This is a genomic window from Azospirillum sp. TSO22-1, from assembly GCF_003116015.1.
In the GTDB taxonomy this organism is placed as follows: Bacteria; Pseudomonadota; Alphaproteobacteria; order Azospirillales; family Azospirillaceae; genus Azospirillum.
The window spans coordinates 1-45,261 of the sequence record NZ_LGQZ01000047.1 but is presented as its reverse complement, the minus strand read 5'-3'; the positions used below and the strand labels follow the sequence as shown (position 1 = coordinate 45,261).

Sequence of the window (45,261 nt, the reverse complement as noted above, 5' to 3'; positions counted from 1 at the left end):
CCATCCCCCGCGTTCACGGCCGGCTGCGCCGCCGCCGCTTGGCCGCCCCGCCGCAACGGGCGCCGCCGCGCCGCCGGCCGCGCGCCCGCGGCCCCCCGCTCTCCCCGGAGCATCCGCACCGTCATCCATCGCGCGATCCGGCCGGCCATGACGCCGGCCCCAGGGGAGACCATACGTGACCCGCTTCCACACCACCGCGACCGGCGCCGCCGCGCTCGCGACGCTTCTGATGATGAGCACCGCGCTGACCCCGGCCGCGGCGCAGACCGCGCCCCCGGTGACGCTCGACACCATGACCATCAACGCCCAGGGCGGCGGCTCGCTGACCGTCCCGGCGCCCGCGCAGGCGCGCGAGGAGCTGAACCGCACGCCCGGTTCGGTCGGCTTCATCGACTCCGAATCCCAGAAGGGCCAAGTCTCCCGCGACCTGCGCGACGTGCTGAAGGACACGCCGGGCGTCTACGCGCAGAGCCGCTACGGCCAGGAGATCCGCCTGTCGGTGCGCGGTTCCGGCCTGTCGCGCGGCTTCCACCTGCGCGGCATCGAGATTCTGCAGGACGGCATCCCGGTCAACCTCGCCGACGGCAGCGGCGACTTCTACCAGATCGACCCGCTGGCGCTGCGCCACACCGAGGTGTTCCGCGGCGGCAACGGGCTGGCCTACGGCTCGTCGACGCTGGGCGGCGCGGTCAACTTCGTGACCCCCACGGCGCACACCGCCATCGCCCCCAACGTGCTGCGGCTGGAAGGCGGGAGCTACGGCACCGTCACCGCCGGCGGGCAGGCGTCGCGCGTGCTCGGCGACGCCGACTTCCTGGTCAGCGGCTCCATCCGCCATTCCGACGGCTACCGCGACCATTCCCAGGGTCAGGGCGAGCTGTTCAACGGCAACGTCGGCTACCGCTTCAACCCGAACGTCGAGACGCGCTTCTACGTCGGCGCCTACGTGGTGGACCAGAAGCTGCCGGGCGCGCTGAGCCTGAGCGACGCGCTGAACCGGCCGCGGATCGCCACCCCGGCGGCGATCGCCGGCGACCAGTCGCGCATGACCTGGACGCAGCGCGTCGCCAACCGCACCACGGTGCACCTCGACGGCGGCCAGCTCGACATCGACAGCTGGGCGATCCACAAGAAGCTGTTCCACCCGATCTTCCAGGTCATCGACCAGGACGGCTGGACCTACGGCGTCGGCCCCCGCTACACGACGAATTTCACCGTCGGGGGGATGCGCGACGAGCTGGTCGTCGGCGCCCGCGCCTTCGCCGGCACCAACAAGGCGCTGCAGTTCGTCAACCTGCACGGCAACCGCGGCGCCCAGACCGCCGACACCCGGCAGGAGGCGCGTAACCTGGAGGCCTACGCCGAGAACCGCCTGTACGTCGTGCCGACGGTGGCGCTGATGACCGGCGCCAAGCTGCTGCGCGACACGCGCGAGTTCACCGACAACCGCAACCCGCGCCGCAACTCCGAGAAGACGTACGAGGGCCTGAACCCCAAGGTCGGCGTGCTGTGGGAGCCGCACCCCGACGTGCAGGTCTTCGCCGACGTGACGCGCAGCCTGGACGTGCCGGACTTCAGCGACCTGACGCAGACCCAGGCCAACGGCAACCCGGCCTTCGTGCCGCTCCAGGCGCAGCGCGCCTGGACCATGGAACTGGGCACCCGCGGCGAGAAGGGCCGCTTCGCCTGGGACGTGACGGCGTACCGCTCGACGCTCAAGGGCGAGATGCTGCAGTTCACCACCAACCCCAGCGTCCCGGCGGCGACCTTCAACGCCGACCGCACCGTGCACCAGGGCATCGAGCTGGGCGTCAAGGTCGAGGTGGCGCGCGACCTCAGCGGCGCCGGGGCGGGCGACAAGTTCACCATCGGCCAGCTGTGGAACTACAGCGACTTCCGGTTCCGCGACGACCGCCAGTACGGCAACAACCGCATCGCCGGCGTGCCGACGAACCTGCTGCGCACCTCGTTCTCCTACACGCGCCCGGACGGCTTCTACGTGACGCCGACGGTGGACTGGGTGCCGACCGGCGCCTGGGCCGATCAGGCGAACACGCTGCGCGTGCCGGGCTACACGCTCCTGGGCGTGCAGGCGGGCGTGGAGCTGAAGAACGGCCTGCTGCTGTTCGTCGATGCGCGCAACCTGACGGATAAGCGCTACGTCAGCGACGTCGGCACCATCACCGACGCGCGCCGCGTCGCCACCCAGGTTTTCTACCCGGGTGACGGCCGCAGCGTGTACGCCGGCGTGCGCGCCGCCTTCTGAGGAGAGCAACCGTGCGGCGTGTGATCCGAGCCTTCCCGACCCTCCTGCTGGGCGCCCTGCTTCTGGTGTGGGCGGCGGGCGCGGCGTGGGCGCACGCCGTCCTGCGCGAGACGGTCCCGCCCGACGGCGCCCGGCTGGACGCGCCGCCGCACGCGGTGGTGCTGCGGTTCAACGAACCGGTCACGCCGATCGCGGTCCAGGTGCTCGACTCCGCGGGGAACGCGGTGCCGGGAACCGGCCCGCTGTCGGCGAGCGACGACACGGTGCGGCTCGCCCTGCCGCACCACCTCGGCGACGGGGCTTACGTGGTCAGCTACCGGATGACCTCGGCCGACGGCCACCCGGTGGTCGGGTCCATCACCTTCGGCGTCGGCGTGGCGCCACAGGCGGAGCGGCCCGCGGCGGGCGGCGACCCCGCGGCGGCGGCGGCGCTGGCGGCGGCGGTCGTGCGCGCCGTCCACTACGCCGCGCTGCTGGCCGGGCTCGGCGGCGGGCTGTTCCTGGTGCTGGTGTCGGGGCCGTGGTCGGCGCTGAACGAACGGCTCAAGCCGGGGCTGTGCCTGCTGCTGCTGACGGCCGGGGTGGCTGCGGTGCTGCTGGTCGGGCTGAGCGGCACCGTGCTGGCCGGACGCCCGCCCACCGCCCTGGCGGACGCCGCCACCTGGACGACGGGCGCGGCGAGCACCGTCGGCCTCAGCGCCGGCCTTGCCCTGCTGGCGCTGTTGACCGCCGCGGCGGGGCTGGCGCTGGAGGCCCGGCACGCCGCGGGCCGCATCCTGCTCATTGGCGGCGCGCTGCTGGGGGCGATGTCGCTAGCCGCCACCGGCCACGCGGCGACGGCGCCGCCGCGCTGGCTGAGTGCGCCTCTGGTGGCCGTGCACGGGCTGATGGCGGCGTACTGGATCGGCGCGCTGTGGCCGCTGGCGGTGGCGCTGCGCACCGAAACGCCGGGGGAGGCAGCGCGGCTGACCCGCCGCTTCTCGCGTCTGGCCGTGGCCGGCGTGGCGGTGCTGGTCGCCGCGGGGGCCGGCCTGTCGCTGCTGCAGATCGGCACGCCCGGCGCCGTCCTCGCCACCGAGTACGGCCGGATCTGGCTGGCCAAGATGACGGTGGTGCTGGGCCTGCTGCTGCTGGCGGCGCGCAACCGGGTCTGGCTGACGCCGGCGCTCGACCATGGCGGCCGCCCGGCGGCGTCCGTGTTGCGGCGCAGCGTCTGGACGGAGGTGGCCTTCGCCGCGCTGCTGCTGCTGCTGACCGCGCTGTTTCCGCTGACGCCGCCGCCCCGGGCGCTCGCCGAGGCTCCCGCCCCGGAAGGCTACGCGACGGCGGTCACCCAGGGCGGACGGATGGCGATGATCGAGGTGACGCCGGCCCGGCCCGGGCGCAACCGGGTGCGGGTGTACCTGCACGGACCCGACGGCCGCCCCATCCCGGTCGGCGAGGCCGCGCTGGAGGCGGAACTGCCGGCGGCCGGCGTGGCACCGCTGCGCCGTGCCTTCGCGCCCGGCGCGCCCGGCGACCTGACGGCCGAGGTGGACCTTCCGATCGCCGGCCGCTGGGCGCTGCGCCTGGACGTGCTGGTCGACTCCTTCGACAAGGCGGTGTTCCGCACCGAGATCCCCATCGGCATCGCGGCGGGGACGACGGACGGTACCCGATGATCCCGAAGGCCGGAGTTCAGTTGCGAATCCCGGGCGCTTCCTGCCCGGTGCTCGCCACGTATTCCGTATAGCCGCCGCCGTACTGATGGATGCCTTCCGGCGTCAGTTCCAGCACTCGGTTGGACAGCGTCGCCAGGAAATGCCGGTCGTGCGACACGAACAGCATGGTGCCCTCGTAGTTGGCCAGCGCGGTGACCAGCATCTGCTTGGTGTCGAGATCGAGATGGTTCGTCGGCTCGTCGAGCACCAGGAGGTTCGGCGGGTTGAACAGCATGGTCGCCATCACCAGCCGGGCCTTTTCCCCGCCGGACAGGACCCGGCACTTCTTTTCCACATCGTCACCGGAGAAGCCGAAGCAGCCGGCCAGCGCCCGGAGCGCTCCCTGGCCCGCCAGCGGGAAGGACGCCTCCAGGGACTCGAACACGGTGCTGTCGCCGTCGAGCAGCTCCATCGCGTGCTGGGAGAAATAGCCCATCTTGACGCTGCCGCCGACGGCGACGGTCCCGGCGTCCGGCTCGGCGGCGCCCGCCACCAGCTTCAGGAGCGTCGACTTGCCCGCGCCGTTGACGCCCATGACGCACCAGCGCTCCTTGCGGCGGATCGTCAGGTCGAATCCCTGGTAGATGCTCCGGCTGCCGTAGCCCTTGTGCACGTTCTTCAGGACCACGACGTCCTCGCCCGAGCGCGGTGCCGGCGGGAAGTCGAACGACACCACCTGACGGCGCTTCGGCGGCTCGAAGCGCTCGATCTTCTCCAGCTTCTTCACCCGGCTCTGCACCTGGCTGGCGTGCGAGGCGCGGGCCTTGAAGCGCTCGATGAACTTCAGCTCCTTTGCCAGCATGGCTTGCTGGCGTTCGAACTGTGCCTGCTGCTGCCGCTCGTTCAGCGCCCGCTGCTGCTCGTAGAAGACGTAATCGCCGGAGTAGCTGTTCAGCGATCCGCCGTCGATCTCGATGATCTTGGTGACGATGCGGTTCATGAACTCGCGGTCGTGCGAGGTCATCAGCAGGGCGCCCTCGTAGCCCTTCAGGAAGCCCTCCAGCCAGATCAGGCTTTCGATGTCCAGGTGGTTGCTCGGCTCGTCGAGGAGCATGGCGTCGGGCCGCATGAGCAGGATGCGGGCGAGCGCCACGCGCATCTTCCAGCCGCCGGACAGGCCCCCCACGTCCATGTCCATCATCTCCTGGCTGAAGCTCAGCCCGGCGAGGACTTCCCGCGCCCGCCCCTCCAGCTCGTAGCCGCCCAGCTCCTCGAAGCGCGCCTGCACTTCGCCGTAGCGCTCGATGATCGCATCCATCTCGTCGGCGCGGTCGGGGTCGGCCATGGCCGCTTCGAGGTCCGCCAGCTCCGCCGCCACGGTGCTGACCGGCCCGGCGCCGTCCATGACTTCCGCGACCGCGCTGCGGCCGGCCATCTCGCCGACGTCCTGATTGAAATAGCCGATCGAAACCTGCTTCTCGACCGCCACCTGCCCCGCGTCCGGCAGCTCCTCGCCCGTGATCATCCGGAACAGCGTCGTCTTGCCGGCGCCGTTGGGACCGACGAGACCGATCTTCTCGCCCCTGTTGAGCGCGGCGGACGCGTCCAGGAAAAGGATCCGGTGGCTGTTCTGCTTGCTGATGCTGTCGAAACGAATCATGGGTGCGGCTGGGTTCCGGTGGCGTGGAGGGGCCCCTTATGCCACAGGATGCACCGCGCGACAGAACCCTGATCGACGTGCCGGCAAAAATGTCATACGCCGGCCGGGTCAGCGGAACAGCATCACCCCGTCGCCCGGCGCGCGCGCGGCGAGGACCATGCCGGCGCTGCGGGCGAGCGTCAGCGCCAGCCCGGTGGGGGCGGACACCGTCGCCAGCAGCGGGATGCCGACCGCCGCCGCCTTCTGCACCAGCTCGAAGCTGCACCGGCTGCTCAGCACGGCGAAGCCGGCGGAGCGGTCGTGCCCGGCCGCGGCCAGCGCGCCGGCCAGCTTGTCCAGCGCGTTGTGCCGGCCGACGTCCTCGCGCGCCAGCAGGATGCGGCCCGACGGATCGCACCACGCCGCCGCGTGCAGCGAGCGGTTGGCGCGGTTCATCGGCTGGTGCTCGGGCAGGCGGGCGAAGGCGGCGGCCACCGCGCCGGCGTCCGGCGCGAAGGACGCCGTCACCGGGCGCGGCGGCCGCAGCACGTTGGCGAGGCTGTCCACCCCGCACAGCCCGCAGCCGCTGCGCCCCTCCATGGAGCGCTGGCGCAGCGAGCCCTTCAGCAGCTTCAGCGGGTCGCACGCGATGGACAGCACGATGCCGTCCGCCGCGTGCCGCACGCGGATCTCGTCCACGTCGTCCCCCGAGGCCAGGATCCCCTCGCACAGGCTGAAGCCCAGCGCGAAGTCCTCCAGGTCGGCCGGGGTCGCCATCATCACCGCGTGGGCGCGGCGGTTGTACTCGAAGGCGACCGGCACCTCCTCCGCCACCAGCCAGACGACGTCGGACTGGTTGGCGGCGACGGGGAAGCGGGTGCCTTCGGCGGGGCGCGAGTGGGCGAGCGGCTGCATGGCGTGGCCCTCCTATTCCGCTGCGACCGTCTCGATGACCGGAGCGTGCTTGCGCTCCCAGTCCGAGGGCTGGTTGCTGCGGGTCACCTGGACGGCGGTCACCTTGTACTCCGGGCATTGGGTGGCCCAATCGGAGTTCTCGGTGGTCACCACGTTGGCCCCCGTGACCGGGTGGTGGAAGGTGGTGTAGACCACTCCCTGCGGCATCCGGTCGGAGATGCGCGCCCGCAGCGTGGTGGCGCCGATGCGGCTGGCCAGCGAGACGAGGTCGCCGTCGCGGATGCCGCGCTGCTCGGCGTCGTGCGCGTGGACCTCCAGGATGTCCTCCGGGTGCCACGCCACGTTGGCGGTGCGGCGCGTCTGGGCGCCGACGTTGTAGTGGCTGAGGATGCGCCCCGTCGTCAGGATCAGCGGGTAGAAGCGCGAGGCCTGCTCCGGCGTCGGCACGTACTCGGTCACCACGAACTGGCCGAGGCCGCGCATGAAGCGCTCGGTGTGCATGATCGGCGTGCCCTCCGGCGCCTCGTCGTTGCACGGCCACTGCACGCTGCCCAACCGGTCGAGCGTGGCGAAGCTGACGCCGCGGAAGGTCGGCGTCACCGCCGCGATCTCGTCCATGATCTGCGAGGCGTCGTCGTAGTGCATGGGGTAGCCCATGGCGGTCGCCAGCTCGCAGGGGATCTGCCACTCGTGCTTGCCGGTCTTCGACGGCATGGCCGGGCGGACGCGGTTGATGCGGCGCTCGGCGTTGGTGAAGGTGCCGTCCTTCTCCAGGAACGAGGTGCCGGGCAGGAAGACGTGGGCGAAGGCCGCGGTCTCGTTCAGGAACAGGTCCTGCACGACGACGATCTCCATGGCCTCCAGCGCGGCGTGGACGTGCTGGGTGTTCGGGTCGGACTGCGCGATGTCCTCGCCCTGGACGAACAGGCCCTTGAAGCTGCCGTGCACCGCCTCGTCGAACATGTTGGGGATGCGCAGGCCGGGGACGGCATCGAGCGTGGCGTTCCACACCGTCTCGAACTGCCGGCGCACCGCCTCGTCGGCGACGTCGCGGTAGCCGGAGAACTCGTGCGGGAAGGAGCCCATGTCGCACGAGCCCTGCACGTTGTTCTGCCCACGCAGCGGGTTCACGCCGACGCCGGGCCTTCCGATGTTGCCGGTCGCCATGGCGAGGTTGGCCATCGCCATGACGCTGGTCGAGCCCTGGCTGTGCTCGGTGACGCCCAGGCCGTAGTAGATCGCCGCGTTGCCGCCGGTGGCGTAGAGGCGCGCCACCGCGCGCAGCTCCTCGGCCGGGACGCGGGTCTGCTCGGCCACCGCCTCGGGGCTGTTGCGCGGCTCGGCGACGAAGGCCGCCCATTGCGCGAAATCGGCCGGGTCGCAGCGTTCGGCGACGAAGGCGTGGTCGACCAGATCCTCGGTGACGATGACGTGCGCCAGCGCGTTCAGCACCGCCACGTTGGTGCCGGGCCGGAGCTGGAGGTGGTGCGCCGCCTCGACGTGCGGGCTGCGCACCAGATCGATGCGGCGCGGATCGACGACGATCAGCTTCGCCCCCTTGCGGATGCGCTGCTTCATGCGCGAGCCGAACACCGGGTGGCCGTCGGTCGGGTTGGCGCCGATCACCAGGATGACGTCGGCCTGATCGACGCTCTTGAAGTCCTGCGTGCCGGCCGAGGTGCCGAACGCCTGCTTCAGGCCGTAGCCGGTCGGCGAGTGGCAGACGCGGGCGCAGGTGTCGACGTTGTTGTTGCCGAACGCGGCGCGGATCATCTTCTGCACCACGTAGACCTCCTCGTTGGTGGTGCGCGAGGAGGTGATGCCGCCGATGGAACCGCGGCCGTGCTTTTCCTGCACCGCCTTCAGACGCTTGGCGGCGTAGGATATGGCCTCGTCCCACGACACCACCCGCCACGGGTCGGCCGTGGTCTCGCGGATCATCGGCTGGGTGCGGCGGTCCTTGTGGGTGGCGTAGCCCCAGGCGAAGCGGCCCTTGACGCAGGAATGCCCCTCGTTGGCGCCGCCGTCCTTCCACGGCACCATGCGCACCACCGTCGTCCCCTTCATCTCCGCCTTGAAGGAGCAGCCCACGCCGCAATAGGCGCAGGTGGTGACGACGCTGTGCTCCGGCTGGCCGAGCTGGATCACCGACTTCTCGGTCAGCGTCGCCGTCGGGCAGGCCTGCACGCACGCGCCGCACGACACGCACTCGGAGTCCATGAAGGTCTCCAGCGCGCCCGGCGACACCTTGGAATCGAAGCCGCGGCCGTCGATGGTCAGCGCGAGCGTCCCCTGCACCTCGTCGCAGGCGCGCACGCAGCGCGAGCAGACGATGCACTTGGCGGGATCGAAGGTGAAGTACGGGTTGCTCTCGTCCTTCGCCGCGGCGCGGTGGTTCTCGCCCTCGTAGCCGTAGCGCACCTCGCGCAGGCCGACCGCGCCGGCCATGTCCTGCAGCTCGCAGTCGCCGTTGGCGGCGCAGGTCAGGCAGTCCAGCGGGTGGTCGGAGATGTACAGCTCCATCACGCCGCGGCGCAGCCGGGCCAGCCGGTCGGTCTGCGTCCACACGGCCATGCCGGGGGCGACCGGCGTGGTGCAGGAGGCCGGCGTGCCGCGCCGTCCCTCGATCTCCACCGCGCACAGCCGGCAGGAGCCGAAGGCCTCCAGATGGTCGGTGGCACACAGCTTCGGCACGGAGATCCCGGCCTCGGTCGCGGCGCGCATCACCGAGGTGCCCTCCGGCACGGTCACGCTGCGCCCGTCGATGGTGAGCGTCACCTGCGTTGCGGACTCACGCGCCGGGGTGCCGTAGTCGATGTCCTTCATGGGGATGATCCTTGTTCTTATCCATCCCTCCCCCTGCTCGGCAGGGGGAGGGATGAATTCACTCGGCCGCAACGGCGGCGGGCGTGCGGAGGAAATCTTCGGGGAAGTGCTTGAGCGCGCTGCGCACCGGGATCGGCGTCATGCCGCCCATGGCGCACAGCGAGCCGTCCAGCATCACCTCGCAGAGGTCCTGGAGCAGGGTGAGGTTCGCCTCGACGCTCTCGCCGGCGAGCACCTTGTCCATCACCTCGACGCCGCGGACCGAGCCGACGCGGCAGGGCGTGCACTTGCCGCAGGATTCGGCGGCGCAGAACTCCATGGCGAAGCGCGCCTGCTTCGCCATGTCGACGCTGTCGTCGAACACCACGATGCCGCCGTGGCCGACCATCGCCTCCTGCGCGGCGAAGGCCTCGTAGTCCTTCGGCAGGTCGAACAGCGACGGCGGCAGGTAGGCGCCGAGCGGACCGCCGGCCTGCACCGCGCGGATCGGCCGGCCAGTCCGGGTGCCGCCGCCGAAGTCGTAGAGCAGTTCGTGCAGCGTGATGCCGAACGCCTTCTCGACGATGCCGCCGTGACGAATGTTGCCGGCGAGCTGGAAGGCCAGCGTGCCGCGCGAGCGCCCGACGCCGAAGTCGCGGTAGTAGGCCGCGCCTCTGTCGAGGATCACCGGCACCGAGGTCAGCGACAGCACGTTGTTGACCACGGTGGGCTTGCCGAACAGGCCCTCCAGCGCCGGCAGCGGCGGCTTGGCGCGGACCATGCCGCGCTTGCCCTCCAGGCTCTCCAGCATGGAGGTCTCCTCGCCGCAGATGTAGGCGCCGGCACCGACGCGGACCTCCAGGTGGAAGCTGTGCGCGGTGCCGTGGATGTCCTCGCCCAGCCAGCGCTCGTCGTAGGCCAGCCGGATCGCCTCGCGCATGGTGGCGATGGCGTGCGGGTATTCGGAGCGGATGTAGATGTAGCCGTGCTCCGCCCCCACCGCCAAACCGGCGATGGTCATGCCCTCGATCAGCAGGAAGGGGTCGCCCTCCATGATCATGCGGTCGGCGAAGGTGCCGCTGTCGCCCTCATCGGCGTTGCAGCACACGAACTTCTCATCGGCCCTGGCGGTCTGCACCGTCTTCCACTTGATGCCGGTCGGGAAGCCTGCGCCGCCGCGGCCGCGCAGGCCGGACTCGGTCACCTCGGCGACGATCTCGTCCGCTGTCATGGCGAGCGCCCGCTCCAGCCCGCGGAAGCCGCCATGGGCGCGGTAGTCCTCCACCGACAGCGGGTCGATGATGCCGCAGCGGGCGAAGGTCAGCCGCTCCTGCTTCGCAAAGTATGGGATTTCCTCGGTCAGGCCGTGGCCCAGCGGGTGCTCGGCCCCGGCCAGGAAGCCGGCGTCGAACAGCGCCGGCACGTCCTCGGGCGTCACCGGGCCGTAGGCGACGCGGCCGGTATCGGTTGCCGCCTCGACCAGCGGCTCCAGCCACAGCATGCCGCGCGAGCCGTTGCGGACGATGCGCACGGGGATGCCGCGGCGGACCGCCTCGGCGCGGATGGCGGCGGCCACGGCGTCGGCGCCGACCGACAGCGCCGCGGCGTCGCGCGGCACGTAGACGGTGTGCATCGGCTCGCTCATCGTCCGGCCTCCGCGCCCACGATGGCGTCGAAGCGGCGGGGATCGACGCGGCCGTGCAGCGTCTCGTCCACCATCACCGCCGGGGCCAGGGCGCAGTTGCCGAGGCAAAACACGGACTCCAGCGTGAAGCTGCCGTCGGCGGTGGTCTCGCCGAGATCGACCTTCAGGCGGCGGCGGGCGTGCTCGACCAGCCCATCGGAGTCCATCGACTGGCAGGCCTCGGCCCGGCAGACCTTGATGGTGTGGCGGCCCGGCCGGGTGCGGCGGAACTCGTGGTAGAAGGAGACCACGCCATGCACCTCGGCGCGCGACAGGTTGAGTTCGCCGGCGAGCAGCGGCACCGCCTCCTCGTCGATGCAGCCGAACTCCTCCTGCAGGGCGTGCAGGATCGGCAGCAGGTTACCGCGCAGGTGCCGGTGGGCGTCGATGATGGATGCGGCGCGCTCGGCGCTCCAGGGTGATCGAGCGTTCACGGTTCCTCCCCACGGCCGCCTCGGCGACCGGTCTTCTTCGGATGACTGCCCGTTTGCTTGCGGGGTCTACAGTCAGGATGGCCGACGCTGGGGAGGGCGGGCAAATTTCATTTTCTGATCGGGTGATAGCCTTCCGCTATCGCCGCAGCCAGGGGGCCAGCGCCTCCGCCGTGGTGGTGCGGATGCGCGCGGCCAGCGAGTCCTCCGCCGCCACCGCGGCCAGCGCGGCGGCGAGCGGGGCGGGGGGTTCGCGGTCGGCGTAGGCGAGGCCGACGGCGTAGGTCAGGTCCGGCTCGGTCAGCGGCAGCGCCACGAGGTCGGGGTGCGGCGTCACCACGGTCAGCAGCTGGCCCGGCACCACGGCGGCGCACGGGCCGCTGCGCACCACCATGTAGAGCGTGGCGACCGAGTTGGTCTCCATCAGCGGCGTCACGCTGCGGTCGGCCATGCGGAAGGCGGCGTTGGCGATGCGGCGGTTCTGCATGTCGGGGGTGAGCAGGCACAGCGGCAGCTCCGCCGCCGCCGCCCAGGGGATCGACGTGGCGCCCTCCGACACCTGCTCCCGGCGCGCCAGCAGGAAGTAGCGCTCGGAATACAGCGGCACCGTGCGCACGTTGGCGAGCGGCTCGTTGTCCAGGTAGGTCACCGCGGCGTCCAGCTCGAAGGTGTCGAGGTCGCGCTGGATCTCCCGCGAGCTGAGCGAGGCGATGGAGGAGCGGATCTGCGGGTAGCGCTCGGCGAAGCGCGCCAGCACGTGCGGCACCGCCGGCAGCGCCGTCGGGATGGCGCCGATGCGCAGGTGGCCGGACAGCCCCTGGCTGAGCGCCGCCAGCTCCTGGTGCAGGCCGTCGCGCTCGGCGATGATGCGGCGGGCGTACTCCAGCACCTTCAGTCCTTCCGGCGTGAAGCCGGCGAACTTCTGCCCGCGCTCGACGATGGGGACGCGCAGCTCCTCTTCGAGCTGGCGGATGGCGTTGGACAGCGTGGGCTGCGAGACATGGCAGGTCTCGGCCGCCCGGCCGAAGTGCCCCTCGCGCGCCAGCGCCAGCAGGTAGACGAAGCGGCGGAACATCGACATGCGCTTACCGCGCCGCCGGAATCAGACTGCGGCCGGGCGGCGCCCGGTAAGCCGTGGGCGGCATAGGCGTTTCCATCCCATCGTTATGACCGAATCATCATAGCGGAAAGGCCGTAGCCCTGCACGCCCGTTCCCAAGCCCGGCTTTCCGGAAGCCCACCGTCCGGCCAATGTACCATAGGCTAGGTGGCCGGGCGTGTCGCATCCTGTATAATTCCCGAAAGAATAACGCGTAAGGACTGTTGAACATCACGGCTTTTCTTCTGTTTGACGCGAGTTATGCGGCGCGTCCCGCCGCCCAGGGGAGGAGACGACAGCCAATGCCGATACCCCACATGCCCGCGCGCCGGATCGCCATCGTCGGCGCCGGCTTCACGGGCAGCATGCTCGCCGCGCACCTGCTGCGCTGCGCCGACACCCCGACCAGCATCACTCTGATCGAGCGCGCGCCGACCCCCGGCGTCGGCCTCGCCTACTCGACGCCGAGCAGCGCCCACCTGCTCAACGTCCGCGCCTACAACATGAGCGCGTTTCCCGACGATCCAAAGCACTTCCTGCGCTGGCTGTGGGCGCACGACGAGGACAGCACGGTGCCGCCGAGCGGCCACGCCTTCGTCTCGCGCGCCGTCTACGGCGCCTACGTCCGCGACGTGCTGGCCCAGGCGGAGGCCGCCGCGCCGCCGCACGTGACGCTGCGCATCCTGCAGGGCGAGGCGGTGCGGGTCGCCGAGGGCGGCGACGGCGTGCGGCTGCGCCTGTCCAACGGCATGGCGGTGGCGGCGGACGCGCTGGCGCTGTGCGTCGGCCACTTCCCGCCGGCCCCGCCGGCGGTTGCGGCGGAGGGCGTGGCCGACTCCCCCCGGTTCATCGGCGATCCCTGGGACCACGCGGCGGTCGCCGCCATCGACCCGGAGGCGACGGTGCTGGTGCTGGGCACCGGGCTGACCATGGTGGACACGGTGCTGACGCTGGAGAACCAGGGGCACCGCGGGCGCATCGTCGCGGTGTCGCGGCGCGGGCTGCTGCCGCACCGGCACGAGGAGACGCGGCCCTTCAAGTCCTTCCTGTGCCCCGACGTGATGCCGCGCACCGTGCTGGACGTGCTGATCGCGCTGAAGGCCGACGTTCGCCGCGCGGCGGCCGAGGGGCTGGACTGGCGCTCGGCGTTCGACGCGCTGCGGCCGTACCACCACCGCATCTGGCAGTTCCTGCCGCCGGAGGAGCGCCGCCGCTTCCTGCGCCACGCCCGCCCGTTCTGGGAGATCCACCGCCACCGCGTCGCGCCGGAGGTCGCTTGGCGCATCGACGCCGCGCGGCGCAAGGGGCGGTTGGAGGTACGGGCCGGGCGGCTGCGCGCGCTCGACCTGACCGACGACGGCATCGAGGCGTTGGTCGAGGCGCCGCCGTCCCGGCTGCGCGGGCTGACGGTGGCGCCCGAGGAGATCGTCGCCGTGCAGGGCCGCGGTCTGGCGTGGCGGGTGCGGGCGGGGGCGGTGATCAACGCCGCCGGCCCGGCCTGCGACTACTCCCGCGTCCGCCATCCCCTGGTGCGCTCGCTGCTCGACCAGGGGCTGGCGCGGCCGGACGCGCTGCGGCTCGGCCTCGACGTGACCGAGGACGGGGCGGTCATCGACGCGCGGGGATCGGCGTCGGAGCGGCTGTTCGCCTTCGGGCCGGTCGCCAAGGCGCCGTTCTGGGAGATGACCGCGGTGCCGGAACTGCGCTCGCAGTGCGCGCGGGCGGCGCAACGGCTGGCGCAGGCGCCGCTTCCGACTCGATCGCTCACAGCACCCGGCAGGCCTCGTCGAAGCCCAGGCGCGGGTTCCGCCCGGGTGGGGTGACGTCAGGCGGCGGCGGTTGACCTCAGCACGAGGAGCGCCACACCCGTGCCGATCAGCGCCGCCGCCCACACCATGTCGAAATTCACCCAACCGCGGCGCAGGATGCCGAGTCCGACGGTCTCGAAGACGATCAGGCCCACCACGGCGATCATCGACAGCATGGCCGCCATATGCACCAGGACCACGGCCAAGCCGGCGCCCGCCGAGCCCAAGAGGGCGACCGTACCCGTCATCTCGGCGCCCGGGCCGCACAGCGACAGCGCCATCATCTGCGCCGGAGCCAGCATGCCCAGCAGCAGCGGCAGGAGCATCAGCCCGGCGCCGTGGGCCGACGCCATCAGGAAGGACCACAACGCCAGCCCGGCAAAGCCGGTGCGCATGCCGACCCGCGCCCGGTGACGGTACCCCCGCACCAGCCGATAGGCGCCGAAGCCGATCAGGACGGCGACCAGGACCGGCTCCAGGTGGTCCGGTGCGACCACCGCGTGGACCGCCGCGAAGCCGACCACCACCACCAGGACCGACAGCGCATGGCCCAGGGCGATCGGCGGCAGCGCCGCGACCACGGCCCCGCGCCGCCCTTCCTGCAGGCCGAGGGCCACGGCGAAGAGCCAGCCCATGGCCGGGTTGACCCCGTGGAAGGCGCCCAGTCCGATCAGCGCCAGCCACTGCCAGGGATCGCTCATGGATAGCAGTAGGAATCCGAGGACGCGTCGCCGCCTTCCAGCCGGATCTGGTGCCCGCGGAACCCGTCGTCGAAGCGCAGGAAGAACCGCTCGTCGATGCTCAGGCCGCCATCCGGGGCGGCGTCCAGCTTCACCATCCAGCTCTTGATGCCCTCGGGATAGAACTGCTCGTCCCAGCTCCGGTACAGCGAGTTGGTGAAGTAGACCCGCTTGCCGTCGCGGCTGACCTCGACCATCTGCGGGCCGCCGTTGAGGGCGCCCTGGTGTCCCGGATGCGGGCTGCGCCCGACGATCCCGCCCAGGCGGACCGAGGCGGTCAGCTTCGGCTGGAACGGGTCGGACACGTCGTAGCGCCGCATCTCGCCGGTGCCCCAGCACGCGACGTAGAGCCAGCGGTCGTCGAGCGACAGGTCGATGTCCGTGACCAGCGGCGGCACCGCCTTGAAGCCCTTGAGCATGGGGGGAAGCTGGTCCGGGTCCGCCGGTTCCGCCGGGATGTCGATGATCTTCCGCATCGCCCATCCACCGTCCCGCCGGTGCCACAGCCAGATCGACGAGGACAGGTCCGTCAGGTTGACCACCGCGTTCATGAAGCCGTGCGCCTTGGTCGGGTCGTGGGCCGGCCGCAGTTCCAGGGCGAGCTGGTATTCCGGGCCGAGGTCGATGGTCTGCTGGTGCCGGCGCTTGCGCAGATCCCAGAAGTGGACGCAATGGCCGTATTTGGCGCCGAGCAGGAGGTCCGGGTCGAGCCCGCCCTCGATCATGTCGGGCGTTCCCCATTCGCTGGTGATCATGGTGTCCTGGCCGAGGTGCCACCAGACGTCGTAGGCGAGGAACTGCGGCCCGCGGTCGATCTCCCATTGGCCGAGCACGTCGAAGCTGTCGTGATCCATCAGGAACACGCCGCCCGGCCCGCCGCCCGCGCCGTTGCCGAGCGCGCTGACGTAGATGCCCTCGGGCCCGCAATGCAGCGTGTGGGGCCGGGAATAGTTGGCGCGCGCGGCCAGCTCCTCCGGCTCGATCACCTTGACGATCTTGGGCTGAGTCGGGTCGGCCTTGGTGTCCAGGATGTGGATGCGCGAGGAGCGCAGCCCGGGCACGATGAGATAGCGCCGCTCGACGTGCGGATGCGGAGCGTACGGGCACAGGGCCGAGCTGCAGGCGTTCCAGCCGAAATGGTGCAGCTCGTCCCCGGCCTTGGGCATGTCGACGCGGCCGACGAGCCGGCCGTACCGCGACGAGCCGGGATCGACGTCGACGACGCCGAGGGCGTCCGGGCGTGCGGCGGTGTCCACGTTCAGCATCGCCACATAGGCCAGCCGCTCCGGGGGAGCCTGCATCGCCATGCGCGGGGACGGATAGAAGCTGGGGTCGGGGGTCCAGGTTGCCATGGAAGATCCTCCCGGGACGACGGGCGTCGGTCCGCGGAGGATAGCGCAGCGTGAGGTCATCGGCGTGCCGGATTGCGGCGTGCCGCCGCTTCCAGAAGGGGCGGCGTTCACCCCTATTTTGGTCGTGAGCGGACGGAGGCCGGCGCCAGGCCAGCCACATCGGTGCGCAAGCTGTTCACATCCGTCGGGAACCCTGTTCACGCCGCCCTTCCATGGTGGCGCCGAGTGGTTCGGCGTTCGGACCATCCGCAAGGCCGCCGAACGCACGCGCCAGCCGCCAATTCTGGGAAGGAGACCCCTCGGTGAACATCTCGCTCAAGACGATCGCCCCTGCCGCCATCGCCGCCATCGCCGCCCTTGCCTTGCCGGGCGCCGCCCGGGCGGGCGCCACCCTCGACGGCGTGAAGCAGAAGGGCTACGTGCAGTGCGGGGTGAACCTGGGTCTGTACGGCTTCTCGGCGCCGGACGAGAAGGGGCAGTGGAGCGGCATCGACGTCGACTTCTGCCGCGCCGTCTCGGCGGCCGTGTTCGGCAGCGTCGACAAGGTGAAGTACACGCCGCTGTCCGCCCAGCAGCGCCTGCCGGCGCTGCAGTCGGGCGAGGTCGACCTGCTCGCCCGCAACACCACCCGCACGCTCAGCCGCGACACCGCCAACGGCCTGAACTTCGCGCCCACCAACTACTACGACGGGCAGGCCTTCATGGTGTCGGCCAAGCTCGGCCTGAAGAGCGCCAAGCAGCTGAACGGCGCCACCGTCTGCGTGCTGCCCGGCACCACCACCGAGCAGAACGTCGCCGACTACTTCCGCGCCAACAAGATGAACTTCAAGCCGGTGGTCATCGAGAAGAACGAGGAGCTGCACAAGGCGTTCTTCGGCGGCCGCTGCGACGCGCTGTCCTCCGACGCCTCGCAGCTGGCGGCGATCCGCGCCGCCGAGACCTCGGCGCCCAACGACTACGTCATCCTGCCTGAGCAGATCTCCAAGGAGCCGCTGGCCCCCGCCGTCCGCCAGGGCGACGAGGAGTGGACCAACCTCGTGACCTGGGTCTTCTACGCCATGGTCCAGGCGGAGGAGAAGGGCATCCGCTCCGACGGCGTCGACACCGCGCTGTCCTCGCCGGATCCGGATGTGAAGCGCCTGCTGGGCGTCACCGCCGGCAACGGCAAGAACCTCGGCGTCGAGGAGACCTGGGCCTACAACGTCATCAAGCTGGTCGGCAACTACGGCGAGAGCTTCGAGCGCAACCTCGGCACCGGCTCCAAGCTGAAGATGGCCCGCGGCCTGAACGCCCTCTACACCGAGGGCGGCCTGATGTACGCCCCGCCGCTGAAGTAACCGGGCCGGCGGCGCCCGTCGCGGGGCGCCGCCGCCTCTCCCCCCGCGTCCCGGCCCGGAGCGCACGATGACCAACGTCACACGATTCCTGAACTCCGCCCAGGTGCGGGGCTGGTTCTACCAGGGGCTGGTGGTGTCCGCCGCCGCCCTGACCGGCTGGTATCTGGTCTCCAACACCCTGACCAACCTCGCCAAGCGCGGCGTGGCGACGGGGTTCGACTTCCTCGGCCGCGAGGCCGGGTTCGAGATCGGCGAGAGCCTGCTGGCCTACTCCGCCGCCGACACCTACCTGAAGGCGTTCGCCGTCGGGCTGCTGAACACGCTGGCCGTCTCGGCGGCGGCGGTGGTGCTGGCGAGCGTGCTCGGCCTGCTGGTCGGCGTCGGCCGGCTCTCGTCCAACTGGATGGTCGGTCGCTTCGCCACCGTCTACGTGGAGAGCGTGCGCAACGTGCCGCTGCTCCTCCAGCTCATCGTCTGGTACGCGATCATCGGCCGCCTGCCGAGCCCGCGCACCGCGCCGGAGCTGCTGCCCAACCTGTTCCTCAGCAACCGCGGCATCAAGTACCCGACGCTGGCCGACCCGGGCAGCCACACGCCGACGCTGCTGGCGCTCGCCGCCGGCATCGCCGCCACGGTCGTGCTGGTCCGCTGGGCGCGGCGCCGGCGCGAGACCACCGGAAAGCCGTTCCCGACCCTGCCCGCCGCGGCGGCGCTGGTGCTCGGCCTGCCGCTGGCCGCCTTCCTGCTGAACGGCGCACCGCTCGCCCTCGACGCGCCGGTGCGCGAGGGCTTCGACTTCGCCGGCGGCGGCACCGTGTCGCCGGAGTTCACCGCGCTGTTCATCGGCCTGTCGGTCTACACCGCCGGCTTCATCGCCGAGATCGTGCGCTCCGGCATCCTCGCCGTGCCGCACGGCCAGACCGAGGCCGGCCTCGCGCTCGGCCTCAAGCCGGGGCAGGTGCTGCGGCTGATCATCCTGCCGCAGGCGCTGCGCGTCATCGTGCCGCCGCTGACCAGCCAGTACCTCAACCTGACCAAGAACTCGTCGCTCGCCGTGGCGATCGGCTACCCGGATCTGGTCAGCGTCTCCAACACCTCGGCCAACCAGACGGGCCAAGTGGTCGAGGCGGTGGCGCTGATGATGGCGGTCTACCTCGTGATCAGCCTCGCCATCTCGACGTACATGAACTGGTACAACCGCAAGCTGTCGCTGGTGACCCGATGAGCAAGGACCTGACGACCCGCAGCACCGCCTGGGCCGCCTCCTTCGAGGAGGAGCCCTCCCAGGTCATGGTGCCGCCGCCGGCCCTCACCGCGCTGAAGCCGTTCGGGTGGGCCAAGGACAATCTGTTCAACTCGCGCCTCAACACCGCGCTGACGCTGGCCTGTCTGGCGATCCTGTGGTTCGCCGTGCCGCCGGTGGTGAGCTGGGCGCTGGTGAACGCCACGTGGCTCGGCACGCCCGAGCAGTGCCGCGCCGCCGAGGGCGCCTGCTGGTCGATCATCGCCGCCAAGCACCGCCCGATCTTCTTCGGCACCTACCCCTACGAGGAGCAGTGGCGGCCGCTGCTGGCCTGCGCGCTGTTCCTGGTGGCGCTCGGCGTCAGCGCCGTGCGCGCCTGCTGGCGGCCGTGGCTGGTCGGCGTCTGGGTCGGCTGCCTGGGCCTCATGGGAGCCCTGATGTGGGGCGGCGTGTTCGGCCTGACCTACGTCGCCAACGACCGCTGGGGCGGCTTGCCGATCACGCTGATGCTGTCGGTGTTCGCCATCGCGCTGGCCTTCCCGCTGTCGGTGGTGCTGGCGCTCGGCCGGCAGTCGGGCCTGCCGGCGATCCGCTCGCTGTGCGTCGGCTTCATCGAGCTGATGCGCGGCGTGCCGCTGGTCAGCGTGCTGTTCATGGCCTCGGTGATGTTCCCGCTGTTCCTGCCGGAGGGCGTCACGGTCGACAAGCTGCTGCGCGCGCTGGCCGGCCTGACGATGTTCACCGCCGCCTATCTGGCCGAAGCCGTGCGCGGCGGTCTGCAGGCGATCCCGCGCGGGCAGTACGAGGCGGCCGACGCGCTGGGCCTGTCCTACTGGCAGAAGATGCTGCTGATCATCCTGCCGCAGGCGCTGCGCATCGTCATCCCGCCGATCGTCAACCAGTTCATCTCCTGCTTCAAGGACACCTCGCTGGTGACCATCGTCGGCCTGTACGACCTGCTCACCGCGGCGAACCTCGCGACCACCGATCCGGAATGGCGGCCCTTCTTCGGCGAAGTCTACGTCTTCGTCGGGCTGATCTTCTGGGGCTTCTGCTACAGCATGTCCCGCTACAGCCAGTGGCTCGAGCGGGAATCCAACCGATACAACCGCCGCTGACCGGCCGGGAGGAAGGAACGATGACCGAGACCGCCATCATCGAGCTGAACAAGGTCGGCAAGTGGTACGGCCACTACCACGCGCTGCGCGACGTCAGCCTGCAGATCCGCAAGGGGGAGAAGGTCGTGGTCTGCGGCCCGTCGGGCTCCGGCAAATCGACCATGATCCGCTGCATCAACCGCCTGGAGGCGCACCAGACCGGCAGCATCACCGTCAATGGCACCGAGCTGACCGACGACGTCAAGTCGGTGGAGACCATCCGCAAACAGGTCGGCATGGTGTTCCAGCAGTTCAACCTGTTCCCGCACCTCAGCGTGCTGCAGAACCTGACGCTCGCCCCGATCTGGGTGCGCGGCATGGCCAAGGCGGAGATCGAGGAGGTGGCGCTCAGCTACCTCGACCGCGTGCGCATCCGCGATCAGGCGCACAAGTTCCCCGGCCAGCTCTCCGGCGGCCAGCAGCAGCGCGTCGCCATCGCCCGCGCGCTCTGCATGCGCCCGCAGATCATGCTGTTCGACGAGCCGACCTCGGCCCTCGACCCCGAGATGGTCAAGGAGGTGCTGGACGTCATGATCGAGCTGGCGGAGGAGGGGATGACCATGGTCTGCGTCACCCACGAGATGGGCTTCGCCAAGTCGGTCGCCGACACCGTTGTGTTTATGGCCGAAGGCAGCATTATTGAGACCGCACCCCCGGCCGAGTTCTTCGCCAACCCGCGCAGCGAGCGCACCCGGCAGTTCCTCGGCCAGATCCTGGAGCACTGACGCCGCCCATGGCGACCCTTGCCATCGTTGATGACGACGCGGTCACCCGCGAGACGTTGAACGCCACCCTCGCCGAGGAGGGCTTCGACGTGCTCCAGGCCAGGAGCGCCGAGGACCTCAAGGCGCTCCTGGAGACCCGTCGCATCGACCTGCTGCTGCTCGACATCCGCCTGCCGCGGCAGGACGGGCTGACGCTGACCCGCGAGCTGCGGGCGGCGTCGGACATCGGCATCATCCTGGTCAGCAGCCGCGGCGACAAGCTGGACCGCATCATCGGCCTGGAGATGGGGGCCGACGACTACATCGCCAAACCCTTCGAACCGCGCGAGGTGCTGGCCCGCGTGCGCAACCTGCTGCGCCGCCTCGACGCCCCGGTGCAGGGGCGCGAGGACCGCAAGCGCAGCTTCGAGGGCTGGACGCTCTACATCGACCGCATGCAGCTGGTCGACCCGGCCGGCGCCGCCGTGCGCCTGACCGGGGCGGAGTTCGAGCTGCTGTCCACCTTCGTGAGCAACGCCGGCCGGGTGCTCAGCCGCGACTACCTGCTGACGGTCACCACCCGGCGCAAGACCGAGGCGTCCGACCGCACCATCGACTCGCTGGTCCGCCGCCTGCGGCAGGTGGTCGAGGCCGACCCCAAGGCGCCACGCCTGATCATCACCGTGCACGGCTCCGGCTATCTGTTCGCCGGCGACGTGGCGCAGGGATGAGGGCACCCAACGACGGACTTTCTTTTGGCCGTCATCCCCGCGAAGGCGGGGATCCATAATTCCCAAAACGTGCGGCTACGGAACGTATGGATCCCCGCCTTCGCGGGGATGACGGATACGTGTTTGGCTTTTTGTATTTTTCGCATCGTGACTGGCGGATGAAGCGCCGCCCGGCAGTAAAGGGGGCCGGTTCGAGCGATTGCTCTGCGTCATGCCCTTGCCAAACGCCGCTAAATTTGCTAGGTTCAAAATCATAAATGCGGACCCATGTCCGCAACCCGCCGGTGGGAACTGAACAGCCCCTGCACACTGTTCCACGGTGTTCCAAACTGTTCCATTCGGCGCGGCCCCCCGGCACATCGGTCCGGCAGCTTCACGGCATCAACAACCTGTCGCAAACTATTCACATACGAACGGTATGCCGTTCATAGCCCCCTGAGATAACAAACCGTACGGACCGCGGACTGTCCGATCACGGAGCGGGGGGGTGGCATGACGATGTCGTCGGAGAACGGGCCGGGCGAGGCACGCTTTCGGTTCTGGACGCTGCGCCGGGCGCTGGTGTCGGTGATCGGCGTGCTGCTGCTGGCGCTGTTCGCCAGCCAGGCCTGGGTGTCGCAGCGCTACACCGCGTTCGCGGTGTCGACGCTGGACGACAGCGCCGCCAAGCTGCTCACCGTGCTCGCCAAGGACCGCATCCAGAAGGCCTACACGGACTGGCTGACCGGCCACGTCAACGAATGGAGCCGCGACTCCTACCTCGTGGACAGCCTGACGGAGGGGCAGGGGGCCAAGGCGGCGCTGGCGCTCAAGAGCATCTACGCCCGTCCGGCCGTGGTCGACCGCGAGGTGGTGCTGGTCGCGGTGAACGTCTTCGACGCCGAGATGAACCGCGTCACCCGCGCCGCCGACGGCAGCGCCGACAGCGTGGCGTCGGTCCCGGGACTGCTGGAGATGCTGAAGGGCCGCGAGCTGGCCGAGAAGCGCCGCCCGATCAGCCTGCTGTGGCGCAACGAGCGCGGGCTGCCGCTCTACAGCATGGTGGTGCCGATCGGCGGCTTCCGCGTGCTGGGCTTCCTGGAGGTGGTGAGCGACCCGCTGCCGGCGCTGGGCTCCCTGGGCGCCGCGCTGGACGCCGACATCCGCTTCAAGGACGGCGGCGGCGCGGTGCTGTTCGAGTCGCTGCGCGGCAAGGCCGGCGCCATCGCCCAGCCCTCGGTCAGCACCGTCACCATCCCCGGCGAGGGGGGCCGGCCCTGGGCCACCGCCGAGATCACCCGCGACATCGGCGCCTTCGTCGGCAGCGTCGAGGAGCTGCGCAACGAGGCGATCCGGATGGTGGCGCTGTTCGCCGTGGCGGTGGTGGTCTGCGCCACGCTGCTGCTGCGCGTTGCGGTGTTCGCCAGCCTCGCCAAGTTCGCCCGCGCCATGGAGCGGATCTCCGAGGGCAACCTGTCGCTGGAGGTGCCGCGCACCGGCCGCGACGAACTGGCGACCATGGCCGCGGCGCTGAGCCGGCTGCGCCAGAGCGTCGAGCAGGTGCTGCTGCTCAAGCACATGGTGGAGAGCAGCCCGGTGCCCACCGCCCTGCTGCGCGCCGACGGCAGCGTCGGATTCGTCAATCCGGCGGCGCGCGTCTTCTGCCGCGACCACGGCACGCACGAGGGCACGGCCGACCTTCTCAACCAGGGGCCGGCGTTCGTCGCAGAGTGCCTGACCTCCGGTCCGCCGATCCGCCGCCGAACGCTGACCGTCGGCGAGACCACCGTGGAGGCCAACGTCGACAGCATCCACGACGAGTCCGGCGCGGTCATCGCCCGCACGCTGTCCTGGACCGACGTCAGCGAGCAGGTGCGCTCCGCCACGCTCGCCCGCCAGCTGATCGAGGACGTACACGGCGTCGCCTCCACCGTCGCCCGGCAGTCGGGGCAGTTGCGCGCGCTGGCCGACGATCTGCGGCAGCAGTCGGCGAGCACCATCGACAGCTCCGTCTCGGCCGGCACCTTCGTCGCCGAGAGCAACCGCAACGCCGCCGGCGCCACCGGCAGCGCCGAGACGCTGGTCGGCCACATCGGCACCGTCTCCGGCCTCGCCGGCGAGGCGGCGACGGTGGTCGGGACGGCCATCAGCGAGCTGGGCGAAGCCCAGGGCACCGTCGAGCACCTGTCGGAGAACACCGGGCAGATCCGCCGGATCGTCGACGTGATCACCGGCATCGCCCACCAGACCAAGCTGCTGGCGCTCAACGCCACCATCGAGGCCGCCGTCGCCGGAGAGGCCGGGCGCGGCTTCGCCGTGGTGGCGGCGGAGGTCAAGAAGCTGGCCGAGGAGACGGCCGGCGCCACGGTGCAGATCGCCGGCTCGGTCGCCACCATCGACGCCAGCATCCGCGACACGGTGGGCACCTTCCAGCGCGTCTCGCAGACGGTGGAGCGCATCAGCACCGTGCAGGCGCTGATCGGCGACGCGGTGCGGCAGCAGAACGCCTCGTCGTCCGACATCATGGTCAAGGTGGGGGAGATCGCGCTGACCTCCGGCGAGGTGGCGACGATCATCGAGGGGGTGAGCACCCAGGCCACCCGCACCGGCGACATCGCCGGCACGCTGATCGAGACGGCGAACCGGCTGGCCGACGAGGCCGGCTCGCTGCACAGCCTGCTGGGGACGTTGCGCGCCCAGGCCGCCTGACCGATGATGGCCGCCCGATCTTCCGACGCGGACGGCCGATGACGACACGCACCTGGATCCACGCCGCCACCACGGCCCTGCTGCTTCTGCTGGCCGGCGGCGCCGCGGCGGCCGACGGCGACGCGCTGGAGCGGATCCGCGGCCGCGGCAGCGTCGCCTGCGGGCTGCGCGGCGGGCTGGGCGGGCTGTCCTTCGTCGATGCGCAGGGGCACCTGGACGGCTTCATGGTGGACTTCTGCCGCGCCTTCGCCGCGGCGACGCTGGGCAACGCCCAGGCGATCCACGTCGTGCGCCTGCCCGACAAGCCGCAGGAGTTCGCCGCGGTGGAGAAGCACGAGGTGGACGTGGCGCTGACCACCACCACCTGGACGCTGAGCCGCGACGTCTCCTACGCCATCGAGTTCCTGCACCCGCTGCTCTACGACGGGCAGGGCTTCGCCATCCTCGACGCCAAGCCGCCGCCGCTCGACCAGCTCGGTCCGCTGACGGTGTGCGTGAAGGCCCAGACGACCACGGCGCGCAATCTGGAGGACTTCATCCGGCAGACCAGCCGGCCGTGGTCGGTCCGCACCTTCAACACCTACGACGAGGCGCTCCAGGCCTTCCTGGCGCAGGAATGCGGGCTGCTGACCACCGACCGCTCGGTGCTGGTGACCTCGCTGGCCAGCTACCGCAACGCCGGCCTGGCGGTGCGCATCTACCCGGACGTGATCTCGCGCGAACCGCTGACGCCCTACGTCGCCCGCGACGACCGCATCTGGTACGACGTCGGCCGCTGGGTCATCGCCGCCACCATCCTGGCCGAGGAGAAGGGCGTCACCTCGGCCGACGTGCGCGCCGGCCGCATCCCCGACGATCCCGAGCTGGCCGCCCTGTTCGGCCACGCCAACGCCGGCGCCAAGGCGCTCGGCCTGCCGGAGGACTGGGCCCTGCAGGTGATCGGGCAGGTCGGCAACTACGGCGAGATCTTCGAGCGCAACCTCGGCAGCCGCTCCCCCTACCGCATGGAGCGCGCGCTGAACCAGCCCTGGACTCGCGGCGGCATCCTCTACGCGCCGCCGTTCCGGTGACGTTCAAACCCTCCCCCAGCTCCGCTGGGGGAGGGCTGGGTGGGGGCAGCGGCGCACACGAGAATCAACGCCTGCCGCTGATGCCGTTGCCCCCACCCTGACCCTCCCTCGCCGGAGGCGGGAGAGGGAATAGGGAGGTTACTCCACCGCCGCCTGGAACGCGTACCCGACACCGTGCATGGTGACGATGAAGCGCGGTTCGTCCGGATCGTCGCCCAGCACGCGGCGCAGGCGGCGCACCAGGCGGTCGATGGAGCGGTCGTAGGGCACGTGGTCGCCGCGCAGCGTCAGGTCGAGCAGGTCGTCGCGCGTCAGCACCCGGCCGGCGTTCTCGACGAAGGCGGCCAGCAGCTCGAACTCCGCCGAGGTCAGGCGCGCCTCGCCGCCGTCCGGATCCAGCAGGCGGCGCTTGTCGACCTGCAGCTCCCACCCCGCGAAGCGCCGGGAGCGGCGCGGCGACGGCTTGACGGAGCGGCCGACGCGGCTGAGGATGGAGCGGGTGCGGGCCAGCACCTCGCGCAGCTCGACCGGCTTCTCGATGTAGTCGTCGGCGCCCAGTTCCAGCCCGATCAGCCGGTCCATACGGTCGCCGCGCCCGGTGATCAGAATGATGCCGACGTTGGAGGCGGCGCGCAGCTCGCGGGTGATGGTCAGGCCGTCCTTGCCGGGCAGCCGGATGTCGAGCAGCAGCAGGTCGGCGCGCGTGCGGGCGAGAATCGAGGCCAGTTGCTCGGCGTCGCGCGCCAGCAGCACCCGATAGCCCTCCGCCTCCAGGTAGGTCTTGAGCGTCTCGCGCGTGATGGCGTCGTCATCGACGACCACGACGGTGTGCATGCGGTCCCTTGAGTGTTCCCTGCGTGGGCCGAGCTTACCGGCCCGCCGCGTCCGAAACAACGTGCCGCTCGCACCACGCGTCCATCGCCGTCAAAGCCTCGGCGAAGCGGGCCGGCGCGCCGGCGGCCAGCGCCCGCGCCGCGTCCGGCTGGCCGTCGCGCGCCAGATCCTCGACCTTGCGCAGCAGGGCGACGACGGCGCTCAGCCCGAAATGGCTGGCCGCACCGGCGAGGCGGTGCGCCACGTCCTCGATCCGCCCGGCGTCGGGCTCCGTGCCGAGGCCGGGCAGGCCATCCGCTGCCGCCTCGACCAGCAGCGCCCGGATGGCCGCGAAGCGCGCGGGGCCGAGCGAGCGGTGGTAGCGCTCCAGCACCGCCTCGTCGAGCAGCGGACCGGAGTCGCGGCCGGCGGTCCCCGGCGGGGTGAGGCTGAACAGCAGGTGCGTCAGCCGCTCCGGGAAGATCGGCTTCTCGATCACCGCGTCGATGCCGGCCTGCGTGTAGCGCACGCGGTCGGCGGCGAAGACGTTGGCGGTGACGGCGACGATGGGCACCGCGGCGCGGGCGGGGTCGCGCAGCGCGCGGATGCGGCGGGCGACCTCAGGGCCGTCGAGGTCGGGCAGGCGGATGTCGAGCAGCACCGCGTCGAAGTCCCGCCGCTCCGCCAGCTCCAGCGCCCTGGCGCCGGTCTCGGCGACGGTGATGCGATGGCCGGCGTCGGACAGCAGGCCGACCGCGACCTCGCGGTTGATCGGGTCGTCCTCGACCAGCAGCAGCTTCATCGAGCGCACCGCGTGCAGCGGCGCCGCGCGGCCCGGCCCGGCCGGCGAGCGGTCGTCCTCCACCGGCACCAGCGGGATGGACACGGTGAAGACGCTGCCCACCCCGACCGCGCTGTCCAGCGCGATGTCGCCGTGCATGGCGTCCAGCAGGTGGCGGACGATGGCGAGGCCGAGGCCGCTGCCGCCGAAGCGCCGCGCGATGGTGGGGTCGGCCTGCTCCAGCTTCTCGAAGATGGCGGCGCGGCGTTCCGGCGGCACGCCGATGCCGCTGTCGCGCACGGCGATCACCAGCCGCGGACCGTTCTCGCGCTCCGTCCGGGAGATCCGCACATCGACGCCACCGCGCTCGGTGAACTTGACGGCGTTGCCGGCGAGGTTGACCAGGATCTGCCGCAGCCGCTGGTCGTCCACCACGATGGACGCCGGCACCTCCGGCGCCACGTCGAGAGTCAGCGCGATGCCCTTCTCGTTGGCGACGCTCTCCACCGTCGCCATCACCTCGTCGAGCAGCGGCGTCAGCGCGCAGGGCGCCGGGTCGAGGTCGAGCTTGCCGTCCTCGATCTTGCGCAGGTCGAGGATGTCGTTGACTTGGTCGAGCAGCCCGTGCCCGCAGCGCATGATCGATTCGGCGTAGCGCCGCTCCGCCGACTCCAAGCCTCCGGTCAACAGCAGCCGGCACAGGCCGAGGATGCCGTTCAGCGGCGTGCGCATCTCGTGGCTGACGGTGGCGAGGAACTCGGTCTTGGCGGCGTCGGCGCGCTCGGCGCGCTCCTTGGCGTGGCGCAGCTCCTCGCGCGCCCGGCGTGAGGCGGTGACGTCGTTGGCGACGCAGATGACGTGCCGTCCGCCCTCGTCCGACCACGCGAAGGGATGGCGCTGGAGGGCGAACACCCGCGCCTCGCCACCCTCTCCGAACACCACCTCCTCGGCGAAGGCCTCGCCGCCGGCCAGCGCGCGGCCGGTCTCCGGCGGCAGCGCCTCGGCCAGCAGGCGGCCGCGGATGTCCTCGCGCCGGGTGGCGAAGGCCAGCTCCGCCGCGCGGTTCCACAGCACCACCCGGCCGCTCCCGGCGTCGAGCACGTAGAGGACGCTCGGCACGTTGTCGATCACCGCGTCCAGGAAGGCCTGGGTGCGCAGCAGCAGCCCCTCCGCCTCGCGCCGGCGGGTGATGTCGACCAGCGCGGTCAGCATCACCTCCTCGCCCTGGAACTCGAAGGAGATGGCGGACAGCAGGCCCCAGATGGCGCCGGATTCGGTGACCAGCTGCGTTTCGACGTCGAGCGCGGCGCCCTTGGTGAACACGTCGCGCACGAAGTGGTCGCGGCTGGTCGGCTCCAGCCACAGGCTGGCGGCGGGGCGGCCGAGCAGGCGGCCGCCGTCGCGCGCGCCGAACAGCGCCACCGCCATGCGGTTGACGAAGCGGATCTGCCCGTCGTCGCGGCCGGAGATGACCAGCGGCACCGGCGCCGCCTCCAGCACGGTGCGCAGCCACTGCTCGTTCTTGCGCAGTGCCTCGCTCTTCACCTCGGTCTCGTGGACGTAGAAGCGCAGGGCCTGGGCCAGCTCCCCGATCTCGTCGTGCGGGGCGGCGTCGCCGGCGGGGGAGGCGCCCTCGGTGCGTTCGCGGATCGTCTGGCTGACCGCCCACAGCCGCGCCACCACCTTGCGCTTGACGTACAGCGTGGTCAGCCCGGTGCCGAGCAGCACGATGACGATGGAGGCGAAGAACAGCCGCGTGTAGGTGTTCGACACGTCGATGACCTGCTGGCGGCTCTCCTCGGCCAGCTTGGTGTGTTCGACGAAGATGCTGGTGGTCAGCCCGGTGTTGAGCAGCGACAGCTGTCCGGCGCGCCCCAGCAGGCCGGCCAGCGTCTCCGACGCCTGGAGTTCGGCCCGCCGGTGCTGGAACACCGATCCCTCGCCGCGCACCAGCGTGCCCATGACGCCGACCAGCGGTGCCGCGGCCGGCGGCGGGGCGGGCAGGGCAGCCAGCTGCTCCTCTGCGCGGGCGGCGAGGCGTTGCAGGGCGAAGCTGGTCTCCACCCGGTGCACCGAGGCGATGAGGAAGAGCGTCCGCTCCGCCTCGACCAGCCAGCGCTGCACCGCCGGGTCGGAATCGGCGCGCAGCGCCCCGTCGGCCAGCGCGTCGGCGAGCTGCCGCACGTCGCGGTCGCGGTCGGCCAGCGCGCGCCGCTCGGCGGTGCGCAGCGCCACGCCGCGGTCGATGGCGTCGCGCAGCTTGGCGATCTCGTCGCGCTGCGCCTTCAGGTGCTCGATGCGCGGCATCTGCGGCGCGCCCTGCGGGCTGATCTCGGCCAGCAGCCGGTCGTAGCCGGCGAGCTGGTCGGACAGGCCCTGGCCGATCGCCTCGCGCTCGAAGGTGTCGGTGGACAGCGCCAGCTGCTCCAGCGAGCGCATGATGCGCTGGTGCTGGCGCTCCAGCCGGGCGGTGGCGACCACGGCGGGGAACTGCTGCGAGGTGACGCGGGTGATGCCGTCGTGCAGGCTGTCGAATGCGGCGTAGGCGCCCAGGCCGATGGCGAAGGCCACAAGGCCGTTGAGCACCAGGACGCCGAACAGCCGGCCGCCGACCCCCACGCGAAATGCCATCGTCGAACCCTTCCCGCGCGGCGCGCTTGCGCCGCATCGTACGTACCCTATCATACGGCCCGCAGCAGGGGAGAAGGGAAGGGCCGGTGCCAGCACGTGCACGCATTCTGGCCGCGACAGCGGCGGCTGGCTGGCTGGCGTTCGCTCCGCCGGCCACCGCCGAAAACGCGTCCGTCCTGGCGGCGGTGCAGCAGCGCGGCACGGTGCGCTGCGGCGTCACCTACAGCCCGGGCTTCGCCGCCAACGACGCCTCGGGCCGCCCGACCGGCTTCATGGTCGAGCTGTGCCGGGCGCTGGCTGCCGCGGTGCTCGGCAACGCCGAGGCCATCGAGCTGCGCCGCCTGTCCAAGCCGCAGGAGTTCGCCGCGCTGGAGGGCGGCGAGGTGGACGTGTCCTTCGCCCAGACCTCCTGGACTTTTCCGCGCGACGCCCTGCACCGCATCGACTTCGGCCCGCCGGTCTTCCACGACGAGCAGGGCATCGCCGCGTGGCCGCGCGACGACGGGAAGCCGCCCTTGCAGGCGGGCGGCGCGACGGTCTGCGTCCCCGCCGCCACCACCTCGCACCGGGTGCTGGAGGAGTACGTGGCGCGCAGCGGCCAGCCCTGGCGGATCCTACCGTACCCGACTTGGCCGGACGCGCTGCAGGCCTTCATCGGCAAGGAGTGCGCGGCGCTCTCCACCGACCGCGCGCTGCTGACCGCGGCGCTGCGCGCGCCGGACGTGCCGAAGCCCGGCGCCGACATCGCGGCGCTGCCGGTGCCGACGCGCGAGCCCATCGCCCCGGTCACCGGCAGCGCCGACCGCGCCTGGGTCGGCATCGTGCGCTGGACCATGTTCGCCCTGATGCTGGCCGAGGAGAAGGGCGTCACCGCCGACAACGCCGCCATCCTGCGCACCACCGGCGGCAGCGAGGTACAGCGCCTGCTGCAAGGCATCCCGGAGGTGGCGCAGCGCACCGGGCTGCGGCCGGACTGGGCCTATCAGGCGATCACCCAGGTCGGCAACTACGGCGAGATCTTCGAGCGCACCGTCGGCGAGCGCTCGCCCTACCACCTGCCGCGCGGTCTGAACCGGCCGTGGAGCAGCGGCGGCCTGCTGTACGCACCGGTGTTCCAGTAAGGGTCACGCCGCGCGGTCGATGCGGCCGGCGGCGGCGCGGGCGATCAGGCGCTCGACCTCGACCACCTCGGCGATGAAGTGCTGCTCGACCACCGAGCGGGCGTGGTGGCGGGCGCGGATGACGTTGACGGTGAAGCGCAGCGGCGTGCGCAGCGCCTTCACCCGCACCCGCGCCGGGTCGGCCGAGGCGGCGGTGTACTGGTCGACGATGGCGACGCCGGCGCCGTTCTCGACCAGCGCCATGGCGATGCGGTTGGTCTTCACCTCGATCTGCGGCGACAGCAGCACGTCGGACGCCTGGCAGGCGTCGCGCACCAGGATGCCGAGGGGATCGTCGGTGTGCAGGCCGATCAGCGGGAACTGGCGGAACACGTCCAGCGCCACCACCGGGGCCAGCCCGTCGCCGATCTCCGCCGGGAACAGGCCGACGAGGTCGCCCTCGGCGATCACGTCGCTCTCCAGCGCGGGGTGCGGCTGCGGGTTGAAGGTGAAGCCGATGTCGACGTTCTTCACCAGCACGGTGTTCAGCACGTCGCGGTAATTGTGCGTCTCGATGTGCAGGCTGACGTCGGGGTGCTGCTTGACGAATCGCGAGACGGCCAGCGGGATGATCTCGATGCACAGCGCCGGCGAGGCGGTGATGCGCAGGTGGCCGGTGTGTCCGCCGCGCAGGTTGGCGGCCAGCTTGCGCAGGTTCTCGATGTCGGCGAAGGTGCGCTCGACCTCGGCGTAGAGGGTGCGGCCCTCCGGCGTCGGGTAGAGGCGGCCCTTGATCCGCTCGAACAGCTTGATGCCCAGTTCGTCCTCGGTGTGCAGCAGCACGTTGGTGACCGCCGGCTGGGTGACGTGCAGCAGGCGTGCCGCGCCGCTCACCGTCCCCGCCAGCATCACCGCCCGGAACACCTCGATCTGACGCAGCCGCATGAACGATACCCGCGCATTCCCGGGGGAGAAGCCCCGGACATCCTAGATCATTCGTGGTCGCGATGAACAGTAATGCCTCCGCTGGCGAACGGGGCGCGGGGAGATGTGAACGGCTTGGAGGAGACGCCAAGCCATTCACACCCGCGTACATCCCATTCACACCGGCACGGCACGCCAGTCACCTCCGCCCGCCATGGTGAGCAGAGCGTTTCCTCCGAATGTACTGACTGCCGGCCCTTGCCCCGCGGCAAGGGCCTTCTTTTTTGCCGGGGCGGCGCCATAAGATGGCGGCATGCTCGACCTGAAATCGCTGGAAACCTTCGTGTGGACCATGCGGCTCGGCGGCTTCCGCCGGGCGGCGGAGCGGCTGAACACCACGCAGCCCGCGGTCTCCGCCCGCATCGCCCAACTGGAGGAGGAACTCGGCGTCGCGCTGTTCGAGCGGCAGGGGCGGCGGGCCGCCCCCACCCCGCAGGCCACCATCCTGCTGGGCTTCGCCGAGCGGATGCTGGCGCTGCGCACCGAGCTGGTGTCGGCGGTCGCCGACCGCAGCGCCATCCGCGGCACCATCCGCCTGGGCGTGGCGGAGACGGTGGTGCACACCTGGCTGACGCCGCTGATCGAGAGCTTGAACGACATCTATCCCGCCATCGCGCTGGAGGTGGAGGTCGACACCTCGCCCAACCTGCGCGAGGCGCTGCTGCGCCACGACCTCGACATCGCGTTCATGCTGGCCTCCTACACCGACGTGCGGTTCAAGGTGGTGCCGCTGTGCAGCTACCCGCTGGCCTGGATCGCCAGCCCGAAGCTCGACCTGCCGCCGGAGCCGGTGTCGCTGGAGGGGCTGGTGGGCTGGCCGATCATCACCTTCTCGCGCACCACCCAGCCCTACGGCGTCATCCGCGAGATGTTCCTGACCCAGGGGCTGGCGGTGCGGATGTTCGGCAACAGCTCGCTCGCCAGCGTGGTGCGCATGGCCATCGACGGCGTCGGCGTCAGCGCCATCCCGACGGCGGTGGTCGGCCGCGAGCTGTCCGCCGGCAGCCTGCGCGTCGTCGAGGGGAACGACCCGCTGCCCAGCCTGACCTTCGCCGCCGCCTACCCGGCGACGCAGGAGAACCACATCGCCTCCGTCGTTGCCCAATTAGCGGTCACTACGGCCGCTGCCTATGAAAACGGCACAAATTGATAAAAATCCGCGATCAATCCGCATAACAACATATGATTGGACGTAATTGGGGTAACGAACTCATCCTCTGCTGACGGCACGAACAATCGCCGCGCGGAACCGCCCGACGGGGGCGCCGCCCGGCCGGCAGCAGAGGAGAGCACGATGAAGGCATGGCTTCGGGGGACGGTGGTCGGCGCGGCGGCGGTGGCCGCTTTGGGCTTGGTGTGGAGCGGCCCGGCGCGGGCGCAGGACGAGATCCGCATCGGCGTCATCTACCCGCTGACCGGCGCCGCCGCGTCCACCGGGGTCGAGCTGAAGGCCGCCGCCGAGCTGGCCGCGGCGATCACCAACCGCGAGCTGCCGGCCCCCGACAAGCTGGCCGCCGCCGTCGGCATGCCGAACCTCAAGGGCGCCAAGATCAAGCTGATCTTCGGCGACCACCAGGGCAACCCGCAGGTCGGCGCCACCGAGGCCGAGCGGCTGATCACCAGCGAGAAGGTGGTGGCGCTGGTCGGCGCCTACTTCTCCAACGTCACCGCCACGGCGAGCCAGGTGGCCGAGCGCTACGGCGTGCCGTTCCTCAACGCCGATTCGTCGTCGGCGACGCTGACGCAGCGGAACTTCAAGTGGTTCTTCCGCACCACGCCGCACGACGACCTGTTCGTCACCAACTTCTTCGCCTTCCTGCAGGACATGGAGAAGAAGAAGGGCGTGCAGCTGCGCACGCTCGGCCTGTTCAACGAGAACACGCTGTGGGGCAACGAGACCACCAAGCTTGAGGTCAAGCTGGCCGAGGAGCAGAAGTTCAAGGTCGCCGAGAAGATCGTCTACCCGGCCAAGGCCACGCAGATGACCTCGGAGGTGCAGCGCCTGAAGGCCGCCAACCCGGCGGTGGTCATGCAGTCCTCGTATCTCGGCGACGCCATCCTGTCGATGAAGACCTACAAGGAGCTGGGCTTTTCGCCGCAGATGCTGCTGGCCAACGACGCCGGCTTCAACGACAGCGAGTTCCTGAAGACGTTGGGCAAGGACGGCGAGTACGTCTTCAGCCGCGAGGTCTGGGCGCTCGACCAGGCGGAGCGCAACCCGCTGATCAAGCGCGTCAACGAGATGATGAAGGAGCGTTCGGGCGTCAACTTCAACGGCAACTCGGCGCGCGCCTTCACCGGCGTCGCCGTGCTGGCCGACGCCATCAACCGCGCCGGCTCGACCAAGCCCGAGGACATCCGCAAGGCGCTGCAGGAGACCAGCCTCTCGGCTGAGCAGCTCATCCTGCCGTGGAAGGGCGTGAAGTTCGACGCCCAGGGCCAGAACGAGCTGGGCCAGGGCATCATCGTGCAGGTGCAGGGCGGGCAGTACGTCACCGTGTGGCCGTTCGACGTGGCGACCAAGGAGGTGGTCTTCCCGATGCCCGCCTGGGACAAGCGCTGAGCGCCGCCGCAACCCGCTAGCGAAGGGGGGCACGGCGATGACGGCCGACCTGTTCCTGCAAATCCTCGTCTCGGGCCTGCTGATCGGGCTCATCTACGCCTTGGTGGCGGTCGGGCTGACGCTGATCTTCGGCGTCATGGACATCGTGAACTTCGCCCACGGCGAGTTCCTCATGCTGGGCATGTACGCCAGCTTCTGGGGCTTCGCGCTGTTCGGGATCGACCCGATCCTCTCCATGCCGGTCACGGCGGCGCTGCTGTTCGGCGTCGGCGTGCTGGTCTACCAGGTGATCATCCGGCGCATCATCAACGCGCCGATGCTGTCGCAGATCTTCGCGACCTTCGGCCTGATGATCCTGTTCCGCGGGCTGGCCCAGTTCTTCTGGAAGCCGGACCACCGGCTGGTCACCCACACGCTGGTCGGCGGCAACGTGACGCTCGGCTCCATCCAGTTCGGCCTGCCGCAGCTCACCGCCGCGGTTGGGGCGGTGGGGGTGACGGCGGGCTTGTGGTACTTCCTGCACCGCACCCGCCTCGGCACCGCGTTGGAGGCCACCGCCATCGACCGCGAGGCGGCGACGTTGATGGGCATCAACGGCCAGAGCATGTTCGCCCTGGCCTGGGGCATCGGCGCCGCCTGCGCCGGCATCGGCGGGGCGCTGATCGCCACCTTCTTCCCGATCTTCCCGGAGGTCGGCTCCAACTTCATCCTGATCGCCTTCGTGGTGGTCGTGCTGGGCGGCTTCGGCAGCATCGTCGGCGCCTTCTGGGCCGGCATCATCGTCGGCGTGATCGAGGTGGTGGGCGGCTTCGTCGTCGGCCCCGAGTACAAGACGGCGATCGTGCTCTCGCTGCTGCTGCTGGTGCTGCTGGTCCGGCCCAAGGGCCTGATGGGGAAAGCCTGATGACCACCATTCACTTGCCGAAGACCGTTGGCGCGCTGGCGCTGCTCGGCTTCGCCCTGCTGCTGCCGCTGGTCATCCAGGACCCGGCCCGGCAGAACTTCCTGATCCTCATCCTGATGGGCGCCCAGCTGGGCGTGGCGTGGAACATCATCGGCGGCTACGCCGGCCAGGTGTCGCTCGGCCACGCGGTGTTCTACGGCATCGGCGCCTACACCTCGACCATGCTGTCGCTGAAGCTGGGGCTGTCGCCCTGGCTCGGCATGCTGGCCGGCGGCGTGGTGGCCAGCGCCTTCTCGGTGGCCATGGGCTGGCCGTGCTTCCGCCTGAAGGGCCACTACTTCGCCATGGCGACCATCGCGGTGGCCGAGATCGTCCAGGTGCTGGTCACCAACTCCGAGACGCTGGAGGGCGCGGTCGGCCTCTCCCTGCCGATGGGCAACACCGGCGTCGCGGCGATGGTCTTCAGCACCTCCAAGCTGCCCTATTACTACATCATCCTCGGCCTGCTGGTGGTCACCGTGCTGGCGTCCTGGGCCATCGAGCGCAGCCACATCGGCTATTATTTCCGCGCCATCAAGGACGAGCCGGAGGCGGCCCGCGCGCTCGGCGTCAGCCTGACCCGCTACAAGCTGGTCGCCATCGCGGTGTCGAGCTTCTTCACGGCCATGGGCGGCAGCTTCTACGCCCAGAAGGAGATGTTCATCGATCCCGGCTCCGTCCTGGCGACGGGCGTGTCGATCAAGATTGCGCTGATCGCCATCCTCGGCGGTGTCGGCACCCTGCTGGGCCCGGTGCTGGGCGCCGGCATCCTGATCACCATCGAGGAGTACAGCCGCGTGCTGTTCGGCAGCACTGGGTCGGGCACCGACATGATCATCTACGCGCTGATGATCATCCTGGTCGCGGTCTACAGCCCGGCCGGCGTCATGGGCCTGCTGCATGAGCTGCGCCGCCGCATCCCCAGCCTGCGCGCCAAGGCGGAGGTGCGGGCATGAACGCCGCTCCGCTGCTCGCCGTGGACGGCCTCTCCAAGGCCTTCCAGGGACTGGTCGCCAACCGCGACATCGGCTTCACCGTCCACCACGGCGAGATCGTCGGGCTGATCGGCCCGAACGGCGCCGGCAAGACGACGCTGTTCAACTGCCTCGCCGGCTTCCACCAGCCGACCGCCGGGCACATCGCCTTCGAGGGGCGCGACATCACCGGCACGACGCCGGAGCGCGCCGCGGCCCTCGGCATCGCCCGCACCTTCCAGATCGTCCGCGTCTTCCACTCGATGACGGCGCTGGAGAACGTGATGGTCGGCGCCATGCTGCGCAACAAGGGGGTGGCGCACGCCCGCTCCCGCGCCCTGGAGGAACTGGAGTTCGTCGGCCTCGGCCACCGCGCCGAGGCGCTCGCCTCCGAGATGACGGTGTCCGAGCAGAAGCGGCTGGAGGTGGCCAGGGCGCTCGCCACCGACCCCAAGCTGATCCTGCTCGACGAGGTGATGGCCGGGCTCAACCAGACCGAGGTGCGCGAGGCCTCGCAACTGGTGGTGCGCATCCAGGAGCGCGGCATCGCCAGCATCATCGTCGAGCACGTCATGGAGGGCATCATGCCGATCGCCGACCGCATCCTGGTGCTGGACTACGGCGCCAAGATCGCCGACGGCACGCCGGAGCAGATCGCCGAAGACCCGGCGGTGATCGCCGCCTACCTGGGGGAGTGAGCGATGCTCGACGTCCGCAACATCCAGTCCAGCTACCGCCGGGTGCCGGCGATCCGCGACGTCAGCCTGACCCTGTCGAAGGGCGAGATCGTCGCCATCGTCGGCGGCAACGGCAACGGCAAGTCCACCACGCTGCGCACCATCGCCGGCCTGAACGTCCTCGACGGCGGGACGATCCAGCTCAAGGGCAAGGCGCTCGCCGGCATGCCGGCGCACGAGCGGGTCCGCCTCGGCCTCGTGCTGGTGCCCGAGGGGCGGCGGCTGTTCGCCCGCCTGACCGTGGAGCAGAACCTGCTGCTCGGCGCCTTCATCGCCGACGATCCGGTGCACCGGCAGGAGATGCTGGAGTTCGCCTACACCACCTTCCCGGTGCTGGGCGAACGCCGCAAACAGCAGGCCGGAACGCTCTCGGGCGGCGAGCAGCAGATGCTCGCCATGTGCCGCGGCCTGATGAGCCGGCCGGACCTGCTGATGCTCGACGAGCCGTCGTGGGGCGTCGCGCCGAAGCTGGTCACCCGCATCTTCGAGACCATCCAGGCGATCCGCGAGCGCGGCATCTCCATCCTGCTGGTCGAGCAGAACATCCACCGCGCGCTGGAGATCGCCGACCGCGGCTACGTCATCCAGACCGGACGCATCGTCATGCAGGGCACCGGCAAGGACCTGCTGGGCAACGACATGGTCCGCCAAGCCTATCTCGGCATGTAACAGGGAACACGCATCCATGCAGATCGACTCCGTCACCGCCCTGGCCGAGCGCCAGCGGATCCGCAGCGGCGCCTACGCCGGGCAGACCGCCGGCCTCGCCCCCGGCCACGTGCAGGCCAACCTCGTCATCCTGCCGGCCGACTGGGCCGGCGACTTCCTGCGCTTCTGCCAGGCGAACCCCAAGCCGTGCCCGCTGCTGGCGGTGTCGGAGGTCGGCGACCCGGCGCTGCCCACCCTGGGCAAGGACATCGACATCCGCACCGACGTGCCGCTCTACCGCGTCTTCCGCGACGGCGAGTTCGTCGAGGAGCCGACCGACGTCCGCGCGCTGTGGCGCGACGACTTCGTCAGCTTCCTGATCGGTTGCTCCTTCTCCTTTGAAGAGGCGCTGCTCGCCGACCGGGTGCCGGTGCGCCACATCGCCATGGGACGCAACGTGCCGATGTACCGCACCGGCATCCCCTGCGTCCCGGCCGGCCGCTTCAAGGGCGAGTTGGTGGTGTCGATGCGGCCGCTGACCCCGCGCGACGCCATCCGGGCGATCCAGATCACCTCGCGCTTCCCCTCGGTGCACGGCGCGCCGGTGCACTTCGGCGACCCCGCCGCCATCGGCATCCGTGACATCGCCAACCCCGAGTTCGGCGAGGCGGTGCCGGTCGAGCCGGGCGAGGTCCCGGTGTTCTGGGCCTGCGGCGTGACCCCGCAGGTGGCGATCCGCAACGCCCGGCCGCCCATCGCCATCACCCACAGCCCGGGCACGATGCTGATCACCGACCTGCTGAACACGCAGCTCGCGGTCCTCTGACCTCCACGCAATCAGGGTCACCGACGCCGCCGCACTCGCGGCGGCGGACGGGGCTCTGCGACCAAAATCACCCCTCGGACAACGGAGAGTGGCATGCGGTACCCAGTGCGGTTCGATCGGCGCGGCGTCTTCGTCCTGGCGGCCCTGGCCGCCGGCATCATCGGCCCCAACGTCGCGGCGGCGGACGCCATCAAGCTCGTCGCGCTCAACTTCCCGCCGCTGATCTTCGAGGAGAACGGCGCCCCCGCCGGCATCGCCTACGAGGTGGTCACCGAGGCGCTGAAGCGCGCCGGCCATCAGGCGACGGTCGAGGTGATGCCCTGGGCCCGCGCGCTCGACATGGCGCGCGACGGGCAGGCGGACGGCCTCTTCACCGCCTACAGGACGCCGGAGCGCGAGCAGTTCCTGAACTACTCCACCGAGGTGGTGGTGCCGCAGGTGGTGTCGCTGTTCGTGCGCAAGGACTCCCCCGTGGCGTTCGGCGGCGACCTCGCCCAGCTCGCCAAGTACAAGGTCGGCGTGGTCAACCAGATCAGTTACGGCCCGCTGGTGGACGACGCGATCAAGGCCGGAATCCTCCAGGACCTGGAGAAGAGCAACGATTCCGACAACAACGTGAAGAAGCTGGTGCAGGGCCGCTTCGACGTGATGCCCAGCAACCGCTACGTCGCGCAATATATTCTCAAGAAGCAGGGCGTCGCCGACCAGGTGAAGGAGCTGCAACCGGAGGTGCAGAGCATCCCCAGCTACATCGCCTTCACCAGGGCGAAGGACACCACGGCGTTGCGCACCGCCTTCGACGCCGCGCTGGCGGCGATGAAGGCGGACGGCAGCTTCCAGACCATCCTCGACAAATATGCGCGCTGACGCCATGACCCCCAGGCTGCTCCCCGCCGGCGACTGCGGGCTGGTGATCGAACTGGGTGACGGCATCGAGCCCGGCCTCAACGACGCGGTGCACCGGCTCGACCGCCGCATCGCCGAGGCCGGGCTGCCCGGCGTCGTCGAGACGGTGCCGACCTACCGCTCGCTGCTGCTGACCTTCGACCCCACCGTCACCGCGCCCGAGGACCTCGCTCCGGTGCTGCTGGAGCTGGCCGAGGGGGTGGGGGAGGGCGCCGTCGCGGCGGCGCAGCGTTGGGTGATCCCGGTGTGCTTCGGCGGCGCGCACGGCGAGGACCTGGACGAGGTGGCCCGGCGCACCGACCTGACGACGGAGGAGGTGGTGCGGCTGCACTGCGCCGCCGACTACCGCGTCTACATGCTGGGCTTCTCGCCGGGCTTCGCCTACCTGGGCGGGCTGTCCGACGCGCTGCACCTGCCGCGGCGGGAGAACCCGCGGCTCAAGACCCCGGCCGGCAGCCTGATGCAGGGCGGCGCCCAGGCGGCGGTGTCGCCGCTGGCGATGCCGAGCGGCTGGCACCTGCTCGGCCGCACGCCGCTGAAGATCTTCGACCTGAAGCGCGAGCGGCCGTTCCTGCTGGCCCCCGGCGACCGCGTCCGCTTCACCGCCATCAACGCCGTCGCGTACGTCCGGCTGGCCGACGCGGCGGAGCGCAGCGACCTCCTGCCGGAGTGCGAGGCATGAGCGTTCTCACCGTCATCGCGGCCGGGCCGCTCTCCACCATCCAGGACGCCGGGCGCGTCGGCTACCAGCGCTTCGGCGTGTCCGTCGCCGGCGCCGCCGATCCGCTGCTGCACGCGGTCGCCAACGCGCTGGTCGGCAACGGCCCGGCCGAAGCGGCCGTCGAGTTCACGCTGTCCGGCGACACGCTGCGCGCCGAGGGCGGACCCTGCCGGATCGCTGTGGCCGGTGACGCGCCGCTGGTCATCGACGATGCCCCGGCGGCGGCCTGGATGAGCCACACCCTGGCCGAGGGCCAGACCCTGCGCGTCGGCACCCTGCGCTCGGGCATGCGCGGCTACGTGGCGGTGGCCGGCGGCTTCGCGCTGGTGCCGGCGCTCGGCAGCGTCGCCACCCACGTGCGCAGCCGCCTCGGCGGGCTGGACGGCGACCGCCTGAAGCCCGGCGACCGGCTGCCGCTGCGCGCCGACGCCGCTCCGGCGCCCGACCTCGTCCTCGATCCGGCGGATCTGCCTCTCCGTGGCGAGACGCTCCGCGTCGTGCTCGGCCCGCAGGACGACCACTTCACGCCGGCCGGGATCGCCACCTTCCTGGCGGGCCCCTACACGGTGAGCCTCGAGGCCGACCGCATGGGCTGCCGCCTGCAAGGACCGGCGGTCGAGCACGCGAAGGGCTTCAACATCACCTCGGACGGCATCCCGCTGGGCGCGGTCCAGGTGCCGGGCACCGGCCAGCCCATCGTCATGCTGGCCGACCGCCAGACCACCGGCGGCTACCCGAAGATCGCCTGCGTCATCACCCCGGACGTCGCCGCCCTGGCGCAGAAGCGGCCCGGCGACACGCTGCGCTTCCAGGCGGTCAGCCCGGCTGAGGCGCGCCGCGCCCACGCGCGCTTCCGCGACCTCATCGCCGGCCTGCCGCAGCTGCTGCGCCATGCCGCCGCCTTCGACCTGTACGGCAGCGAGCGCCTGCTCGCCCTCAACCTCATCGACGGCGTCGTGGCCAGCGACGCGGACTGACCCAAGGGAGGCTCCATGCGGACACGGCTCAGGGACCGGATCGCCACGCGGGTGGTGGCGCCCATCGCGCTGCTCATCGCGCTGTTCGTCGTCGCCGGCAGCACCGTGGTGGTGCTGACCACGCTGCGCGACGCCGAGGACGCCATCGCCGAGCGGGCGCGGCTGGTCACCGGCATCATCGCCGGCGGGTTGGCCGAGCCGCTGTGGCAGATCGACGAGGCGGCGGCCTCGGCGCAGCTCGCCGCGCTCGCCAGGGACGCCGACTATGTCGGCAGCGCGGTCACCGACGCCAAGGGCAAGCCGTTCGTCCGCCACGGCGCGGAGGCGAAACCGGGCACGCTGGTCGAGACGGCGGAGATCGTCCGCGCCGAGGGCAGCCGCCGCACCGTGCTCGGCCGCGTCGAGATCAGGCTGTCGGCCGAGCGCGCGCACGCGCAGGCCATGCTCCGCGCCACGCTGATCGCCGGCTCGGGCCTCGCCTCGCTGCTGGCGGTGTGCGGCGTGCTGTTCCTCATCGTGCGCGGCGTCACCCGGCCGCTGGTGCAACTGACCGGCACCATGACCCGACTGGCCGGCGGCGACACCGCCGTCGATGTGCCGGCGCTCGGCCGGCGCGACGAGATCGGCCGGATCGCCTCCGCGGTGCAGACCTTCAAGCAGAACGCGCTGGACAAGCGGACGCTGGAGGCCGAGCAGGGCCGGCTGCGGCAGGCGGCGGAAGATGACCGCCGCGAGGCCATCGGCCGCATCGCCGCGGACTTCGAGACGCACGTCCAGTCGGCGCTGCGCCAGGTCGGCAGCGGCGTCGAGGAGATCATCGCCTCGGTCGACCGCATGGCGCACACCGCCGAATCCACCGGGCAGCTGAGCGACGAGGCGGTGGGCGAGGCCGGCTCGGTCAGCGGCAACGTGCAGACCGTCGCCGCCGCGGTGAATGAGCTGGCCACCTCGATCCACGAGATTTCCACCCAGGCGCAGACCTCGCGCGCCGTGTCGGACGAGGCGGCGCGCCGCGCCGCGCAGGCCGTGCACCGGATCGAGCGGCTGGTCGAGGCGGCGGCGCGCATCGGTGACGTGGTTACCCTGATCACCCAGATCGCCAGCCAGACCAACCTGCTGGCGCTCAACGCCACCATCGAGGCGGCGCGGGCGGGGGAGGCGGGGAAGGGCTTCGCCGTGGTCGCCAACGAGGTCAAGCAGCTCGCCACCCAGACGGCGCGCGCCACCGAGGAGATCGAGGCGCAGATCGGCACCATCCAGACCTCGACCAACGACGCCGCCGGCGAGATCACCGCCATCACCCGCGTCGTCGCCGAGGTCAGCCGGATCAGCGCCTCCATCGCCGCCGCGGTGGAGGAACAGAACGCCTCGACCGCCGAGATCAACCGCGCCGTTGACGAGGCGTCCAAGGGCGTGCAGGCGTTGCAGAGCAACGTCGCGCGCACCGCCGACGCCGCCACCACCAACCGCGAGGTCGCCGGCCGCTCGCTGGCGGCCATCGACGCCGTCAAAGGCCGCCTGACCGCGACGCAGGGGCAGGTCGGCCAGTTCCTGCTGTCGCTGCGGCAAGCGTGAGGGAAACATGACACGCACCATCGACCTGAACTGCGATATGGGCGAGGGTTTCGGCCCATGGAAAATGGGTGACGACGCAGGGATGCTGGACGTCGTCACCTCGGCCAACGTCGCCTGCGGCTTCCACGCCGGCGATCCGGTCATCATGACGGAGACGGCGCGGCTGGCGCTGGAGAAGGGGGTCGGCATTGGCGCGCACCCCGGCTTCAACGACCTCTGGGGCTTCGGGCGCCGCACCATCCGCGGCGACACCCCGCGCGAGCTGGAGCGCATGGTCGCCTACCAGATCGGCGCGCTGATGGGCTGCGCGGCGCTGGCTGGGCACCGGGTCGGGCACGTCAAGGCGCACGGCGCGCTGTACAACGTAGCCGCCGTGGAGCCGGAGGTAGCCGGCGCTATCGCCGCGGCGGTCAAGGCGGTGGACCGCACCCTCATCTTCGTGGTGCCGCCGTTCAGCGCGCTGGAACGGGCCGGCGAGGAGGCCGGGCTGCGCGTCGCGCGCGAGGCGTTCGCCGACCGCACCTACGAGGACGACGGCACGCTCACCCCGCGCTCGGTGTCCGGCTCGGTGATCCACGACGCCGAGGCCGCGGCGCAACGCGTCGTGCGCATGGTGCTGGACGGTGTCGTCGAGAGCCGCAGCGGCAAGCGGCTGCCGATCGTCGCCGACACCGTCTGCGTGCACGGCGACACGGCGAGCGCCGTCGCCATGGCGCGCACCATCCGGCGGGCGCTGGTGACCGCCGGCGTCGGACTGGCCCCGCTGGCTGGCCCATAACCTCGCCTTATAGGCCGTCGGCGATAAGAAATTTCATGTGTTGGCGCAGCGATGCTAAGCATTTGGGCACGCCATCACCGACCGGACCGCCGCGAAGCGGGCGGACAACTTGCGCCATCGCGGCGCGGGACGGGCGGTTATTGCCCAACGTCATAAAAGGGAAGAGAACGTCACATGGGTGCGGTCGCTCACGGGCTTGTCGAGGATGTCACGGGTCAGCTGTCCGAACTGGTGCGCGCGCGGCTGGGCCGCGACCAGGGGGACGTGACGGAGCGCTTCGTCCGCCAGTTCTACGCCGACGTCCCGCCCGACGACGTGGCGCAGGCGCCCACCGACCAGCTATTCGGCGCGGCGTTGGCGATCTGGCAGTGGGGCCGGCAGCGCACGCCGGGCGCGGCGCAGGTGCGCGTCTACAACCCGCGCCTGGAGGAGCACGGCTGGCGCTCGACCCGCACCATCGTCGAGATCGTCAACGACGACATGCCCTTCCTGGTGGACTCGGTGACGGCGGAGCTGAACCGCCGCGGCCTCACCGTGCACCTCGTCATTCACCCGGTGGTGCGGGTGGCACGCGACGCGCAGGGCCGGCTGGCCGACCTCTACGAACCGACGGCGAGCCCCATCGACGCACTGGCCGAATCCTTCATGCACGTGGAGATCGACCCCCGCACCGCGCCGGAGGAGCTGGAGGCCATCCGCTCGGGCATCGCGCGCGTGCTGGCCGACGTGCGGGCGGCGGTTGGCGACTGGGCGGCCATGCGGTCGCGCCTCGGTTCCGCGGCCGAGGGGATCGCGGCGGCCGCGCTGCCGGCCGACGAGGTGGCCGAAGGCGGCGACTTCCTCGGCTGGGTCGCGGCCGACCACTTCACTTTCCTCGGCTGCCGCGAGTACCGCCTGGAGGAGACGGCGGACGGCCCGGCGCTGCGGCTGGTCGAGGGCAGCGCCCTCGGCATCCTGCGCGACCCGTCGGTGGTGGTGCTCGACGCGCTGCGGGCCGACGGCCGGGCGCTCGTCCAGGCGCCGCGCGCCGTGCTGGTCGCCAAGGCCGACCGCGCATCGACCGTGCACCGCCCGGTGCCGATGGACGTCATTCTGGTCAAGCGCTTCGACACGCAAGGGCGGATCGCCGGCGAGCGGCTGTTCGTCGGCCTGTTCACCTCCGCCGCCTACAACCGCAGTCCGCGCGACATCCCCTTCGTCCGCCGCAAGGTCGCCGGCGTGCTGGAGCGCGCCGGCTTCGACCCCGCCGGCCACAACGGCAAGGCGCTGCTCAACATCCTGGAGACCTACCCGCGCGACGAGCTGTTCCAGGCCGGCGTGGACGAACTGACCGACACCGCGCTCGGCATCCTGCACCTGCAGGAGCGGCAGCGCCTCGCGCTGTTCGTGCGCCGCGACCCGTTCGGGCGCTTCGCCTCCTGCCTCGTCTACGTGCCGCGCGACCGCTACGACAGCGACCTGCGCCGGCGCCTGCAGCGCATCCTGGAAGAGGCGTTCGGCGGTGAGACCGCGTCCTTCTCCACGCAGTTCGGCGAGAGCGCGCTGGCGCGCATCCACGTCATCGTCAAGGCCGGCCCCGCCGGGTTGCCGGAGGCCGACCTGGCGCTGGTGGAGAGCCGCCTCGTCCACGCCGCCCGCACCTGGAGCGACCGCCTGCGCGACGCCCTGGTCGAGGCGCGGGGCGAGGAGGTCGGCGGCAAGCTGCGCCAGGCCTACGAGACGGCGTTCGCCGCCAGCTACCGCGAGGCGTTCACCGCGGAGGCAGCGGTTCACGACATCGAGCGGATCGAGGCGGCGGTGCGGACCGGGCGGCTGGGGATCAACCTGTACCGGCCGCTGGAGGCCGAACCGGCCGAGCTGCACTTCAAGATCTACCACGAGGGCCGGCCGGTGCCGCTCTCCGACGTGCTGCCGATGCTCGAGCACATGGACCTCAAGGTGATCACCGAGCAGCCCTTTGAGGTCACCCCCGCCTCCCACCCCACCCCGGTGTGGA

Annotated in this window: 34 protein-coding genes and 1 pseudogene; 24 read left to right on the top strand and 11 right to left on the bottom strand. The window is 71.0% G+C overall.

Features of this window, described 5'->3' with window-relative positions; genetic code table 11:
- Positions 1-175: 175 nt before the first annotated feature.
- Together TSO221_RS13620 and TSO221_RS13615 are read left to right on the top strand one after the other, a co-directional pair.
- The gene (locus TSO221_RS13620) at positions 176-2,266 is read left to right on the top strand and encodes a TonB-dependent receptor (RefSeq protein WP_199229474.1); all 2,091 of its coding nucleotides are present in this window, start codon (positions 176-178) and stop codon (positions 2,264-2,266) included.
- 11 nt (positions 2,267-2,277) lie between these two features.
- A complete protein-coding gene (locus TSO221_RS13615; RefSeq protein WP_109119044.1) occupies positions 2,278-3,927 on the top strand; it encodes a copper resistance protein CopC in 1,650 nt (549 codons plus the stop codon).
- Positions 3,928-3,943: 16 nt separating this feature from the next.
- Here the strand turns inward: TSO221_RS13615 and TSO221_RS13610 are convergent, their stop codons facing one another.
- From TSO221_RS13610 to TSO221_RS13585, 6 genes are all read right to left on the bottom strand, one after another.
- On the bottom strand, positions 3,944-5,566 hold the full coding sequence (locus TSO221_RS13610) for an ABC-F family ATP-binding cassette domain-containing protein (protein WP_109119043.1): 1,623 nt from the start codon (positions 5,564-5,566) through the stop codon (positions 3,944-3,946).
- Positions 5,567-5,674: 108 nt separating this feature from the next.
- Complete coding sequence (gene fdhD, locus TSO221_RS13605) at positions 5,675-6,460, bottom strand: formate dehydrogenase accessory sulfurtransferase FdhD (RefSeq protein ID WP_109119042.1); 786 nt, start codon at positions 6,458-6,460, stop codon at positions 5,675-5,677.
- Positions 6,461-6,472: 12 nt separating this feature from the next.
- Positions 6,473-9,295, bottom strand: a complete 2,823-nt coding sequence (gene fdhF / locus TSO221_RS13600; protein WP_109119047.1) for a formate dehydrogenase subunit alpha — start codon at positions 9,293-9,295, stop codon at positions 6,473-6,475.
- 49 nt (positions 9,296-9,344) lie between these two features.
- Complete coding sequence (locus tag TSO221_RS13595; RefSeq protein WP_109119041.1) at positions 9,345-10,910, bottom strand: NADH-quinone oxidoreductase subunit NuoF; 1,566 nt, start codon at positions 10,908-10,910, stop codon at positions 9,345-9,347.
- Complete coding sequence (locus TSO221_RS13590) at positions 10,907-11,383, bottom strand: formate dehydrogenase subunit gamma (protein ID WP_109119040.1); 477 nt, start codon at positions 11,381-11,383, stop codon at positions 10,907-10,909. The genes TSO221_RS13595 and TSO221_RS13590 overlap by 4 nt, the downstream gene beginning before the upstream one ends.
- Positions 11,384-11,519: 136 nt before the next feature.
- Complete coding sequence (locus TSO221_RS13585) at positions 11,520-12,461, bottom strand: LysR family transcriptional regulator (RefSeq protein WP_348770260.1); 942 nt, start codon at positions 12,459-12,461, stop codon at positions 11,520-11,522.
- Between the two features lie 319 nt (positions 12,462-12,780).
- Here TSO221_RS13585 and TSO221_RS13580 point away from each other — a divergent pair, with 319 nt between their 5' ends.
- Positions 12,781-14,301 (top strand): FAD/NAD(P)-binding protein, encoded by a 1,521-nt coding sequence (locus TSO221_RS13580; RefSeq protein WP_109119039.1) that lies wholly within the window; start codon positions 12,781-12,783, stop codon positions 14,299-14,301.
- Between the two features lie 2 nt (positions 14,302-14,303).
- Here TSO221_RS13580 and TSO221_RS13575 read toward each other — a convergent pair whose 3' ends face one another.
- Positions 14,304-14,987: a hypothetical protein gene (locus tag TSO221_RS13575; protein WP_109119038.1), complete on the bottom strand. Its 684-nt coding sequence runs from the start codon at positions 14,985-14,987 to the stop codon at positions 14,304-14,306.
- Positions 14,984-16,378 carry a selenium-binding protein SBP56-related protein gene (locus TSO221_RS13570; protein ID WP_109119037.1) on the bottom strand — a complete coding sequence of 465 codons (1,395 nt, stop codon included), beginning with the start codon at positions 16,376-16,378 and terminating at the stop codon, positions 14,984-14,986. Before TSO221_RS13570 ends, TSO221_RS13575 begins: the two co-directional genes overlap by 4 nt.
- Positions 16,379-16,686: 308 nt before the next feature.
- Between TSO221_RS13570 and TSO221_RS13565 the strand changes: the two genes are divergently transcribed.
- From TSO221_RS13565 to TSO221_RS13535, 7 genes are all read left to right on the top strand, one after another.
- Positions 16,687-17,715, top strand: a complete 1,029-nt coding sequence (locus TSO221_RS13565; RefSeq protein WP_247878038.1) for an amino acid ABC transporter substrate-binding protein — start codon at positions 16,687-16,689, stop codon at positions 17,713-17,715.
- A gap of 67 nt (positions 17,716-17,782) precedes the next feature.
- Positions 17,783-18,940, top strand: a complete 1,158-nt coding sequence (locus TSO221_RS13560) for an ABC transporter permease subunit (protein WP_109119035.1) — start codon at positions 17,783-17,785, stop codon at positions 18,938-18,940.
- Entirely contained in the window at positions 18,937-20,076 is a 1,140-nt protein-coding gene (locus TSO221_RS13555) for an amino acid ABC transporter permease (RefSeq protein WP_109119034.1), read from the top strand. Before TSO221_RS13560 ends, TSO221_RS13555 begins: the two co-directional genes overlap by 4 nt.
- A 20-nt stretch (positions 20,077-20,096) precedes the next feature.
- Positions 20,097-20,840 (top strand): amino acid ABC transporter ATP-binding protein, encoded by a 744-nt coding sequence (locus TSO221_RS13550; protein ID WP_109119033.1) that lies wholly within the window; start codon positions 20,097-20,099, stop codon positions 20,838-20,840.
- 8 nt (positions 20,841-20,848) lie between these two features.
- Complete coding sequence (locus TSO221_RS13545; RefSeq protein WP_109119032.1) at positions 20,849-21,550, top strand: response regulator; 702 nt, start codon at positions 20,849-20,851, stop codon at positions 21,548-21,550.
- A 492-nt stretch (positions 21,551-22,042) separates the two neighbouring features.
- Entirely contained in the window at positions 22,043-24,238 is a 2,196-nt protein-coding gene (locus tag TSO221_RS13540) for a HAMP domain-containing methyl-accepting chemotaxis protein (RefSeq protein ID WP_109119031.1), read from the top strand.
- A gap of 38 nt (positions 24,239-24,276) precedes the next feature.
- Positions 24,277-25,308, top strand: coding sequence for a transporter substrate-binding domain-containing protein (locus tag TSO221_RS13535; RefSeq protein WP_109119030.1), 1,032 nt, complete (start codon positions 24,277-24,279; stop codon positions 25,306-25,308).
- Positions 25,309-25,446: 138 nt separating this feature from the next.
- On the opposite strand, the gene TSO221_RS13530 is transcribed toward TSO221_RS13535, so the two are convergent.
- Both TSO221_RS13530 and TSO221_RS13525 read right to left on the bottom strand, forming a co-directional pair.
- Complete coding sequence (locus TSO221_RS13530) at positions 25,447-26,142, bottom strand: response regulator (RefSeq protein WP_109119029.1); 696 nt, start codon at positions 26,140-26,142, stop codon at positions 25,447-25,449.
- 34 nt (positions 26,143-26,176) lie between these two features.
- On the bottom strand, positions 26,177-29,533 hold the full coding sequence (locus tag TSO221_RS13525) for an ATP-binding protein (RefSeq protein WP_109119028.1): 3,357 nt from the start codon (positions 29,531-29,533) through the stop codon (positions 26,177-26,179).
- Positions 29,534-29,619: 86 nt separating this feature from the next.
- Between TSO221_RS13525 and TSO221_RS13520 the strand changes: the two genes are divergently transcribed.
- Complete coding sequence (locus TSO221_RS13520; RefSeq protein ID WP_247878036.1) at positions 29,620-30,654, top strand: transporter substrate-binding domain-containing protein; 1,035 nt, start codon at positions 29,620-29,622, stop codon at positions 30,652-30,654.
- A gap of 3 nt (positions 30,655-30,657) precedes the next feature.
- On the opposite strand, the gene TSO221_RS13515 is transcribed toward TSO221_RS13520, so the two are convergent.
- Entirely contained in the window at positions 30,658-31,578 is a 921-nt protein-coding gene (locus TSO221_RS13515; RefSeq protein WP_109119026.1) for a LysR substrate-binding domain-containing protein, read from the bottom strand.
- A 292-nt stretch (positions 31,579-31,870) separates the two neighbouring features.
- On the opposite strand from TSO221_RS13515, the gene TSO221_RS13510 reads away from it, so the two are divergent.
- From TSO221_RS13510 to TSO221_RS13450, 13 genes and pseudogenes are all read left to right on the top strand, one after another.
- Positions 31,871-32,767: a LysR family transcriptional regulator gene (locus TSO221_RS13510; protein WP_109119025.1), complete on the top strand. Its 897-nt coding sequence runs from the start codon at positions 31,871-31,873 to the stop codon at positions 32,765-32,767.
- 144 nt (positions 32,768-32,911) lie between these two features.
- A complete protein-coding gene (locus TSO221_RS13505; RefSeq protein WP_109119024.1) occupies positions 32,912-34,180 on the top strand; it encodes an ABC transporter substrate-binding protein in 1,269 nt (422 codons plus the stop codon).
- A 37-nt stretch (positions 34,181-34,217) separates the two neighbouring features.
- Positions 34,218-35,084, top strand: coding sequence for a branched-chain amino acid ABC transporter permease (locus tag TSO221_RS13500; protein WP_109119023.1), 867 nt, complete (start codon positions 34,218-34,220; stop codon positions 35,082-35,084).
- Positions 35,084-36,079, top strand: coding sequence for a branched-chain amino acid ABC transporter permease (locus tag TSO221_RS13495; protein ID WP_109119022.1), 996 nt, complete (start codon positions 35,084-35,086; stop codon positions 36,077-36,079). Before TSO221_RS13500 ends, TSO221_RS13495 begins: the two co-directional genes overlap by 1 nt.
- A complete protein-coding gene (locus TSO221_RS13490) occupies positions 36,076-36,795 on the top strand; it encodes an ABC transporter ATP-binding protein (RefSeq protein WP_109119021.1) in 720 nt (239 codons plus the stop codon). The genes TSO221_RS13495 and TSO221_RS13490 overlap by 4 nt, the downstream gene beginning before the upstream one ends.
- Positions 36,796-36,798: 3 nt before the next feature.
- Positions 36,799-37,503: an ABC transporter ATP-binding protein gene (locus TSO221_RS13485; protein ID WP_109119020.1), complete on the top strand. Its 705-nt coding sequence runs from the start codon at positions 36,799-36,801 to the stop codon at positions 37,501-37,503.
- Between the two features lie 16 nt (positions 37,504-37,519).
- On the top strand, positions 37,520-38,308 hold the full coding sequence (locus TSO221_RS13480) for a putative hydro-lyase (protein ID WP_109119019.1): 789 nt from the start codon (positions 37,520-37,522) through the stop codon (positions 38,306-38,308).
- 93 nt (positions 38,309-38,401) lie between these two features.
- On the top strand, positions 38,402-39,175 hold the full coding sequence (locus TSO221_RS13475) for a transporter substrate-binding domain-containing protein (RefSeq protein WP_109119018.1): 774 nt from the start codon (positions 38,402-38,404) through the stop codon (positions 39,173-39,175).
- A 4-nt stretch (positions 39,176-39,179) separates the two neighbouring features.
- On the top strand, positions 39,180-39,896 hold the full coding sequence (gene pxpB, locus TSO221_RS13470) for a 5-oxoprolinase subunit PxpB (RefSeq protein WP_109119045.1): 717 nt from the start codon (positions 39,180-39,182) through the stop codon (positions 39,894-39,896).
- Complete coding sequence (locus tag TSO221_RS13465; RefSeq protein ID WP_109119017.1) at positions 39,893-40,912, top strand: biotin-dependent carboxyltransferase family protein; 1,020 nt, start codon at positions 39,893-39,895, stop codon at positions 40,910-40,912. The genes pxpB and TSO221_RS13465 overlap by 4 nt, the downstream gene beginning before the upstream one ends.
- A gap of 15 nt (positions 40,913-40,927) precedes the next feature.
- Entirely contained in the window at positions 40,928-42,487 is a 1,560-nt protein-coding gene (locus tag TSO221_RS36815) for a methyl-accepting chemotaxis protein (RefSeq protein WP_109119016.1), read from the top strand.
- Between the two features lie 7 nt (positions 42,488-42,494).
- Positions 42,495-43,265 carry a 5-oxoprolinase subunit PxpA gene (locus tag TSO221_RS13455; protein WP_109119015.1) on the top strand — a complete coding sequence of 257 codons (771 nt, stop codon included), beginning with the start codon at positions 42,495-42,497 and terminating at the stop codon, positions 43,263-43,265.
- A gap of 174 nt (positions 43,266-43,439) precedes the next feature.
- A pseudogene (locus TSO221_RS13450) lies at positions 43,440-45,261 on the top strand (NAD-glutamate dehydrogenase domain-containing protein); the annotation flags it as partial.

Coding starts and splice junctions, on each gene's coding strand:
- TSO221_RS13540 (WP_109119031.1), top strand. CDS start 22,043: ATGACGATGTCGTCGGAGAACGGGCCGGGCGAGGCACGCTTTCGGTTC.
- TSO221_RS13500 (WP_109119023.1), top strand. CDS start 34,218: ATGACGGCCGACCTGTTCCTGCAAATCCTCGTCTCGGGCCTGCTGATC.
- TSO221_RS13510 (WP_109119025.1), top strand. CDS start 31,871: ATGCTCGACCTGAAATCGCTGGAAACCTTCGTGTGGACCATGCGGCTC.
- TSO221_RS13595 (WP_109119041.1), bottom strand. CDS start 10,910: ATGAGCGAGCCGATGCACACCGTCTACGTGCCGCGCGACGCCGCGGCG.
- TSO221_RS13485 (WP_109119020.1), top strand. CDS start 36,799: ATGCTCGACGTCCGCAACATCCAGTCCAGCTACCGCCGGGTGCCGGCG.
- TSO221_RS13610 (WP_109119043.1), bottom strand. CDS start 5,566: ATGATTCGTTTCGACAGCATCAGCAAGCAGAACAGCCACCGGATCCTT.
- TSO221_RS13515 (WP_109119026.1), bottom strand. CDS start 31,578: ATGCGGCTGCGTCAGATCGAGGTGTTCCGGGCGGTGATGCTGGCGGGG.
- TSO221_RS13570 (WP_109119037.1), bottom strand. CDS start 16,378: ATGGCAACCTGGACCCCCGACCCCAGCTTCTATCCGTCCCCGCGCATG.
- pxpB (WP_109119045.1), top strand. CDS start 39,180: ATGACCCCCAGGCTGCTCCCCGCCGGCGACTGCGGGCTGGTGATCGAA.
- TSO221_RS13575 (WP_109119038.1), bottom strand. CDS start 14,987: ATGAGCGATCCCTGGCAGTGGCTGGCGCTGATCGGACTGGGCGCCTTC.
- fdhD (WP_109119042.1), bottom strand. CDS start 6,460: ATGCAGCCGCTCGCCCACTCGCGCCCCGCCGAAGGCACCCGCTTCCCC.
- TSO221_RS13465 (WP_109119017.1), top strand. CDS start 39,893: ATGAGCGTTCTCACCGTCATCGCGGCCGGGCCGCTCTCCACCATCCAG.
- TSO221_RS13585 (WP_348770260.1), bottom strand. CDS start 12,461: ATGTCGATGTTCCGCCGCTTCGTCTACCTGCTGGCGCTGGCGCGCGAG.
- TSO221_RS13530 (WP_109119029.1), bottom strand. CDS start 26,142: ATGCACACCGTCGTGGTCGTCGATGACGACGCCATCACGCGCGAGACG.
- TSO221_RS13580 (WP_109119039.1), top strand. CDS start 12,781: ATGCCGATACCCCACATGCCCGCGCGCCGGATCGCCATCGTCGGCGCC.
- TSO221_RS13560 (WP_109119035.1), top strand. CDS start 17,783: ATGACCAACGTCACACGATTCCTGAACTCCGCCCAGGTGCGGGGCTGG.
- TSO221_RS13505 (WP_109119024.1), top strand. CDS start 32,912: ATGAAGGCATGGCTTCGGGGGACGGTGGTCGGCGCGGCGGCGGTGGCC.
- TSO221_RS13495 (WP_109119022.1), top strand. CDS start 35,084: ATGACCACCATTCACTTGCCGAAGACCGTTGGCGCGCTGGCGCTGCTC.
- TSO221_RS13525 (WP_109119028.1), bottom strand. CDS start 29,533: ATGGCATTTCGCGTGGGGGTCGGCGGCCGGCTGTTCGGCGTCCTGGTG.
- TSO221_RS13555 (WP_109119034.1), top strand. CDS start 18,937: ATGAGCAAGGACCTGACGACCCGCAGCACCGCCTGGGCCGCCTCCTTC.
- TSO221_RS13455 (WP_109119015.1), top strand. CDS start 42,495: ATGACACGCACCATCGACCTGAACTGCGATATGGGCGAGGGTTTCGGC.
- TSO221_RS13490 (WP_109119021.1), top strand. CDS start 36,076: ATGAACGCCGCTCCGCTGCTCGCCGTGGACGGCCTCTCCAAGGCCTTC.
- TSO221_RS13535 (WP_109119030.1), top strand. CDS start 24,277: ATGACGACACGCACCTGGATCCACGCCGCCACCACGGCCCTGCTGCTT.
- TSO221_RS13480 (WP_109119019.1), top strand. CDS start 37,520: ATGCAGATCGACTCCGTCACCGCCCTGGCCGAGCGCCAGCGGATCCGC.
- TSO221_RS13550 (WP_109119033.1), top strand. CDS start 20,097: ATGACCGAGACCGCCATCATCGAGCTGAACAAGGTCGGCAAGTGGTAC.
- TSO221_RS13475 (WP_109119018.1), top strand. CDS start 38,402: ATGCGGTACCCAGTGCGGTTCGATCGGCGCGGCGTCTTCGTCCTGGCG.
- TSO221_RS13545 (WP_109119032.1), top strand. CDS start 20,849: ATGGCGACCCTTGCCATCGTTGATGACGACGCGGTCACCCGCGAGACG.
- TSO221_RS36815 (WP_109119016.1), top strand. CDS start 40,928: ATGCGGACACGGCTCAGGGACCGGATCGCCACGCGGGTGGTGGCGCCC.